Below are 56,798 nucleotides of genomic sequence, written 5' to 3'. Positions count from 1 at the left end.
GGAAAACAAAAATACAACCAAATCAATGTATTGTGGCATTACTCGCCCACCCGCTCCCCTTGATTGGGTTTTGATTCGGAGAGTATATGACTGCAAGAAGCGCCAACGTCATCCATCGAGAAGTAGTCCTGGAGGACCACCTGGTTGCCCACCTTGTCGCTAATCAGGGATACCTGGAGCGGTCGCCCGAAGGTTTCGACCGAGACCTCGCGTTGGACAGGGAACTGCTATTGCGGTTCGTGCAGGAAACCCAGCCGGACGAATGGAACAAGCTGGCCGCGCAGTATAGCGCCAGCGCAGAAGCCGAGTTCTTCACGCAGCTCGAGAAGGCGCTGAAGGACCGTGGCACCCTCGACGTCCTGCGCAGCGGGTTGAAGCTGATCCCGAATATCCGCTTTTCCCTCTGTTTCTTCCAGCCGGCCTCGAACCTGAACCCGGTCCTGACGCAGCTCTATGAGGCGAACATCCTGAGCGTGATGCGCCAGGTGCGCTACAGCCGGAAGAACGAAAACGCCCTCGATGTGGTGCTGTTCGTCAACGGCCTGCCGGTGGCCACACTGGAGCTGAAGAACCTGCTGACAGGCGCGACCTTCAGGCACGCCGAGAAGCAGTACAAGACCGACCGCTCACCGGCCGGCGAACCGCTGCTGACCTTCAAGCGCGGCGCGCTGGTGCACTTCGCGGCCGACCAGGACAACGTCTCGATGACGACGCGCCTGATGAACGGAAAGACCCGTTTCCTGCCCTTTAACCGCGGCAGTGCGGAAGGGGGTGCCGGCAATCCCGCGATACCGGACGAGTTCCGCATTGCCTATCTCTACAAGGACCTGCCGGACGGCAAGGCCGTGTTCGGGCGCGAAAAGTGGCTCGCCATCCTCGGGCGCTTCATTCACCTGGAGAAGACCGACGGCAAGGAAACCCTGACCTTCCCGCGCTATCAGCAGCTCGATGCCGTCACCCGGATGATGGTGCATGCTCGCCAGCACGGCCCGGGGCAGAACTACCTGATCCAGCACTCGGCCGGCTCGGGCAAGTCCAACACCATCGGCTGGACCGCCCATCAGCTCATCAACCTGCATGATGCGGGCGACCAGCCGATCTTCAACACGGTCATCATCGTCACCGACCGCATCGTCCTCGACCGCCAGCTCCAGAACACCGTGGCCCAGTTCGAGCAGACCAAGGGGGTGGTGAAGAAGATTGACGGCACCTCGCGCCAACTGAAACAGGCGATCCAGGATGGCGCGCGCATCATCATCACCACGATCCAGAAGTTCGGCACCGAGCACCTGCAGGAGGTGACAGGACAGAAGGACCGCAGGTTCGCCATCCTGGTGGACGAGGCGCACAGCTCGCAGTCGGGCAAGAGCGCCCAGGCGCTGGCTGACGCGCTGACGCGCGAGGCGACCTCCAGCGACGATGTCGAGGACATCATCGCCGCCTATCAGAAGAGCCGCGGGCCGCAGGCCAACATCAGCTACTTCGCCTTCACGGCGACACCGCGGAACGTGACGCTGGAGCGCTTCGGTGTGCCCGGGCCGGATGGCCTGCCCCGGCCCTTCCACCTTTACTCCATGCGCCAGGCGATCGAAGAAGGTTTCATCCTCGACGTGCTCCAGAACTACATGACCTACAAGGCCTATTACGAGCTGGAAAAGGCCATCGAGGACGACCCCGAGCTGCAGGGGCGCAAGGCCCAGCGGCGGGTCGCGCGCTTCGCCTCGCTGCATCCGACGGCCATCAGCCAGAAGGTCGAGGTCATCGTCGAGCATTTCCGTCGCCATGTACGCCACGAACTGGGCGGCAACGCCAAGGCGATGGTCGTGACGCAAAGCCGCGAGCATGCGCTGCGCTATTACTTCGGACTGCGCGACTATATCCAGAAGCACGGCTATCAGGATGTCCAGGCGTTGGTGGCCTTTTCGGGCGAGCTGCGGCTGGATGGTGAAACCTGGACGGAAGCCGAGGTGAACGGCTTTTCCGAGACCGAGTTGCCGCGCCGCTTCGACGGGTCCGAGTACCAGATCCTGATCGTAGCGGAGAAATACCAGACGGGCTTCGACCAGCCCAAGCTCTGTGCCATGTATGTGGACCGCAAGCTGGCGGGCCTGCAGGCGGTGCAGACCCTGTCCCGCTTGAACCGCACCATGCCGGGCAAGGACACCACCTATGTCCTCGACTTCCAGAACTCCATCGAGGACATCCAGGAGGCCTTCATGCCGTTCCACGAGATGACGGCGCTCATGGAGACCTCGGATCCCAACCAGGTCTATGCCCTTGAAAGCCGCCTGCGCACCTTCGGCATCATCGACCCGGAGGAGGTCGAGCGCTTTGCCCGGACCTATTACAAGGGGCCGCTCGACGGCTGGGACCGGATCAAGCTGGAAGGCCTGGTGCGCGAGGCCGTCCAGCGCTTCGAGGCGGAGGAGGACGAAGGCAGACAGGAAGAGTTCCGCCAGCTGCTGAAGAGCTTCATGCGCTTCTACAGCTTCGTCGCCCAGGTCGTGCGCCTTGAGGATACCGACCTGGAGAAGCTGCACGCCTATGCCGCCTGGCTGTATCGGCTGTTGCCGAACCGCGAGGTGCCGCCGGACATCGAGATCACCGACGACATGCTGCGCCTGCAGGCCTTCAAGGTGGAGCAGAAAGAGGCGGGAAGCGCCTCCCTCACGCCCGGCATGTCCGAGCCCCTGCGACCGATCAACGAGTTTGGCGCCAACCCTTATACCGAAGACGAAAAGCGCTCGCTGTCGGAGATCATCCAAAGCTTCAACGAGCGGCATGGCACCGAATTCAGCGAGGAGGACTTCCTGCGCTTTGAGCAGGTGAACCGGGAGATCCTGGATGAGGACATGACCGAGATGATGCGCAACAACCCCCCGGACGTTGTCTTCTCAGCCTATGCACAGGCCTTCTTCCAGGGCGCAATCCGCATGTTCCAGCGCGACAGCGAGATGAAGAGCATCGTGCTGTCAGACGCCGAGGCGCGCGACCAGGCCATCCGGCATTTCTTCGGGCGGGCGTTGAGGGAGGTTAGGGAAGGTGACGGTTCTCGTATGTGACTCTGGCAGCGGTGCTGCGAATGTCCACATTTTCAGAAAACGGACGGAAGGGCATGAGGAACCAGATCTTTGTCCTTCGTGAGGTTGTTCCAATGCTTCATCCAGTAGCGACTGGAATCTTTGATAGATTAAGCTTATGCGCAGACGGGGAAAGCTTCATTTCCGCTAAGCTTTAAATTGTGCATATTTGTGGTAAGCCTTACCAGTTTTAGTTGATTGCGGGCGCAACTTATGTTTGATATTTGAAGGCCATAAGTGACCGCGCCGGATTGATCGGAACGATCGGCAATTTTGTTTATGATCCGGGGAAGGCCACTCTGAAACGGGTGGGGTGAACTGCAAGCTAACACATATTAATCTCGTCAGGAATGTGGGGCGATCTCACGGTCTTTCCGGCCTCTGATCACAAAGGCCGCTATTGGGGTTTGCGGGTAACGCACAGGGAGACCGGCCACGCGCAGGCCGGACGCCGGCGTTATCCCAAGGAAGACGCCGCCAAGCGGGCGGCTCTCGACGCCCTACTGTGGGCCAAGGATAATCTTGGCCGATAGGTATCATACCGCAGCGGTTATGCCCTCATCTTGTCCACAATCTTGGCAGGGCGGATGGCACAAACCCATACCAAATGTTCCTTGATTGTTCTAAGGTGTAAAGATGTCGAAGACTCTCACATCCAGTCAGATGCTCGGGGAGATCGGCGAGACTGCGGTGCGCCACCGGTTTCTCGATATCGGGTTTCAGTTTGATGGGCGCTCGCGCCTGGAGGCTGGCATAGACGGTGTTGCCGAGGTGATGGATGAGGGCAAGCCGTTGGCGCGAATGATCGCCGTACAGGTGAAGGCGACCGAATCGGGGACCTATACCGCTGAGGACGATGAGGGGTTCACCTATTTACTGAAGCGCAAGGACCTCGAATACTGGCGTCCCTCAAACCTGCCGGTCATCATCGTGCTCTATCGCAAGTCCGATGAGACCTTCTATTGGCAGGAAGTTCCCAGCGGCGTCACGGAAGGAGACCGCCGTCTCCGGTTTGACAAGCAGCGCGATGTCCTCGACCGGAACGCGGTCAATCGGCTGGCTGCGCTGACAGTCCCGAAGGCCGGCTTCGGCTATTACGTTCCGCCGCTTGGCGGCGGCGAGGACGCGCTGGTCAATATCCTGCCGATTACCATGCCCCCTGAGATTTACGTGGCCTCGACGCCACATTCGGGGCCGAAAGCGGCGGCGCTTCTGCTTGAGGGCGAGGAACCGGCACGGTTCGACTGGGTGATCAACGGCGGGTCGTTCTGGTCGTTTCATGATCCCCGGGCATCGCCGTGTCGGGATATTGTCGACTTCGATCAGGTCGAAGCCATCGAGACCGGCTATCTGGCGTTTCACGAAGACCTGGACGAACAGAACAAGTTCGCCTTTCTCCTGCGGAAGACCTTAAGGCATCAGACCCGCGAGAACCTGAACTGGGAGAAAGAACGCAAGCTGCTGTATTTCAGGGCGCTTGAGAAGAACGTTCCGCGCCGGTTCCATTATGAGGCTTCGCGGAACAAGACCCATGCGGATGTCGTCAATGTCATTACCAGCAAGAAGGAAGAGGACCGTGTAGACTTTGTGCGGCACCATGCATTTGCGCCGCGGTTCGAGCTGCTGGATGATCAGTGGTTCCTGGTCGTAACCCCGACCTACTATTTCACGACCGACGGCTTTACGCCGCATTCATACCCGCAGGCGCTGCTTGCCGGAAAGAAGCGCATGGACAACAGCGCTTCGCTGCGAGGACAGGTGATCATGTGGCACCGCGTCCTGACACAGAAGGAGCGTGCCGCCGGTGATCTGTTCGGGCGGGATGCCGAACCCGAGCTGTGTTTGCAGTTCGAAGCGCCGCCGCAGATCACCCTCGATACGCGGGTGCCGGAAGATGTATGGGGCGCGCCCCGGAAGAAAGCGGAAGAGCCTGACAACCAGGAAAGGCTCGCGGTCTGATGGATTTCGAAAACAGGATATTCGACGAGCCGGAACTGGAGTTTGGTGATCAGCACCATCATCCCGATCCGCGGCTGGGGCTTGTCGAAGCCGGTCCCCTGCAGCCGCCTCTGGGCGAGGTGGTCCGGGTCGGCGTCGTCGGCAGCGCCAAAACCGTCGAGAGCACGCAGAGCTACCTGACTGCCGTATCAACCGGCATCAAGGGCAAGACCGAAAAGCACCCCAATCTTCATCCGGACTTTCCGGGACTCGGCAATCAAAATCCGTTCCGCTGCCGGTTCGAGATACCGGACGGTGCGACAGCCGCGCTGTCCCAGAGCCGGATCGATAAAATCACCAGGGAACCCGACCATCAAAAAGCGGTCGAAATGGCGGTCGGGGAGATCGTTGCGCTTCTGCAGACGCTCGATGACAGCGGCGAGCGGCCGGACGTGGCTATCATCGCGCTGCCGGTGGCGCTGATCGAGCGCGTCTGGAACGCCAAGGTCGATTCAAAGAGCACCATCGAAAAGGAAGACAGCGGCGGTTCCGATGCCCCGAATTTCCGCGGGCTGCTCAAGTCCCGGACCATGGGCCTGAACTTCCCGATTCAGATCGTCTGGGAAGACGTGATCGACGAGAAGGCGTCGATTTCCCGGAAGGTCAAGGAAAGCCGCGACCGCGATATTCAGGATCAGGCTGACCGAAGCTGGAACCTGATGACGACGCTTTATTATAAGGGCAGCGGCCGCATCCCCTGGCGCCGCATGCCGCGCGAGGCCGAATATGCCGCCTGCTATGTCGGGATCAGTTTCTACCGAGAAGCCGGCGGCCAGCAGCTCTTCACCAGCGCGGCGCAGATGTTCGACGAACGCGGGCGTGGTTTCATCCTCAAAGGCAAGCGGGCGCAGACCGAGAGCCGCGGCCGGCATCCCTACATGACCTTTGACGATGCCTATGAGCTGACCTCTCACGTGCTCAAAGCTTACAAGAACCACCACAAGCATTTTCCGGCGCGGGTGATTGTGCTCAAGACCTCGCGCTTTCGGGGCGATGAGGCGGATGGCATTCTGAAGGCGCTCGAAGAGGCCGGCACCGAACTCCGGGACCTGGTCTGGGTCCAGGAATCCTACGCGGTGAAAATCTTGCGCGACGGCAATTACCCGGTCCTTCGCGGCACGTTCGTCAACCTGGCGGGCAAGGGCCTGCTCTATACGAACGGCAGCATTCCCTATTACGGTACCTATCCGGGCCAGTACGATCCCCGGCCTTTGCTACTCTGCCCGCACGAAAGTTGCGACAGCACGGTTGCCCAGATTGCCGAGGAAGTGTTTTCGCTGACCAAGATCAACTGGAATTCCACCCAGATGAACCAGCGGCTTCCCATTCCGATCCGGGCGGCTCGCAAGGTCGGCGAAGTCCTGAAATATATGGACGACGGCCAGACGGTCAGCACCGACTATCGGAGATACATCTAGCGGATGGAGCATGAACTTAACAACCTGGCTACGGAGTTGTTCAGGACCTTTGCTCGTTTTGAGTATGCGCTGAAGGCCGCCGGGTTTCACAAGGGTAACGGGGCGGCTGACGCAAACTGGCGTGAGTTTGCCGTATCCGTTGCCGCGCTTTTTGACGATCCGCAAGATGAAGATTTCAAAGAAGCGATCGCCTATATATTAGACCATCCCCCGAACAAGCAGATGGTCGAAGACGGTGTACTCAGTTGGGATGCGGCTGTTCCCCAAACTGATTTGCAGTCCGACCGTGTCCTTATCTATGTGCGGCGGGTGAGGAACAATCTTTTTCATGGCGGCAAGTTCAACGGCCGCTGGTTTGCGCCTCAACGAAGCGTTGAACTATTGCGTCATTCGCTTACGATACTGAATGCCTGTCTAGCGGCGTCCGAATCTGTAAACGAAGCTTATCATAGTTGATGTTTGTATGCTCGATTGGAGCTCAATCGGGTTCTATCCTGCTAGATGTGGATTCTCTTCCCGAATACCATTCTTCACCGGATAGGCGGCGAGGTCGTCTGTCGGAGCGGGCCGGAGCAGATTTTCCCGCGGTTCGGCAATCCATGCATCATGCTCTTCCGGAGTCAGGATCACCGTCGAGGGGGAGAACAAACAAGGAAAATCGTGAGGCAAGTCTGTCACGCTTGTATAAGGCGAAGCCCTTGTCTGCCCTAGGGGGAAGGGGGGATAATATTAAGATATCCGCACCCCTTTGAACCCGGTATATCCTAGGGTTTCTGCCCCGAACGGCGGAGCCGTTCCCCCTTTTGCTGGGCAAAAGCGAGCCGCGAAATCGCACAAAACTCCGACAACCTGATTATATAATTATAATCAATGGTTTAGTATGTATTCTTGGTGAAATGTCCTTCTGGGCCCAGAGTTTGGGGTCGGATTGGTGGCAGGTAAGCAAGGCGCTCAACGACTGCGCTGAGTGCGCAATTCCCTGGCAGCCATCTCACCAGCCGCTCGGATCGTATCACTTGCCTTCCTGCTCGCAAGGATCGCGTTTGCTCGCTCTGTATACTCGTCCCGCGTTTTCGGACTGTTGTGCCTAAGGAGCAGTGTCACCAGATCAGCGCGCTCGGGCTCCAGCTCGAGCAGGGTGGTCGCAGAGGCATGTCGCAGGATGTGCGGAGACACGGGCACGCCCAGCTTGTCCCGGCAGAGCTCGCGCATGGCGGCATAGAGGGTTGCGTCTACGACGGGCGTTCCCCGCGCACTGATGAAGAGCGATGATACGCCTTCTTGAGCATATCTCGGTCGCCATTCCTCACACCAGTTCCGTAGCACATCAACCACGCCGTCAGGGATACACCAACTATGGTCCTGTCGGGTCTTGATCTGTGATGCATCGAAGTGGACGGCCCCGCCTTCCAGATAGATCTGGTCCAGCTGCAAACTGCAAAGCGCACGGCGGCGTTCGGGGACATACAGCCCGAGCAGGATGAACATGCCCGTTCGATATAGCTGAGCGCCTTTCCAGCCCGTCAGATCGCCTGCTTCGCGTAATGCGGCATCCGCGACCCACAATAGGTCGATTGCGGAAACGAGGAGATCATGTCGCCGTTTCGGTGAACCGGCGGCAATGGGAAAGAGATTGGCCCGGGTCTGATAAAGCCAGTCCAGCTCTCCTGATTTGATGCGTTCAGGGTAGACCACCTTGGCGACTTCGATGAGCTGATGAATGTAGCCGTGCAAGGTGCGTGGTGACGCTGTCCCTTGGTTTTCACGAATGAAGCGCTTCACTCCGGTCGAGGTGAGGAGACAGACAGCGTCTTCCGGAAGGCCGGCCTTGCGAACCACTTCAAGATAGCGGCTAAAGATCCGGGCATAAGTATAGCGTGACTCCGGTGCCCAGCTTAAAGGCCCCCAGTGCGGGTCATGCGCTTCGCGCCAGGCCTGACCGGCGTCTGCCGGCCAGGTCATGGTTTCCTGTATCAATTGGTCGGTGGTTGTGGGACGGCGGTTGATCGCGGTCATGATGCATGTCCTTTCCGCTTGAGCATGAGGCGTGCGCTTTGGCTGGCCTCGTCCAGAATCTCATGCCAACGGCGCTGGACGAGGATCTGCTGGACTTCCGCATAGTAGCTTTCCGTGACCTGTCGGCTTTTGTGCCCGAGCAGGTTCTGAACCAGGTCCATCTGCGCTGGATCACTGTCGAGCAGTATCTTTGCGGTCAAATGACGCGCTAAATGCAGATTCATCCGGAACCCGCCGTGCTTCTCGTTGATCTTCCGAAAATGCGCGTTCAGGAGCTCCTTGGCGCGATGCTGATTCCCGTGGGCCGGAAACAGGAACACGTTGTCCGGATCGGCACCGACCGACCTGGCGAGGAGGGGACGGACCTCCTGGATCCACCAGCGCAGGAGACTCACGGCTTCCTGATCCAGCTCGATGTCGATCTGGCGCTCATTCTTGACTTGCTCGGCCTCGATGGTGATGCGGCCTTTGCCGCGGCCTGCTGGCGGCAAGGTGACTTGCGGACTGGGGCCTGAAATACGCAAGCCGGCGAGATTTTTGCGGCGCAATGGGGCGCACCGCAGAATGCGATGAAGCACAGCGACCAGGGCGAGATTTATCGCCTCGAGATCCTTGTCGGATCGCGCCAGCCGGGCCTTGGCCTGGGTGACCAAATGCTCTGGAAGATTGTACCATGTGACAATCGCAAGGGGATCGTTGAACTGCCTGAGACGCTCTTTGTGCCGCGCTCCCATCTTGTAGTCCTGGTAACGCCGCTTGGTCTCGCCCATGGCGTTTACGTGTTTGCCGAGCAGATGCGGGTCGACGTGATCGCGCATGAGTTGGAGCTTGTTGATGTGCTCTTCAGGACAGAGATCATAACGAGCCCAGGCGATGGCAGACGTCAGAATGGCTTTCTTGTAGATGCCTTTACGTGATGGCTCCTGGCCTTTGCTGCGGGCTGCCTGACGTGCGTCCATATCCCTGACCACAGATGTCAGGGTCTCGCGCGTCGTGACGTCGGAAAGCCGAGCAGGGTATGCACCGGTTTCTTCAAGGTGCGCCTTCACGCAGATGAGCCAATGCTGTCTCAGGCTTTTCAGGCTTGTTTCACCATAGCTTCCCGTGATGTCCGGAGCGGCTTGATCGAGACCTGCACCAGCAAAGGGGTCAGAGTTGCCCTCAGGGGGCACCAGGTCTGCCAGGTCCTCGGGTTTGTCCGTCTTGCGCATGGCGGCCACAAAGTCATGCCAGAGCTGCTGGGTGCCTTTGGGGAGGTCTTCAAAGTGCGCCGAGACCCGACCTGAATTGCCATCAGAATAGAGGCGGGAGAGCTGTGAACTTGGCCAACCGGACACGTGCTTTTGCAGACGTTCCCAGGAATACACCGTGGCCCGGGCGCGCTTGAAGGGGCCTTCAACCTCGTGCGCTTCAAGATAGGCCAGGAGGTCCTGGATGACGGAGTCATCCACATCGTCCGGGCACAAGTTGCGCTGCCAGCAGTAATCGACAAGCGACCAGATTTTCGCGAGATCACCCTGGAGTTCCGGATGATCCTTTCGGACCTTGTCGGTCAGCACACGCCAGGGTCCGCTGAGGGCGTCGGCAGACAGGCGGGTGTGTCGATGGAAATCCACAGCACGGACCCCGCGCAATATACGCGCGCGTAAGGTTCCGTATGATTTCTGGGTCACACCGAAATCCGCGGCACTCATCTTCGCGAGCTCGGCTTTGATACTCCGTTCGACAGCGGGAATCGCTTCGGGCGTTCGGTTTCTGGCTTCCGCGTATCGCTGCAAAGCGCCGATGATTCGCCCGCATTCCCGTCCCCACGGCTGTTCCCGGGCAACGGTGATGGCATCGGCCAGAGTTGCCTGGCCTTGGCGGATCCGGGTGCAAACGTCGGACGATAGGCCCGGCAGATCGTCGACGTGCCGAAGGGCGCCGGCTTCATCGCTGCGCGCGCGCCTGGGCAAGGTCGTGCCGACGTTCTCGACGTAGGTCTGCCTGATATCTGCTGTCTCAATGGTCTCCGGCGCCTGATCCATGACCTCGTGGATACGCCGACAGGCACGGCGTGCGGCAAGCTGCACGCCGCGGGAAGGAAAGTGATCTCCGAAGACCTGACTGCGAACATCGTATGTCGCGAGGCTTTGTGTTTCTGTCATGTTGGACTCCTGTTCATCTCCGTGTGGTGGGGGTCATCGCCCGAGCAGCGACCCCCACCACGCGGTGTGTTCTTGTTTCCCTGGTTTTGTTGGACTGTGGTGGACAGGTGTGGACTGCGGTGTCTCGGGGTGAAAACGGCCGCGCTTATAAAGTTGAGTTTCAAGCGTGGCCGTTTTCACACCAGGGGGTTAACCCTTGGACAACGCTGGACTTTTGCGGACAGAGCGGACAGCCTCTTCAGGCGTAGATGACTGTCGCTCGGCAGGGGCCTCTGGCCAGTGTTCGGCCAGGTACAGTTTCCAATCTCGGGGCGATATCCGGTAAACCTGCCGGCTCTTATGGGCCGTCAACTCTCCACGATGGATCGCGCGCCGGATGGTCTTTGTGGAAACGCGGAGCCGCTGGGCGCAGTCCGCAACGGTCAGCGAGCCCTTGTCGGGATCGATCATGTGATGCCTCCATCTTCTTATGGTTTCTATGACCAGGGTAGAACGGATGGAGAACAGGGTTTATGTGGAAAAACCGCTGCGGTCAGATTTTCTGTTGTGGCTCTCAACAAAATGAATCTGACGGTGAGTCCGCAAAACGACCACCGCCAGATTCCACAATGAGATGAGCGACCTCAGATTACGAGGCAATCGGAGATATATTATTGGCAATATGGGTCATCGTCCGTCGGCCCTGCTCGGTCTGACCCATGCTGATAAATGCGCGCTCCATATCCGGATAGCGGGTCTGTGCATTGTTCAGTCTGTAGACAAGCGTCAGTAAGTCTATGCCGGAGGCATTGAACCAGGCAGATCTGCTGGAGATATAAAAGTTGAGGCTTCGTGCTGCCAAACGCTCGCGGCCGTCTACAGAGACTGGACTTTCGTCTTCCTGATCCTCGTGCAGTCCCGACAGGGATGCTGATACTTGATACCTCGGATGCCGCACGGATTTCGACGCTCGGCCAATACGCAGGGTTAGGTGAGCGCCTTTCTTTTGAGCCTGAGGCATTCCATTCGTTGCGATACCCAGAATGTGTGCGAGTGCATCGTCAAAATCGTACGTGAAAAGCAATTTCTGTTGCGGGATGTCGTCTGATGTGTGCCCACGCAGCAGAATCCGTGTTGTTGCGAAATGGTGCTGAAGATGTGCGGAAAGACGTGTGATATCTTTCGTCACAACGTTTGGCTTTGTGCCCCAGCTATCACCGAGTCTCACTCTCGCGCCCACGTCAGTTCGATAGTAATAGTGACACTCGGGCAATGATTGGTTGAAGCTCTGAAGCGGTTCGTTGGTGTTCATGATCTGATGTCCTTGATTCCGGGAAGAAAGAATGGCGCCGTTCAGGCGGCTTGGGGAGTTCGAGAGGCGGAGTCAGCAGCCTGGGCATCGCAGCGCAGTTCGAGCTGCTGGATTCCGCTTTCGCTCAGCCACGCTTTCTGAGTGGACCAGAACGCAATCAGCGATTTGGCAGCTATACGCCGGCTTTCCGAGAAATCGAGGGCATGCAAAAGCTCGATGTGCGTGCGGGATACGATCTTAGGACGCACACGACATCGAACCGTGAGTTGGTTATCTCGAAGACTCAGGAAGAGGGAGACCTCAAAGTCTTTACGTTTCCCATTCGGGATGGGTTCCGCGATGACTTTGGCAGCGCGTTCTATTACCTCATGAAACCTATGTAGATCGAGACGCGTTGCGTCTCGTACTCTGGCCGCGGGTCGTTGAGCGAGAAGACGGACCTGCTGTATCCGGGTTGGGCTTTCGAGTGCTGAGAGCCATGGTCTCAGCAAAGTCGATCCCCTTGATTTTGCGCTGGGCGGCGTTGAATAGGAAAACACCTTCGGTGCTGACGAATAGGTGTATAGCGGTGGTAGGGTCGTAATCGTCATCGTATGCTTACTCCAAATTTTGGATGGGATTGCACACGCTTATTCAGGCTGTTGGTGAGCTCTGGCTGCGCGTGCATCGAGGCGACGCGCAGCCAGAGTTCACCAATAGGTCACTGGATTTTTTCCTGATTCGTGTCTGGCCTGACCTCTATTCTTACGAATGGTCCGGTGTCTTCTAAGCCGCCTTGCTGTGCGTGCGCCGGACTTTCCAGAAAGAAGGCAAGATGGTTCATCTGATCGCGGGGGACGTGGAGGATTTCTCTGAGTTTCTGGATCAGTTGCCCATTGTGGATAAAGAAGATCCGAATGGTGCCCGCAGAAATACGGCGAACCTGCATATTCCGGAGAACGCTTCAGTTACAGCTGAATCAAACTTGAGCAAGATTGTAAGCGACCAAATTCATGGAAGCTAATTTCTTAATCACGAAAATATATAATTATATCAATACCGCGTGGCATTGTTTATCATATAATGATAAAAAAAGTTCACTATATGATAAACATTATATGGACTCGTAATTCTGGGTTCGATTAGCCTTCCTCCAACTTAAGCGGTTGCAGAAGACAGCCGCACTCAAGGGAGGAACGTTCGTGTCTGGTCGAAACAGGCAGGAGTCTGAGGGGGCAGAATCATCGCTGGCCAAGGCGATTCGACTTCTTGATTTTGTGGCAGCAAGGAATGCTACAGGGGTCAATCTGTCGACTCTTGCACGTCAGGCAAAGCTGAATACCGCTACAACACGGCGGCTACTCAAGGGTCTCGTGGACGGTGGGTTACTGACCTTCGATCCCTATGCCAAGACCTATAATCTCGGAATCCATTTGTTCTCACTTGCCAATGCCGCAGGGTCCCCACAAGCCTTCGAGGACGTCGTCAGGCGTCTGCGCGCATCAGCGGAAGAAACCGCAGCCTCGACTGGGGATACGACTTACCTGTCGGTGCGATATGGCGATGAGGCACTGTGCGTCGATGTGGTCCCTGGGACCTATCCTATAAGTACAAACACTCTCAGTGTGGGTGCGCGGCGGCCTTTAGGGGTAGGAGCTGGATCAGCCGCACTTCTTGCGGCCCTTCCCAAGAGTGAATGCAACAGGGTCATTGCCGAAAATGAAGAAACTTATGATCGCTACGGCGAACTCTCTGTGACTGCTGTGCGCAGGTTGGTGCGCCAGTGGGAGAAAAACCGCTTTGTCGTGAACAACTCGCTCATCATTCCCGATGTCAGTGCTGTCGGCGTGGCCGTGTTCGATACGGCCGGAGAGCTGATGGCTGCCTTGTCGGTGTCGACGATCAAGTCGCGCCTCAAGGCCCAGCGCCGCAAGGAAATCGTCGAAACCATGAATCGGGCCCTGGCGCGGTCCGGCTATTCTACCTGAAGGAAAGCAATGTACCCGATACACTTCTTCGATCGCGCAGCGAAGCTTTGGCCCGAGCATATCGCCGTTGAATTCGCAGGCGAGAAGTTGACCTATGCCCAACTGCATGCCCGCGTCGCGGCGCTTGCTGCGGGACTCCAGAGGCTTGATCCTGAGCCTGGCAGCCGTGTGGGGGTCTGCGCCCACAACACGATCGACCATTTGGCCTGCTGGCTGGCGGTTCTGGCGGCCGGGAAGGTCTGGGTGCCACTGCAGCCGCTGAATCCGGCCAACGAGCTCGACAGGGCTGTTTCCTTCACCGAAGCCAGTATCGTCATCGTCCAGCCAGAGACCCGGGATAAGATATCGGGCGATAAAGCAACCATCCTGGTGTCCGATCCGGATGGTGGCGGGGCGGGAACAACCCAGGAGCTCTGCCGGACCCATGAGGGAGCCAAGCCGCGCCCCGTGAGTCTCCCTCTGGATGCCACACAGGCGATCAAGTTCACGGGCGGCACGACCGGCCAGCCCAAGGGCGTCATGCAGCCCTATCGCGCTTGGAACACGAATATCGTTACCCAGATCCAGTCCTGGGGGCTTGCCGAGGGCCAGAGGTGTCTCGCAGCAGCACCCATCACGCATGGCATGTCGACCTATATCCTTCCGACGCTGGGAACGGGCGGGACACTCGTCATGCTCGACCGCGCCCGCCCGGAGGAGATCCTGCATCACCTTCAGCATGAAGCTATTGCCACCACTTTCGTGCCCCCGACGGTGCTTTACGTCCTGATGGAACTCGATGGGGTCCGCAATTCCGACTATGGGGATCTGCGCAACCTGATCTATGGCGCCGGCCCCATGCGCCCCGAGGCGATTGCACGGGCGCAGGAGATCTTCGGCCCCTGTATCGCCTCGACCTACGGCCAGACGGAGGCGCCCCAGATCGCCACGATGATTTCGGCCGCGGACATGATGAAACCGGAGAAGCGCGCGTCTGTCGGCCGCGAAACCTGGCTCTCCGAAGTCGAGGTCATGGGCTCGGACGGAACACTTCTGCCGCGTGGCGAAACAGGAGAGATCGTGATTCGCGGCGACCTGCTAATGACGGGCTACTGGGCCCAGCCAGAGGCGACCGCGAAGACCATTGTCGATGGCTGGCTGCATACCGGGGACCTGGGTCTGATTGATGACGACGGCTTCCTGTTCATTCGCGGCCGGGCCAAAGAGCTGATCATCACCGGTGGCTTCAACGTCTATCCGGCGGACGTCGAGCCTGTTCTCGGCGAGCATCCGGAGGTCGTGGACTGTGCCGTCTACGGCGTTGCGCATGAGAAATGGGGCGAGGCCGTTCACGCCGCCGTCGAGGTCCGTGACAGGACGAAGGCCGATGAAAGCGAACTCATCGCCTTCCTTCGCGAGCGCCTCGGGCCGGTCAAGACCCCGAAATCGATCGTCTTCTACGACCGGCTTCCGCGCAATTCGATCGGGAAGCTGCAGAAGGACCGCCTGGCCGAGCGTCACCTCGGGCAGGACACGCCCAACACCGAGAAAGGATGAGAGATGTCTCAGCACAAACCCACAACATCGCTCTGCCGTTATACCGACACCGCGATCTTCTACCGCGACCAGAACCTGGTCGAGGAACTGATGCCCGGCGACAGCGACTTCGTCAGTGTGATGATGAGGCACGTCCTGGGCCGCGAGATCTCTCGCAGTGAAGCGCGTATCATGCACGCGATCCTGATCGCGATCATGGAGCACGGCCTGACGCCCAGCGCCATTGCCACGCGCTCCGTTTACATGTCGGCGCCGGAGAATCTGCAGGGGGCCGTCGCTGCCGGCCTCATGGCGGTCGGCAGCCAGTTTGTCGGTACCATCGAGAACAATGCCCGTCTGCTGGCCCAGATCGTGCCGCTCGAGGCGGACAAGCAGGCCGATAAGGCCCGCGAGATCGTACGTGATCACCGTGCACGAAAGGCCCATATCCCGGGGTTCGGACACCACCTGCACAAGCCCGACGACCCAAGGGCGCAGATGCTGCTCAGGATGGGTGAGGAGGAGAGTCAGGCCAGACGGCACCTGGACGCCCTCAAGCTGCTTTCCACGGTCGTCGATGAGGAATATGGCCGACACATCACCATCAATGCCACCGGAGCGACGGCGGCGCTGCTGGGGGACATGGGCGTTCCGGTTGATCTGATGCGGGGCTTCGCCGTGGTCTCCAGGGCGGCCGGCCTGGTGGCCCACATCGCCGAGGAGCAGGAGAAACCCTCCGGACGGTATATCTGGGAGGTCGTCGATAAGGCGATCCCCTTCGAGGACTGAATTCATGCCTGACTATGCCCTCGTCACCGGCGGCGCCCGCGGCATCGGGGCCGCGATCGCAAGACAGCTCAAAGAGGATGGCCTGCGCGTGGCCGTCCTCGACCGTAACACTCCGGAGCATGACCATGCCGAGGAAGCGATCCAGGTCGACCTGTCGGACGCAGAGGCTGTCCAGGAGCGATTGCTCGCCTTCTGCCAGGGCCGCCGGGTGACCCGGCTGGTCAACAATGCGGCGATCGTCCTGCCTGCGTCCGTCGAGGAGGCCGATCCCAATTCGATGGACCAGGTGGCGGCCGTCAATCTGCGCGCCCCACTGATATGCCTGCAGGCTGCCCTGGACTCGATGAAAGGGGCCGGGCTCGGACGGGTGGTCAACATCTCGAGCCGTGTCGCCCTGGGCAAGGAGCTGCGCAGCGCCTATTCGGCCAGCAAGGCCGGCCTGCACGGCATGACGAAAACCTGGGCCCTCGAGCTCGGCCAGCACGGAATCACCGTCAATGCGGTCGGGCCCGGCCCGATCGCCACCGAACTGTTCAATGAAGTCAACCCGCCAGGGGATCCGCGCACCGAGAAGATCATCTCGGGCGTTCCGGTCCGGCGGCTTGGAAAGCCCGAGGATGTGGCGGATGCCGTGTCCTATTTTTGCTCGGAACGAGCGGGCTTTGTCACCGGGCAGATCTTGTATGTCTGCGGAGGCATGACCATCGGATCTGTCTGAACGTCCAACAATAAGAATAAAGTCTCGCAAGCCGTATCATTCAGAGGAGGAAACAATGACTGTTACCAGAAGAACCCTTATGGGCGTTGCCGGTGCCGCCGCAATGCTTGCCCTGGCCCCGTCGGTCCAGGCGAACGACTATCCTGAAAAGCGCGTCACTATTATTGTGCCCTATAGTGCCGGTGGTGCCACAGACGTGCTCGCACGCAAGGTCGCGGAGGGCCTGAGCGAAGAGCTGGACGAAACGGTGACCGTGGAGAACCGGCCGGGGGCAGGGGCCACCCTGGGGACCACCCAGGCGGCCAAGGCGCGCCCCGACGGCTATACGCTCTTCATGGGCCAGGTCTCCTCGCACGGGATCGCGCCTGCGGTCTACAAGAACCTGCAGTACGAGCCCCTCGAGGACTTCGAGCCGATCATGCACCTCATCACTATCCCCAATGTCATGGTCGTGAACAAGGAGAGCCCCTACGAATCCGTCGAGGGCTTCCTTGAAGGTGCCCAGTCCGAAACCATGCGCTTCGGGTCCTCGGGAACGGGCAGCTCCATCCACCTCTCGGGCGAGATGTTCAAGGCCCGCACCGGGGTGGATATGACCCACGTTCCCTACAAGGGAAGCGGTGAGGCCGTGCCGGCGCTGCTTTCGGGCGATGTGGATGTTATGTTCGACAATCTGCCGTCCGCGATGCCACATATCCAGTCGGGCGACCTGCGGCCGCTTGCGGTGACGAGCCTGGAGCGCTCCGAGCAGCTGCCGGATGTGCCCACGCTGGACGAGACCGGTATCGAGGATCTCAAGGACTTCTCGGCCCAGTCCTGGTTCGGTCTTCTGGCACCGGCTGGCACGGATGAGGAGGTCGTCGAGACACTATCCGCCTCCCTGGGCAAGGTGGTCTCAAGTGAGGATTTCGCCGAGTTTGCCGATACGCGCGGTGCGACGATCGTCGGCAGCAATCCTGCGGAATTCACCGACTTCATCGAGACCGAGCTCGATAACTGGAAGACCGTGGTGGACGAAGCCGGGGTCACCGTCGAGTAATTAGCGCCATATTTCCGGCGGTGGCTCGTCGCGGGCCGCCGTCGGAGACGGCCAGGGGAGGAAGCGCTTGCCATGACCGATCTCTCCAGAGAGCAGTATCTGCGTGCTCAACGGCTTCGCGAGAGCGTCTTTGCCATTGCGACAGTAGCCGCGTCCGTGCTGTTCGCCTCTCTCGTGATTCCGGCGGGTGTGACAAGTCCGGCGTCCGTTGAGCATTTGCCTCTCTCGCCGCGGTTCCTGCCCTATGTCTTGAGTGCGTTGATCGCCATCATGGCACTCGTTCATCTGGCCGAGGCTTGGTTTTCCCCGCGTCCGCCGGATGCCGATCCGGAGGAGGAGTTTGAGCCCCATCCCCGGTGGAAGCTGCGCTCTTCCTGGCTCGGCCTTCTGCTTCTGGGGTATCTCTTCCTGCCGCAATGGGGCGGTATGCTGGCAACCGCGGTCGCGGCGACCACGGTGCTGACGGCAGTGGGCGGCGAACGGCGCCTGCCCGTACTACTGGGGATCGGGGTTCTTGTCCCGACGGCGGTCTACTTTTTCTTCACGATTGTCGTTCAGGTCCCCCTACCGGCGGGATCACTTATCGAAGGGTGGGGTGACTCATGATGGAAAACCTTGCCATCGGCTTCGACCTCTTCTTCTCTTTCGAAAATTTTATCGCGATCGCTCTCGGGGTCTGTGTTGGCGTGCTCGTCGGCTCTATTCCCGGTCTGACCGCGACCATGGCAGTGGCGCTTGCGCTGCCGTTTACATTCAACCTAGATCCGGTAACCGGCATTCTGTTGCTTGTCGGTGTCTACAAGGGCGGTGTTTACGGAGGCTCCGTAACAGCCATCCTGATCCGCGCGCCCGGCACACCGGCTGCCGCCTGTACGTTGCTAGACGGCTATCCGCTCGCCCGCAAGGGCCAGGCCGGCAAGGCGCTTACGATGGCGCTGTATGCCTCGTGCATCGCGGACTTCATATCGAACCTGGCGCTAATCTTCCTGGCCAGCCTGATCGCGGGCTTGGCGCTCGCCTTCGGGCCGCCGGAATACTTCTGGCTGATCTGCTTTTCGCTGACGGTCGTCATTTCGATCTCGGGGAATTCCCTTACCAAGGGTGTCATCTCCGGACTTCTGGGGATCCTCATCTCGACCATCGGGCTCGACCTCGTCTATGGCACCCAGCGCTTCACGTTCGATGTCTTCAACCTGATGGGGGGTGTCAGTTACATCCCCCTTCTGATCGGCCTGTTCGCGCTGCCGGAGGTAATCGACTTCTATGTCAAGAAGGCCTCGCCGATTGCCGTCAAGGGTGCCGACCGAAGCCGGGTGACCCTCAGTGAATTCAAGAAGAGCTTCCTGAGCATCATCCGCGGCAGTTTCATCGGTGTGATCCTAGGAACGATCCCGGGCGCGGGCGCAACCGCAGCTGCCTTTCTGTCCTATGGCGAGGCGAGGCGTACATCGAAAACCCCGGAGACCTTTGGAAAGGGGGAAGTCGAGGGCGTGGCCGCGGCCGAGTCCGGCAACAACGGGGTTGCCGGCGCAACCCTGATCCCGCTGCTGTCCCTTGGCATTCCCGGTGATGTGGTCACGGCCGTCATCCTGGGTGCGTTCATGCTGCAGGGACTCACCCCCGGTCCGCTGATGTTCCAGGAAAACATCTCGCTCATCTATGCGATCTTCATCGGCATCATGCTGTCTTCGGTGGTGCTCTTCGTCTCGGGCAAGTTCGCGATCCGCTATTTCTCGAAGATAGCCGACATTCCCCGTCACATTCTTCTGCCGATCGTCCTGATGTTTTGCGTCTTCGGCAGCTATGCCGTGCAGAACCAGATGTTTGACGTGGGCGTGATGCTCGCCTTTGGCTTGTTGGGCTATTTCATGATGCGGATCAACATGGCGGCCGCCCCCTTCCTCATGGGCTTCATCCTGGGGCCGCTTTTCGAGGACAATCTGCGCCGGTCCTACCTGATTGCCGAGGACATTACGATCTTCTTCCGCAGCCCGATCTGCTGGATCTTCATCGCCTTTACGGTGATCTCCCTGTTCATCGGGATCCGGCGCGAGATTCGGATGACCCGGGCACGCAAGGCGAGTGCAGAAGAGGCGACCGCGTCATGAGTGCAGATATCAACGAGGACCTGAAGGGGCGGATTGCCGTGATCCTTGGGGCAGGCTCGATTGCTCCGGGAATCGGAATCGGACGTGCGATCTGCATGACGCTCGCGCGCCGGGGCGCGCATGTCGTTGCCCTGGACAACAATCTCGAGGCGGCCGAGGAAACGGCGGCACAGGTTGCAGGCGAAGGGGGATCGGCCGAGGCTTCCTGTGTCGACGTCCTCGATGCGCAAGCGCTCAAGGACCAGATTACCACCCTGGGGGAACGGCTCGGGCGCCTCGATATTCTTCATTGCAATGTCGGTCTCGGCAAGAGCGGGCCTTCCGAGAACACGACGGCCGAAGACTGGCGGCGGATCAGCGATGCCAATCTGACGTCTCTCCATGTGGCAAGCCAGGCGGCGCTTGTGCATATGAAACCCCGCGGGGCAGGCGTGATCACCGTCACCTCCTCGATTGCGGCCATCCGGCACACCGGGGTTCCGCATCTGGCCTATGCCTCGACCAAGGCGGCCGCCAACCAGTTTGCCAGGGCATTGGCCGTGGAGGTCGCCCCTCGTGGTATTCGGGTGAATTCGATCGTGGCCGGCCTGATCGATACCCCGCGCATTGGGGTCACCCTTGCTGGCAGTTACGGAGATAGATCCGAGGCGGAAATGCGAGCAAGCCGGGACCGCCAGTGTCCGATGGGACACATGGGAAGCCCATGGGACATTGCTGAGGCAGCAGCTTTCCTCGCTTCAGATCGGGCAGCCTATATTACCGGAACGGAACTCGTGGTGGACGGGGGGCTTTCGGCCACGATCCGACAGGCGGTGGATGAGTAACTCTGTGCCTCCATCCAATACCGTATCGGACCTTACCGGTTTAAACTGCGCGCAAGGTCTTTGTACTTTTTTGGGATTGGTGCTCCTGATCTCTGCTTTACTGATGCCGTTTCTGCCGATCCCTGGTGTGATTCCCGGTGGGGCTTTGTGCCTGATTGCGCTGATGAACGTACCTCGGATGCGCCTCAGTGCGCGGATTATTGCTTTAGTAGTTGTGATCTTCGGCTTATTTACTCTAACTAGTAATTCTGCACACTTAGATCCGGCGTTGCAGCGCGCTGGTTTTCTGGCCGCATTTCTGGTGTCGCTGGGATTACTGAGTAGTGCAGCCGAACGTTGTAAGGATGTCCGCAAGGCGGCCACAGTTGTGGCTAGCCAGCCACAAGGATCCCGATATCTCTTCGTTACCCTTGGTACGCACATTCTCTCCGTTTTTCTTAATTTCGGTGCGGCCAGCCTAATGGGATCACTGCTTTCCCGCAGGCTTGATGAACTCCGTCAGCAGAAGTCGGTACTGCAGCTGACATTAGCTCTACTCAGAGGCTTTGCTGCGATGCCCATGTGGTCTCCGCTCGCGCTGTCCATGATCATAACCTTATCCATGGTCCCGGAGGTTAGCTATCTGGATATCCTCCCTTGGGGACTTCTGGGGGGTGCGATCTATATAACAACCGGATATTTTATATCCCGCGGAATAAGGGCAGGAGCATCTGTCCAGGCTGGTAAGTCAAGTGTCGACGAACGCGCTGCAATTTTGAAGGTGCTCTTGCGTGTTTGCGGATTGGTCGGCGCTACATTTGGGCTCTACCTGGCAACCGATTTGCAACTGCCAGCCTGTGTGTTCTACGCATCCTTAGCCTTTTCCATGACATGGATCCTGGTTCAATATTGTAGTGGCGGGGTACCTGCACCCACGGTTACCTTTTCTCATGCCGTGAATGGCGGCATAAACGAGATCGTCATGGTGTCCGGTGCTGGTTTTCTGGGTGTGGTGATCGCCCAGTCCATTGGTGCGTTGGAGGTTTTGCCACAACTCCTTCCCGGTATGTTGCCCCTTATTGCAGCTTCGATCCCAGTGCTCATGGTGTTGGGTGGGCTGATTGCCCTCAACCCAATTGTGACTGCGAGTGTTCTCCTGGGTTTATTGCACCCAGTGTGGCCACAGGAGCAAATGCTTTGGCTTGCCGTTCCTACTATTCTGGGTTGGGGAATCACTGCTTCCAGCTCGCCGTTCACGGCCAATGTCCTGATTGCAACTCGACTTATGGGACTTAGCTCCGCGACAACAGTCTACCGTGGAAATGGTGTTCTGACCCTTTTAAGTCTGGGGGTTGCGTGTGTGGTGCCAGCTCTATCATTGATTTTATTGCAGTAGAAAGGTGTTGCCCATGGCGGAGAAGATGAACGCGGTGTTTGCCAAGGCGCCCGGAGGCCCTGAGGTTCTGGAAGTACGCTCGGTTCCGATTCCGGAGCCTGCACCGGGCGAGATCTTGATCCGGGTTGAGGCTGCAGGAGTGAATAGGCCTGATTTGAATCAGCGCAAAGGAGGCTATCCTCCCCCTGCGGGTATCACTGAGGTCCTCGGACTTGAAGTTGCAGGCGAGATTGTAGCCTGTGGTTCCGCTGTAGAGTCGTTTCAGCCGGGTGAAAAGGTTTGTGCTTTGGTTGCGGGCGGGGGATATGCCGAGTATTGCGTGGCTCCTGCACAGCAGGCACTGCCCTGGCCTGCCGGATTGTCCGCAGTCGAGGCTGCGGCATTGCCTGAAACTTTTTTCACCGTCTGGACTAATCTTTTTCGATTGGGATTATTGAAGAGGGGTGAAAGTGTCCTGATCCATGGCGGGGCCAGTGGAATAGGAACAACGGCAATCCAATTGGCCAAGGCGTTCGGAGCGCAGGTTTTTGCAACCGCCGGCAGTTCAGAGAAGTGTGAACGCTGCGAGGAGTTGGGTGCCCGTTCAATTAATTATCGTAATGAACCGTTTGAGCAACGCATCCAGGAGTTAACAGAAGGTACAGGTGTGAATGTAATCCTGGATATGGTTTGTGCCGAATATCTTGAGCGTAATCTCTCATGTCTTGCCATTGGTGGTCGTCTCGTGGTGATTGCTTTCCTAGGTGGAGGACAGGCTGAGTTAAACATAGAGGCAATGGTTCGTCGCCGTCAGGCTATCCTGGGGAGTACCTTGCGTCCCCAAAGTATTGACGAGAAAGGCGTAATCGCGCGCGAACTCAAAAACCAAGTTTGGCCATTGCTCGAGGACCGAGAAGTGCTTCCCATTATAAACTCGGTCCATAAACTTTCGAATGCATCGGCTGCTCATACTGAGTTAGAAGCTGGTGATCATTTTGGCAAAGTTGTTTTGACGACGTGATCCATCTTATTTTGGGAAGAGTATTCCTAATCCTTGCTCGCGGGTCTGTGAGGCACCTCGAGGGCGCGTAGCCGTTTGCCACGAGTGTTTGCGAGATGTGTTAGATCAACCTCAAAGTCGAGTGCGCTAACGGCATTTGCTATATCCCGGGCGCGATAGCCGTGGAAGTAGAGCTGTGCAACCTCGCTGTCACTCGAGTGTCCTGTTACCCAATCTACAATACGCGTGTCGCCCTGGTATTCTTGCTGGAACCGCGTGCGGAAATTGTGTCGGAGGGAATGGAAATCCATCCCCGCCCTATAAAGGTCAATAGACTTGCGATAGTTCGTGAAGAACTTTGAAAGACGCTGCGATTCCGTTCTTGAGGAAAAGTGGGACGCCTCTTTGTAGAAGAGATATCTCTGGTTTTGCTTCCTCGACCATTCCACGAAATCGAGAAATCCGGCTTCGACCAGGTTGGGGTGGATGGGAACGAAGCGTTCAGCATTCTCGGTCTTGCCCTTTTCCACGTAGAACAGCCAGCTGTCCGCATCGTCATTATAGACAATGTGTTCACATTGTAGAGAGCAGACCTCCTCTTCGCGCATGCCGGAGTGCAACGCGACCAGGGGTGCCCAAAAGCGGATGTTTTCCTGAAGGACAGGGCCGGGTGTCTTTCTGTTCCGATGGTTTTTGTAACCCGTCCAAAGCGGTGCGCGGAAAAGCTCATTCAGTTCGCTCGTCTGCCACGTCTTGCGTTTGTTGGCCTGCTTGCGAACGGTCTTCTTCGGAAAGAAGCTATTGGTGAATGGGTTCTGGAAGGAGTAGCCAGATGAATCGATCTTCCACCCGAAGAACTCACTTAGATAACCAAGGTGTCTGTTGATTGTCTTTGCCGTCAGGGCGCGGGCAAAGCGTTCGGCATCATCACGTCCGATGAGCTGCCCCTTCACCCTGATCTGGGCCTTGCCTGCATCCAGTTGTGCCTGGATTTCCGAGCGAAGTGTACTGGCGTCCTGTGGGGATGTATCCGCATAGAACTTGCGCCCTGACATGGCCGGTAGTCCGGCAAGCTCACTACGGAACTTAATGGCATCGCTGCGCTGAACTTCGGCAAAGGGTTTGTCGCCCATAAGGGCGACCCAGAGCTGTAGCGCGTAGTCCGCCTGTTTCGCGTAATTTTCGGTGCACTGGTTCTCCTTCTTCTTGGTGTCCAGCCAATCCTTATAAGCATCTGACAGCAATTCGCGAGATGCGGCCAGGGATGCCTGTGAAGCATGCATTCCTGCTGGACTGACCTGCTGGACGAAGGGGTGAACCGGCGCATAATAGTTTCCGGCTTCCCGGTCTATCTCCACACGGTGGGCGGCTGTTTCGGTTGCAAGCACCTGTCGCAGGAACAGTTTCCGCTCGGCGGAATCCTCGGGGAGCTCAAGGTTATAGTGATCGAGTTTTGGTCGAACGGTGCGTTCAGCGTCTTCCAGGTCGTTCAATTCCAGTTTCAGCTCAGCACGGGCCTGGTGCCATTCTGCATTGCTCATGCCCAGCAAGTTGTAGGCCGGGGAGAGCTCCTCCTCGACCGGCTCGGCACGATAGCCTTTTGTGCGGGCGGCGCGGTGCAGTTCACCGGCATCGAGGATCTCGGTGAAGATGTCCATCAGGATCTGATCCAGCTCTGCACGCGTGGGTTCGCGGTGTTCTTCTTGGCTCATCTGCTCGACGTCCTGGAAGGCATCCTCCAATCTTGCAGAAAGGCGCCGGGCCTGTCGACGGGCTATCTGCGGGCAGGCAGTGTGGAGGGAGCGGACGAGATGGGTTTTCCGCAGACTCTTCGCAAAGAGCCAGGGGAGCCGTTTCCGGAAATAGTAGCGCGCCCCGCGGCGTTGCAGGTGGGGGGTAATATTGGCCATGACCGCCTCCGTGTCTGGGCGGCATCGGGTCCATGTGTCACAGGTCTGTGTCACACCTGTGTGTCACACCCGGCCGCCCTGGGTTTCAGGGTCGGCGTTAACTCACTGGCCTTAAAGAATAATTCTGGGAACGTGGCTGGGGGACCAGGACTCGAACCTGGACTAGCGGAGTCAGAGTCCGCCGTTCTACCATTAAACTATCCCCCAGCAGAGGGGCCGCATGTGGCGGGCAGCAGCCGCGCCAGCGTTGAGGCCCTATGTAGTCGAAGCGGACGGGGGAATGCAAGCCCCGGCGCGGTGAAAATTTTCGTCTGAGCGGAGGGCTGTGGCGGTCCGGTTTCATCAGGCAGACCCGCTCCATCGGACGATCGTTTGGCGCCTGTGACTTTGCAGCTCGGGCAAAAAAACCGCGCTGCGCTCTAGCCATCATCCGGGTAAAGGTCTTAAAGTTACAGATTGCCCTGTGTTGCCTGCTCCTAGCTGGTTCGGGGTTGTTCTCGGTCGCCGGACGTGTGCTGGTAAGAGTGACGGGCATGGTCAATCAACGAGTCGGAGGGATCCGGGTGCCAGTGCAGAAGGAAGTCAGCAAGCATGCTGCCTCTGATCAGTTCGGTCAAAAGCGCAGCTCTGCTTCCAAGGCTCCAAACGGCGCGCGCACCTCTTCGGCGGCCCCTCTCTATGCCGCTCTGGATCTGGGCACCAACAACTGCCGCCTGTTGATCGTGCGCGCCTGTGAAGATGGCTATCGCGTAGTGGATACCTTCTCACGCATCGTGCGCCTGGGCGAGGGGTTGGGGCGCAATGGGCGTCTGAGCGAAGCGGCTATGGCGCGCACCATCGCGGCCCTCCAGGCCTGTGCCGGGAAGCTGAAGTACCGCGGCGTACGTCACTTGCGTGCCGTGGCGACGGAAGCTTGCCGCCGTGCCGAGAATTGCGATGCCTTCCTGAGGCGGGTACGGCAGGAAACCGGCCTGGAGCTGGAGATCATCTCCTCGGAAGAAGAAGCTTGCCTTGCCCTGCAGGGCTGTGCGCCGCTGTTGGCGCCGGACTGCCCGGACGCCCTGGTTTTCGACATTGGCGGTGGCTCAACGGAATTGAGTTGGCTGACCTGCTGCGGGAATTCCCTGGTGAAGAAGGGTGCCCTTGCAACAGGCAACCTGCGCGCCTGGCATTCGCTGCCCATGGGGGTGGTCACCCTGGCCGAAAAATATGGCGGCAAGGATATTGAAAGCCCGGTCTACGAGGCTATGGTGGGGGAAGCCTTGGAGGCCCTGCACGGCTTCGAAGCCATCGCTGGCCTGCAGTCCCTTGCACACCAGGGCAATCTCCAGTTTCTCGGAACCTCAGGGACTGTCACGACCATGGCAGGCGTTTATCTCGATCTCCACCGCTATCAGCGGCACAAGGTGGACGGCCTCTACATGAGTGCCGACACGGCCAGGGCCGTCATTCGCGCCATCTGTCGCATGTCATACCAGGCACGGGTGGCCCACCCCTGCATCGGCGTGCAGCGCGCCGACCTGGTGATCGCTGGCTGCGCCATCCTGGATGCCTTCCTGCGCACCTGGCCGGTCGAGCGCCTGCGGGTGGCCGACCGCGGTGTGCGTGAGGGAATCCTGGCGGGCCTGATTGCACAGGGGCAGGGCGTGGCCGTATCCGAGGATCTGCTGTCAGCCGCGAAGGCCGCCGAATGAGCAACAGAAAGAAGGGCCAAGGCAAGGGGGAGCGCGGAAGTGGTGCCGCCTCAAGGCGGTTGCACACACCGGTGCGCACAGCCAAGGGACGCAGGGCCTCTTCGACGCGTTGGCTGCAGCGGCAGCTGAACGACCCCTATGTGGCCGAAGCACGAGCCCGCGGCTATCGTTCGCGTGCCGCCTTCAAGATCCTGCAGATCGACGAGAAGGTGCGCCTGTTCCGCAAGGGCCAGGTGGTGGTCGACCTGGGGGCGGCCCCGGGTGGCTGGGCCCAGGTGGCTGTAGAGCGCGTGGGCAATGGCGGCCGCGTCATCGGTATCGACCTGCTGGAAATGGACCCGATTCCGGGGGCTGAGCTGCTGGAGATGGATTTCATGGCCGAGGAGGCACCGCAGAAGCTGCGCGATCTGCTGGGCGGTGGGGCCGATGTGGTGCTGTCGGACATGGCGCCGGCCAATACCGGACATGCCCAGACGGACCATCTACGGATCATGGCCCTGGCGGAAGCCGCTCTGGAGTTCGCCGAAGAGGTCATGAGTCCGCGCGGCAGCTTTGTGGCCAAGGTGCTTCAGGGCGGGACCGAGAAGGCGCTGCTCGAGCGCCTGAAACTGAATTTCGAGCGTGTCCGGCACATCAAGCCGCCGGCAAGCCGAAGCGATTCATCCGAGCTCTATGTTGTGGCCCAGGGCTTTCGCGGCAGCGGGCGCAGCGGCGGTCCCAACTGATCCCTTCCCGTCCGTCCGGATGACCAGAAGCGTGGCTGTGACAGTCTCGCAGAATCCCATACCATGCCTGGCTTTGCTCTTGTTAGGGAAGGGACCTCGTGTAAGATGCGCCGCCAATCCGAAATCAAGGCGGTTGGCATGCAGATTCGCGACGCATTCACCTTTGACGACGTGCTTCTGGAACCGGCGGAGTCATCCGTGCTTCCGGGAACAGCAGACACGCGTACCTCCCTGACCTCCACCATCGAACTCGGCATCCCGCTTCTGTCCTCGGCAATGGACACCGTGACGGAAAGCCGGATGGCGATTGCCATGGCCCAGGTCGGTGGCTTGGGGGTCATTCACAAGAACATGACCATCGAGGAGCAGGCCGACGAGGTCCGCAAGGTCAAGAAGTTCGAAAGCGGCATGGTCGTCAATCCGGTGACCATACATCCCGATGAACCACTGGCCAACGCACTGGCATTGATGGACACCAACGGGATTTCGGGCATTCCCGTGGTGGAGCGCAAGAGCGGACGCCTGGTGGGCATTGTCACCAACCGTGACGTCCGCTTTGCAGAGAACCGGCAGCAGCCGGTCTCGGAACTGATGACCCAGGACAACCTGATCACCGTCAAGGATGGCGTCAGCCGGGACGAGGCCCGTCGCCTGCTACACCAGTATCGTATCGAGAAGCTGCTGGTCGTTGATGACACCTTCCGCTGCACCGGCCTGATCACCGTGAAGGATATCGAAAAAGCCCAGGCCCACCCAAACGCCTGCAAGGACCCCCAGGGGCGCTTGCGAACGGCTGCTGCCATCGGTGTGGGCGAGGACGGCCTGCGCCGGGGCGCGGCGCTCGTGGATGCCGACGTGGATGTCCTGGTGGTCGATACGGCACATGGCCATTCGCGTGGCGTCCTGGATGCCGTCGACCGGGTGAAGAAGATGTCCAATGAGGTTCAGGTCATTGCCGGCAACGTGGCCACCGGGGACGGCGCCAAGGCCCTTGCCGATGCCGGGGCTGATGCCATCAAGGTCGGCATAGGCCCGGGCTCGATCTGCACGACACGTGTGGTGGCCGGGGTCGGTGTGCCGCAGCTTACGGCACTCTTCGACACTGTCGAGGTCTGCAAAGGCCTGAACGTGCCGGTGATTGCCGATGGCGGCATCAAGTTTTCCGGAGACCTGGCCAAGGCCATCGCCGCAGGCGCGGATTGTGCGATGATCGGTTCCCTGTTGGCGGGCACGGACGAAAGCCCGGGCGAAGTTTTCCTCTACCAGGGGCGAACCTACAAGGCCTATCGCGGCATGGGGTCTCTGGGGTCCATGGCGCGCGGTTCCGCCGACCGCTATTTCCAGCAGGAGGTGGCCGACAATCTGAAGCTGGTGCCCGAAGGTGTCGAGGGGCAGGTACCCTACAAGGGTTCGGCCGGGACCGTCATACACCAGTTGGTCGGTGGCCTGCGCGCTGCCATGGGCTATACCGGCAATGCCACCATGCACGATATGCAGCGCAACTGCCGCTTCCTGCGCCTGACCAATGCCGGGCTCAAGGAAAGCCATGTCCATGATGTGGTGGTGACCCGTGAAGCCCCGAACTACCGCAACTAGAGTGACCGTCACTGTTCAGGGCAAGCGGTGCGATCTGGAGCGCGTGACATGACGCCTGCGGCACGCATGCAGGCGGCGATCGAGCTGTACGAAAGCATGGCGGGAACGCAGCGCCCGTCGGATCGGGTGGCTGCCGACTATTTTCGACAGCGCCGCTACATCGGAGCCAAGGACAGGCGCAACATCACCCTGCAGTGCTATGGAGCGCTGCGCGGTCATGCCCGCATCAACTGGTGGATCGAGCGCTGTGGCGGGGAGGCGACACCGCGGCGCCAGATCCTGGCCTGGCACCTGCTGGCCAATGGTGAAAGCCTGGACGGCCTCCAGGCACGCCTGGGCAGCGGCAAGTATGCACCTCCGGCGTCCGACGCCGATGAGGCAGCCCTGCTGCAGGGCCTCGCAACGCATACTCTTGACCATCCGGACCAACCAGCTTCCGTGGCCCTGGAGATGCCGGACTGGCTGATGGGGCCACTGCAGAACGCCCTGGGGGACAGGCTCGAGGTCGAACTGACCGCCTTGCGCCAGGCGGCAGCAGTCGACCTGCGGGTCAACAGCCTGAAGTCGGATAAGGGCGCGGTGAGGCGAGCTCTGCGCGACGAGGGAATCGAGACCGAGCCCTGTCCCTGGTCGCCCCTGGGATTGCGCATCGATGGCCGGCGACCTGTGGCGGCGACCAAGGCCTTTCGCGACGGTCTGCTGGAGGTACAGGACGAGGGTTCGCAGTTGGTGGCGCTGCTGGCCGATGCCCAGCCCGGTCAGCGCGTCTGTGATTTCTGTGCCGGCGCCGGCGGCAAGACGCTGGCACTGGCCGCTGCCATGGAGAACAAGGGGCAGCTACTGGCTTGCGATGTTCTGGAAAAGCGCCTTGCCCGCTCTTCCGTACGGTTGCGTCGCGCCGGTGTTCACAACGTCACGCGGCGGGCGCTGTCCAGTGAGCGCGATCCCTGGCTGAAGCGGCAGAAGAAGGCCTTTGACCGGGTTCTGGTCGATGCCCCCTGTTCGGGCAGCGGCACCTGGCGGCGCAATCCCGAGGGTAAGTGGCGCCTGTCTTCCGAGGACCTGGGGGAATTGCTGGACCTGCAGGAACGCATCCTGGACAGTGCTGCACGCTTGGTGAAGCCGGGGGGCCGCCTGGTCTATGCCACCTGTTCGCTGTTGCGCGAAGAGAACGAGGAGCGCGTGGAGAACTTCCTGCGAGGGCACTCCGATTTTGCGCTCAAGCCGGTCAAGGAGATTTGGCCCGAGCTGCTTGGCACGGATCTCCCCGAGGGCGTCCAGGATCACTTGCGCCTGTTCCCGGCGGCACATGGTACCGATGGATTCTTCGCGGCCGTCCTGGAGCGACAGGAGGTGCCGGATGTCTGACACGGCCTTTCGCGTACGGGAAGCCACGGCCATGGATGGCCAGGCCCTGGCGGAAATTCATGTGGAAACCTGGCGAGCGGCCTATGCGGGTCTTGTCCCCGACGACTACCTGATCGCCTTGTCCGTCGAGGAGCGTACGCACTACTGGCGAGAACTGGCAGCCCGGCGCAAGGAGATGCAGGTCCTGGTGGCCGAAAGCGAGGAGGGCGCGCTGGTCGGTTTCGCGACCTGGGGGCGAACACGTGGCAGGGCGTTGCCATATCGTTCTGAAATCTATGCGTTGTACGTTCATCCTGATTGGCAAAACCAGGGTGCGGGGCGGGCTCTGATCACTGCGACGTTCGAGGAGATCGCTGCCGCTGGTGGGTTCAATGCCTGTCTCTGGGTGCTCTCCGGTAACAACAGCCGCTATTTCTACGAGGCCATGGGGGGACAGTCCATCGGGCAACGGCACGAAAGTTTTGCCGGGACCCGGCTGGAGGAAACCGCCTATGCCTGGCCCGACCTGATTGGTTGGCTGAAAAGCGTAAAGGGCTGACCTGCCGGTGGCGAGAGGCTAAAAGGGCGCAGTATCTTCATGCCGTTGCGGCGGCGTTTCAGGCGAGAAGGACTTAAAGACACAGCCATGACCGATCGCATCCTGATTCTCGACTTCGGTTCTCAGGTCACCCAACTGATCGCCCGCCGTGTCCGCGAAAGCGGCGTCTACTGCGAGATCATGCCCTTCAGTGCCGACCCGGAGCGCATCCGCAGCTTTGCCCCCAAGGGGGTGATCCTCTCGGGTGGGCCAGCCTCGACCACGACCGAAGGCAGCCCGCGGGTGCCGCAGCTGATCTTCGAGATGGGGGTGCCGCTGCTGGGCATCTGCTACGGCCAGCAGTCCATGGCCGCGCAGCTGGACGGACAGGTCGAGGGCTCGGACCATCAGGAGTTTGGCAAGGCCTTCCTGGAGATCCGCAAGGCCAGCCCACTCTTTGAGGGACTCTGGGAGGAAGGCGAACGCCACCAGGTCTGGATGAGCCACGGCGACCGAGTTGCTGCCTTGCCATCGGGCTTCGAAGTGATCGGGACTTCAGAGGGCGCGCCCTGTGCGGCCGTGGCGGACGAGCAGCGCCGTTATTATGGCGTGCAGTTCCATCCCGAGGTGGTGCACACCCCCGACGGAGCTCGGCTGCTGGCCAATTTCACGCAGAAGATCGCCGGCTGCCGCGGCGACTGGACCATGGCCGCTTTCCGCGAACAGGCCGTGGCCGCGATCCGGCACCAGGTGGGCGACGGCCGCGTGATTTGCGGACTGTCGGGCGGTGTCGATTCCTCGGTGGCGGCCGTGTTGATCCACGAGGCCATCGGCGAGCAACTGACCTGCATCTTCGTCGATCACGGCCTGCTGCGCCAGGGCGAGGCAGAGCAGGTGGTCGAGGTCTTCCGCCATCACTACAATATCCCCCTGGTGGCCCGTGACGCCAGCGAGCTGTTTTTGGGCAAGCTGGAAGGCGTCGAGGATCCGGAGGAGAAGCGCAAGATTATCGGCAACACCTTCATCGACGTTTTCGATGAAGAGGCAGCCAAGGTGGGCGGCGCCGACTTCCTGGCCCAGGGCACGCTCTATCCCGACGTGATCGAGTCCGTCTCCTTCACCGGCGGACCGTCGGTCACCATCAAGAGCCACCACAACGTCGGCGGCCTGCCCGAGCGCATGAACATGCAATTGGTCGAGCCCCTGCGCGAGCTGTTCAAGGACGAAGTGCGCGTGCTGGGCCGTGAGCTCGGTCTGCCGGAAAGCCTGGTGGGGCGCCATCCCTTCCCGGGACCGGGCCTGGCCATCCGCATCCCCGGACCGGTGACGCGCGAGAAGGCGGACATCCTGCGCAAGGCCGACGCCGTCTATCTGGACGAGATCGCCAAGGCCGGCCTCTATGACGCGATCTGGCAGGCCTTCGCCGTCCTGCTGCCGGTGCGCACGGTCGGCGTGATGGGGGACGCCCGCTCCTATGACTTCGTTTGCGCCCTGCGTGCGGTGACTTCCACCGACGGCATGACGGCCGAGAGCTATCCTTTCGATCACGGCTTCCTGGCCGGTGCGGCGACGCGCATCATCAACGAGGTGCGTGGCGTCAATCGCGTGGTCTACGACGTGACCAGCAAGCCGCCGGGCACGATCGAGTGGGAGTGAGGGGGCTCTTTGCCCCCCACAAGATTCTCATTGCTCAATCAGCGGTGAAAAGGCTGTGCCATAATCCGCGCAGTTGGCATCGCTGTGGTAGCGTGTTCAGTAGTCTTGCAATATGTTCACTTTTTGTTCTATTTTCTCTCGCCCAGATCGAGAGATGCCATGGAGCATGGAAACACGCCCGCGCAAGGCACGTTCGAATTTTTCCGGGAACTGCCTGCCAGGCCCAAGCGGCCTGAGCGGCTAACCTTTATGCTTTTTCCGGATACCGAGACATCCGTCCGTATTGAACGATTCGGCAAGTGGTTCGTTTGCCAGAACCATCTGATCGGGACACGGCTCAAGCCGGAGCGACTACACATCTCGCTACATCACGTTCGGGATGACAGATGTCTGCGCACGAAGTTTATCTATGCGGCGAAGCAGGCTGCGGGAGCCGTTTCGATGCGTCCCTTTGAGGTGGCTTTCCGTTTCATCACGAGTTTTGAGAGTGGCAGGCCGCACAGGCGGCCACTGGTGTTGCTCGGCGAGGGGGACACGTTCTTCGATCTCCACGGAGCTCTCGGTGTTGCCATGGTGAAAAATGGGCTGAGGGCAGCGAACCAATTTACGCCCCACATGACACTGCTCTATGGACCAAATGCGATTCCCGCGCAATCCATCGAGCCGATCCGCTTCATGGTTCACGAATTCGTCCTTATACACAGTGAACTGGGGCTCGGGCGATATAACGTACTTGGGCGCTGGTCTCTGAATGGATGAGACATCTGCCTCGAATCTTCACCTGGTACCAGCAAATGGCCGCCTGACCGTAATGCGGCCTGCTCATGACTGTCACGGAAACCTGCTAGGCTTCACCTCATCCGTATTGCTTTAAGCTTGGCGCTGAGAGGCTCTCCGTGGTCGACGGATGGTGCGTACCTTTCCACTGGGGCCACCCCCGCAGAAGAACTGATCGCCGCCGTCGGATTCGAGTCCGGAGACACCCGTGCCGCTGGGCATCACGAGCCTCTCCAGAACCTCTCCGTTGAACGGGTCGATCCGCCTCACATCGCTTTCGCCTCCTTCCCAGGTTCCGTGCCAGAGTTCGCCGTCAACCCAGGTGACGCCGGTGACCGCGCGGTTGGACTCGAGGGTGCCAAGGATTTCTCCTGTATCGGGGTCAACCTGGTGGATCCTATGGCCCTGGTGTTGTCCCACCCAGAGCATCCCTTCGGCCCAGGCGAGGCCGGAATTCCCTCCCTCGCCGGGGGCCGGGATCGTGGTGAGGACACCGCCAGTCTCCGGATCGATTTTCTGGATGCGATCCCCGGCGATCTGGAACAGGTGCCGCCCGTCGAAGGCCGTTCCGGCTTGTGCGGCGGCCTCGATCGAACGCTCTACCTTTCCGCTCTTGGGGTCGAGGACGTTCAGCCTGTCACCTACGGCAAACCAGACGTACCGGCCGTCATAAGTCACGCCATGCACGCTGTCCGTGCCCGGAAAGGGACCATAGTCCCGGAGGATTTCTGCTGCGGTTCGTTTCATGGTTCCAGTCTAGCCGCTCGGCAGCGGCCCGGGGAGTAACAAGGTTGTCGTGATTCCCGGCATGGGCGGTGTCATCCATCGTCGCGCGCGTCCGCGGCCGTAGGACTGCGCCTTGCCGGAGGCCGCGAGCGAGTCGAGAGCCCGCTGCACGCTCCGCTGGCTGGTTCCCAGCGCAAGGGCCAGGGCCGAACTCGACCAGGCCTCACCATCGGAGAGGAAGGCCAACACCCGGCCATGCTCATCTTCGACGGGTGGGGCCAGCACGACAACCTCGCGCGCCTCATATGGCGTCAGCGTGAAGCCGCGTTTCGTTGCGCTTATGCCGGCCAGGCCGCGCATGGCGGCACGAAGCCTGCCGATTTCCACGCGCAGGCGTACCCGATGGGAGTCATCAGCCTGCCTGGCCCGGAACGCCCTGTGGAGGAGTGTGTCCCTGGGCGCATCTCCGGGCCAGGCCTCGCCCAGGGTGCGTGCCAGCGTGAACAGGACGGGGCGCCGGGCGAGCGAGACTGCCGTGTCTGCGGTCCGGACGACATAACGGCAGGCGTCCACCACGAGACTTCCGGCTGCCATAAGCTCTTCGACCTGCTCGAGGAGGATGAGGCGCTCGCCATTCTGGCGGATCAGACGTGCCGCCGGTGTTTCCAGGGCGCGGGATGCGCTATCGATCTCCGCCGTCAGCGCGGGGATGCCCGCCTCGGCCGCGGCCCTGTCAGCCCGGGAGAGTGCAGCGCGCGCGCTCTCTGTCCGGACCCGGCGAATGGCGATCCCCGCAACAGTCAGATGGTGGGTCGCCTGCAAGGCTGGGGGCAGCTGAGCGGGTTCGATATCGGCAAGAGCCCGCTCGGCCTCGTCGAGGCGACCGGTCAGGAGCAGATGCCGGGCCTCGAGGTTTTGTGCATGCGCGGAATTCACCCGGTCGCCGTGAGCCTCCAGAGTGTCCCGCGCTGTCCCGAGTGTCTTGGCGGACCAACCCAGGTCGCGAGAAACCAGGGCGATTTCGGCCTCGGCCAGGATGCAGCGCGCGCGGGCCATGGTCTCATTCGAACCGAAGGCGCGCGCCGCGCTTTGCAGAAGCGTCCTGGCCCGCCCCAGGTCGCCGAGCCGGGCCATCGCGATGCCGCGAAGCGCGAGGGCAGGCGCATCGTCGCGCAGGGCGACCCTGTTCAAGGCGCCGAGATGATCCCCCGCCGCAAGGGCGCGCGCCGCGGCCGTGATCAACGCGTCCATGGGAATCCCGTCACACTTGTAACTCCCTCGTTTCGATAGCCTTCGCTAAGTCTAGCCCGTAGCCCGACCGATTTCGAGAAACGGAAGGGATCCCTAAGCCAAGGAGATACGATGATGAGCAAGCAGATGACGGGAACACGTGAAGAATGGCTCGCGGCGCGGCGCGCGCTGCTGGAGGAGGAAAAGAAGCTGACACGCCGCAGCGACGAGCTGGCGCGGCGACGCCAGCAATTGCCGTGGGTCCGGATCGACAAGGACTATCAATTCGAGACGGACGCGGGGAGCGCTTCACTGGCGGATCTCTTCCAGGGACGCTCGCAGCTGCTCGTATATCATTTCATGTTCGGCCCGGACTACGAGGCTGGATGCCCGTCCTGCTCGGCGATCGCGGACGGCTTCGAGGGCTTCGCCATCCACCTGGCGAACCATGACGTCACGCTTTCGGCGGTCTCGCGAGCGCCGCTAGGGAAGCTACAGGCCTACAAGCGGCGCATGGGATGGACCTTTCCCTGGGCGTCCTCGTTCGGCAGCGACTTCAACGCGGACTTCAATATCTGGTTCACCGAGACGCAGCAACGCAGCGGAGACGTGGAGTACAACTACCGGCACGAGGAGGCTGGAGGTCAGCTGGACCAGGAGGACGGACCCGAAGCCCTGTTCGCGGCCATGTGTCGAACCGACGTGCCCACGTATCTTTCTGAAAGGCCGGGCATGAGTGCGTTCGCGCTCCAGGATGGCGTCGTCTATCACAGCTATTCCACCTATGCGCGGGGTCTGGACGGCCTCTGGGGCATGTACCAGTGGCTCGACCGTGCTCCGAAGGGGCGCAACGAGACGGGTGTCTGGTGGCGCCGTCATGACGAGTACGGTGAAGCTTGAGCGGATTTCCAAAAGTCGCGGAGGACCCGAATTTCACCGCAGGAGGCAAGAAATGAGCAACTCCTATACCGGCAACAACCCTGTTTCGATCCCCAGGGTGGCCGCTTTCCTGAGACTCACAGCCGCACCGACCTTTGCTCTAATGGCTCTGCTTGCAAGCGGCCTTGGGGGTGTCGTTCCAGATACCCATGGCGCGATCCTGCAGCATGGCTCGCCGCTGAGTGGGATGGTTCTGATGTACCTACTGATGAGTGTTTTTCACTTGCCGCCTTGGCTGATGCTTCCTTTTCGACGAAGAAAGTGGCCTGTCCACTGGTCCTGATTCAGCATCTGCAGCAACAAACACTAGATCCAATTGGCCGGCCATGGTCAGGCTATGCCCGTCGTCAACCGCGTGGTCCAAGACATGACCAGCAAGTCGCCGGGCACCATCGAGAGGGAGTGGAGAAGTACAATAGTGGGCGCTGTCAACGTTCGGCGGGAGGTTTTATTCGAAAAGGACTGGGCGTTGTTTCTTTCTCTTCACGGTGAGAGAGAAGACGTCGGGTCGGGCATAATGTCCGCTGGCGTCGAATTTTCGTCGAGACGCCCGTGCGGCAGCGACATCGATCTCGGCTGTCAGGAGGCCCTTTTCCTGATGCATCGGGCCGGCCATGATTCCACCGAAGGGCTTGTAGACGACGGCATCGCCCGCGTTGATCCATTCGTCCTCGTTCGGGAAAAGCTCATCGCGAAATGGAATGTTTTCGGGAATGTCGGATGCTTCAAGCGCCGTTGCGCAACCGATCACCCAGCAACCGCCCTCACGTGAGATGTGCTGCATTGTCGCGAACCATGTGTCGCCGCTGTCCCATGTCGGAGCAACATAGATATCGATGTTCTGGGCATAGAGCGCATAGCGTGCGAGCGGCATGTAGTTTTCCCAGCAGATCAATGCACCGACACGGCCGACGGCGGTATCAACCACGTTCAAGCCGGCGCCGTCACCGAAACCCCAGACCATCCGTTCCGGGTTTGTCGGCATGAGCTTGCGGTGATTGTTGACCAGCCTGCCATCCGCATCGATGATCGCGCAGCTGTTGAAAAGTGTGCTGCCACTGACAGAACCGTCGATCTCCTGATAGCCGATCACCACTACGACAGCACAGTCTTGTGCCGCTTCCTGTAGCGGCCTCAATCCATTCTTGCCCAGATCCACCGAGTTGGCCTGTGAAAGGGCATAAAGCGCATCCGTCTTGCCCATACCGGCCCCTGGCGGTAGCCGCCAGACGAAAGTGGGGTAGCCAGGCAGCCAGACTTCTGGAAAAACCACCATGTCGCAGCCCATGGCTGCGGATTCCTGAACAATTTCCACCGCGCGAACCATGGATTTTTCGAGATCGAGATAGATCGGTGGTTTTTGTACGATCGAGACCTTCATCTTCTTTCCTTTTGTGGGGCAACTCAAAGCGCAGATTTGCAAGCTTGAGCCGCACTTGTCCTCTAGGCACGCCACATGTGAAGCTCCGTGGCGGTCAAAAAACCGGCCTCCCCCATCAGCGTTTCTCCCTGGCGTAAAACCTCGTCGATCAGGATATCCAGATCGGCGCGTGTCGTGCGGTGGTTGGTGATTGCGGCGCGCAGGCAATGGCGACCTTGAACCGTGGTGTCGGAGACTGCGGCGATGCCGGCTTCCTGCATCCGCACCATGATTTCGGTGTTCAGCCTCTTGAGCGACGGCTCGGGCAGTCCTCCCGGATCATAGCGGAAGCAGACGATGTTGATTGCGGTCGGAAAACACATGCTCAGATCAGGGGTGGCTTCTATTCGTTCCGACAGGTAGCGGGCATGAGCAAGGTCCTGATCGATGAGGCGGCCGAATTTGGCCACACCCTGCTCCTCCAGTGCCATCCAGACCTTGAGGGCACGGAATCCGCGTGAAGTTTGAAGTCCGAAGTCGTGCAGCCAGGCTCCCGACGCGATGCCGCGCGGTGCGTTTTCAAGATACTCCGGCGTCAGCGTGAAGCTGCCGAAATGTGCATCAGCATCGCGGACAAGAGCGCAGCCAACCTCGAAGGGGGCGTGCAGCCATTTGTGCGGGTCCAATGCAATGGAATCGGCGCGCTTCATCCCTTGTATCAGCGCCTGTCCTTCGGGCGCTATTGCGAGGAGTGCACCGATGCACCCATCTACATGCAGCCACAGCCCTTCATCGACGCAGAAATCAGCGATCGCCTGCAGATCGTCGATGGCGCCCGTATTGACCGTGCCGGCAGTTGCAATCACACAGGCGGGCTGGTGTCCTGCCGCTCTGTCACGGTCCACTGCCCTGCGCAGGGCTGCAACATCCATCCGGCAAGCCGTGTCGGATGGCACACGGCAAAGGGCCTGGTTGCCCAGCCCCATCGCTTCCACTGCGATCTGGTGACATGAATGGATCTGATCCGAGCCGTAGAACCTCAGGGGTGCCTTCAGGGCGCCTATGCCCAGTTCACGCATGTCGATGCCAGACATCTGGTTGCGTGCGACGGTCAGGCCGATCAGATTGGCCATTGATCCGCCTGAGACCAGCGTACCGCTGGCCGTTGCGGGATAGCCTATCATTTCCTTCATCCAGGAAACGACCTGCTTGTCGATCTCAGCTGCAGCATGGTCGCCGCCGGCGAGATTCGAGCCAAGAATGGCTGCAAGGAAGTCTCCCAGAGCGCCCGTGAAATTGCTCGCTCCCATGTACCACATCCAGAAGCGTGGATGGATGTTTCCCATCGGGTACGGCAACATGTTCGTGACGAGATCGTCGTAGACTTCAGCTAGCGGCCGGCCCTTTTGCGGCACCGGGCGGTGGAAGCGCGTGCGTACTTCGGATGGCATGACCTGCCAAAGAGGGCGTTCGCGAACGTCGCGGGTATAATCGACCGTGTCGTCGACAATGCGTCGGGCAAGAATGCGGAGCGTTTCCCAATCCTCAGGGTCGAGGTTTTCCTCCCGGGCGGTCTTCGCTTCATTTGCGACTGCAGTCATGGTTGGCTTTCCCAAGATGTGATGTTCGCTCGCGCGGATGAACGTCAGGGCGCTTCAGACTCGCAGTTGCACTGCGCGTTCATGGATACTGCAGGTAACCGAAAATGCCCGTCAGGCCGACTGATGACTTGGGAGCGGCTCCGACTGCAGCTTGTCGGACTTTTTTTTGTTGCTGATTCGAGCCGCGAGACCGCTGCGGTTTTCCCTACCCAACTTGATTGGCCCACGGCACTGCAGAGACGGATCGTGCAGAGTCGTATCATTTTTTCCGTAGGTTTCGGCGGCTATTCTGCGGCCATCTGATAACCGGGCGTCGAACGTGACAGTGCCGTTTCTTCCTCGGTCATGTCCTCAGGGATCGTTTCGAACAGCGGCGTTGACATGTAGCGTTCGCCTGTGTCCGGCAGCATGCAGAGGATGACGGCCCCAGGCTCGACCCGTTCGGCGACCTGCATGGCGACGGCAAAGGTCGAGCCTCCAGAGATACCCGTCAGAATGCCTTCCCGCTGCGCGAGTTTCTGAGCCCAGGCAATGCCGTCGGGGCCGGCAACAGGGATCAGTTCGTCATAAAGCCCGTCATCCAGCGCTTCCTGCAGGATGTGGGGAATGAAGTCGGGGGTCCAGCCCTGGATTGGATGTGGTTGGAAAGCAGGGTGGCTTTCGGCGGGCGAATGATCCGGGTTGCGCGCCTGCGCGTGACCGCTGCCCAGAAGCTGCGCGTTGGCGGGTTCCGACAGCACGATCTTTGTTTCCGGCCGTTCGCGGCGCAGAGCACGCCCCACCCCCGTCACCGTGCCGCCGGTGCCGTAGCCTGTGATCCAGTAATCCAGCCGCTTGCCGTCGAAGTCGGTGAGAATCTCGCGGGCAGTCGTGTTCTCGTGGATACGGGCGTTCGCCTCGGTTTCAAACTGGCGGGCAAGGAACCAGCCGTTCGCTTCGGCCAGTTCCACTGCCTTGCGGTACATGCCGAAGCCCTTTTCAGCGCGCGGCGTAAGCACGACCTTTGCACCCATCATCCTCATCAGTTTGCGGCGCTCGACCGAAAAGCTGTCGGCCATTGTAACCACCAGCGGATAGCCCTTGGCTGCACAAACCATGGCCAGTCCGATTCCGGTGTTGCCCGACGTCGCCTCGACCACAGTTTGCCCCGGGCTCAGTCTTCCGTCGCGTTCGGCCTCCTCGATGATGCTGAGCGCCAGCCGGTCCTTGACCGACCCGGCCGGGTTGAAGGCCTCGGCCTTCACGTAGACCTCCACACCGTCCGGCGCGAGCGAATTGATCCGGATCGCAGGGGTGTCGCCCACGGTTTCGAGGACGCTGGCGAAAAGCCTGCCGCGCCCCTGTGTTGTGCGCATCGTCATTGCGTCCATCGATTTTCTCCGTCCTTTCTTCATCAACCGGGACAATCCTGGTCGACACATGAAATTTGCTTCGGGACCACTGTGTCCGTGCTCGCCCGCCTGCAAATACCCGGTCTTCCGAGCAAACCGGCATGAGCGGGAAATGTCAGTGCTGGTGTTCGGGCGGCGCAAACAAGATCAGTTCGACCCGCTCGGCGCCTTCGACATAGGCATCGTGCCCGGGCGGAATTTCGAAGAAGTCGCCCGTGCTCAGATGTGTCTCGATGCCCGTGTCGATCATGCGAACCACAAGCTTGCCCGACATGCAGTAGCCGGTGTGCCGCATGGGGCAGGATTCGGGCGAGCCGAGCAGCGGTTTCTCGTCAGCCTCCCAAGTCCAGCCGGGTTCAAAGACAGCACGCATTCCTGAGCTGCCATCGGCCATCTTGACGATGGAGATGCCGCCGCGCTCTTTCATGTCCAGGAGTTGATCTGGTTTCTCGAACCGTCTTGTTTCTATCGAATTTTCTTGCATGGCTCACTCCAATTCCCTTTTTGGGCCTTCGGAAGCCCCGCGCCATTGTATTTGTTGATCCTAAGGCATCCGCGTCGAGCAAGCTTGACGGAGTTCTGAAGAATTCCTGTAGAAGTCGGCGATTATACCATATGCTCTCACATGACTTGGGCATTCGGTGATTTTCGTCTCGACCCGGAGCGCTTCCAACTCAGCCACTGCGAAATACCGGTGCGGCTGGAACCCCAAGTGCTTACCCTGCTGATCCATCTGGTCCGAAATCGCGATCACATGGTCTCGAAGGACGAGATCGTCGCTGCGGTTTGGCAAGGTCAGGCGGTCTCGGATGCCAGCATTTCTAGCCGTATCCGCTCGGCCCGTCAGGCGGTCGGCGACAACGGGGTGCGACAGGCAGTAATCCGCACGGTTCATGGCCGGGGATTCCGCTTCATCCCCGAGGTATCCACACTGCCGCTCGAGCAGGCGTCTGTTGACGGCATCGTTCACCAGCCATCTGATCGCCCCGGCGGGCGTCCCTCTATCGCCGTACTCCCCTTGCAACAGCTCGGCATGTTGCCGGAGCTCGCCATTCTGGGGGATGCGATTCCGCACGAGATCATCGAGGCTTTATCGCGACTGCGATGGCTTGCGGTGATCGCGCGAGGGTCATCCTTCCGCTTCCGGCAAGTTGCAGCTGATCTGGATTTGGTGTCTACAGCACTTACCGCGCGCTACGTCCTGTCCGGAATTATCGAGAGCCACAATCGTATCATTGCTGTGACGCTCGAACTGACCGACACCAGTTCCCGCGAGATCCTCTGGGCCGATCGGCTCGTGGCTCCTGTTGACGATATCGGTGATCTGAGGGCGCGGATTGTGGTGCACCTCGTATCGGCACTTGAGGCTCACATACCCTTCAACGAAGCGCGCATCGCGCGGCTGAGTGACCCGACGGGGCTGGGTGCTTGGGCGAATTATCACATCGGCCTCGGTCATCTGTACCGTTTCACGACTGACGACACGGCATTGGCGCAGGTCTGTTTCGAACGGGCGGTCAAGTTAGATCCGCACTTCGCGCGTGCTCATGCGGGACTGTCTTTTACCAGCTTTCTCGACGCGTTCCTGCGTCTGACGCCTGACCCAGCATTGGCCGCTCGCGAGGCTCGGCGCCATGCCGAGCGCAGTCTGGAGCTGGATGCTCTAGACCCCTTTGCGAACTTTACAATGGGTCGTACATTCTGGTTGACGGATGAGCCCGAAGTCGCTGCTGACTGGTTGGCACGGGCGACGGCGCTGAACCCTAACTATGCGCAAGGCTTCTACGCTGCGGCCTTCACCGATATGCTGAACGGTAAGGCGGCTGCTTCGTTCGCCGCGCTGGACACCTCGCTGCATCTAAGCCCACTCGACCCGCTGCTCTATGGCATTCACGGCGTTCGTGCGCAGATGCTGATTCAGCAGGAAGACCATGAGGCCGCCGCCAGCTGGGCCGATCGGGCTGCCACCACACCCGGAGCACATTACCTGATCGCAATGATCGCGCTTGCTGCCAATGGTCTGGCTGGCCGACACGACCAGGCGGCCCGATGGCGGCGCGAGGTGCGCCGGCGTAAACCCGATGCCACGGCGGCGGACTATTTTGCCGCCTTTCCGACACGCGATACCGCGTCTCGCGCGCGCATCGCGACGGAACTGCGGCGGCACGGCTTCTGATCGCGATCTAAGTCATCATAGTGTGGCGTCGTCGGGGGCAGATTGCACTTTATTGATAGAGCGGCTGTCGAATGCAGGTGATTGAAAATCCTGACCACCTCCTACCGGGCTGCACTGCTGCGCAAGGCCTCAAGGTCCCAGGACTGCATCAACTCTTCGACCCTGTCGGCTGAGTCGAGATTGTTGCCCGTAACCTGAAGCATGATTCGGCCATCGATCATTACGTTGGCTTCCGCGCTGCCTTGTTCCTCTTCCCATTTGAGCATGCCCCTTTCCCGGCCGACACGAAGGCGCTCCACATTGGGCTGGGCTGCAAACATGGAAGGATTGTTCATCATGGCAGCCAGACTCTGCATCATGGGGTTGTCGAGCATGATGGCCGCTTGCATGACGCCTTCTCCCTCGTTTTCCGTGTAACTGCGGCTTATGTTGCTACCACCACCAAGTCCACCAAGCAGGCCGGCGGCTTTACCCCCGCCTCCGCCACCAGTTTCGGGATCCATTGCCGTCCAACCTTCTGGTGCATCGGGGAAAGTTGTCCCAATCTGCTCGTTCATGGCATCGCGAATATCCTCGATCGCGAATTCAAGTTCGACGATTGCCGCTCCGAATGCCTCTGACTCGTAAAGTTCCAGCCCCAGGTTTATCTGTTCCGTAACTTCATCTGCCTTCGCGGGTGAAAGGGTGACAACACCTGCAACGGCACAAACTGCCAGGTTACTGAAAAACTGTGCGGTTCGGGACATGCCGAGACTCCTCGTCGTGATATGAAAGGTTTGGCGCGATTGGCCATGGGAAGAGATTAGCAGGGGTCCAGAAGCCGGAGACCGTTCGTTCAAACGGGGAGCCGGCATTTCCCGGTGTGCAGGAATTTTCAGCACAGGGGATGTCGAAGGCTTCCTGGCCGGTGTGTCAACACGGACCATCAACGCGGTATGTGCCATCATCAGCGTGGGCTTTGGCGTAACCGAAAGCCGCCATAGACAATCAAGTGTACATAGGAGGCTCAGTCCTGCATTTGAAAGTATCAGCCTACTCCTAACGGTGCTGACGGGAGGTGGAGAATAGCCGAGCAAGCGAAAGCAGGGTAGTCGTGAGAGTGCCAGCGGCAAGACCTGTCCATAGCCCGGTAACGCCGAAATCCAGAACCTCGCAGAGATAGAGACCTAGCGGTGCACCAATCAGCCAATAGCCAACTAGCATATAGACCATCGGCGTCCGGGTATCCTTGCGTCCGCGCAGCAGGCCTGTAGTCGCCGAACCGGGACCGCCCACGAGGTCGATCAGGCCAAGCAGGATCAGGAGGCCGAAGGCGAGCTTGGCTGCTTTAAGCCCCATATGGCTTTCGTCGAAAAAGCTTGCCGCGAGTGACCCTGCAACTCCAACCATAAGCAGACAGATTATCGTTCCGCAGAGAAGAGCGAGACCAAGGCTGCTTGTGATGACGGAATGGCGGTGGCGTGGATCCTCCAGGCTTTCGGCGCGTGCCATGCGTACCATGGAAGCTTGCAGGAGTGCGGCCGGCACGGCATAGGCGATGCCCGCGGTTCGCAGTGTGAGCGTGTGCGCGGCAACATCGGCTGCTCCCAGTGTTGCAGCATACAGCGTTGCTCCAAGGAAGATGCCCACCTCGGCTACAGTTGCGATGCCAATTGGCAAGCCGATGCGGATCACCGCAATCAAGCCAAGCCAGTCGAAGCAGGCTCGGGCGGAATGGGCGGGCCGAGCACCGTTGGAAGCGCGGCGGGCAATGGCGACAAGCACGGCCAGGGTCATCAAGGCGACCAGCAGGGAGGAGGTGCCTGCTCCCGTGGGGCCCAGGGCAGGAAGGGGGCCGGGACCGGTCATTAGAAGATAGTTCGCAACCGCATTAAGAGGCAGCATCGCCAGTGTAACTCGCAGGAAGACTTTGGGCTGCTCGGCCGCCGTCAGGATCGTGCGGTAAAGCATGACACCGAGCATTGGAACGAGCGTGAGCGCCATGGTTTGTGTGTAACCGCGGCCCTGCTCGAGCAGAGCCGCTTCAAGACCAAGGCCCTTCAGCCAGGAAGGTGCGAGCCAGACGATTGGCACGCTCGCAATGGCGAGCAAACACACTGTCATCCAGCCGACCCGTACGAGACTTGCTTTTTCTTCTGCGTCAAGATGCGTTACTGCGGCTGTGTAGAACGGCGCAAGGCCGCCGAGAACACCGGCCCCCAGGTAGAAGACGATCGAGTAGAGGTCGCTGCCGACCGCAACCGCCGCCAACGCGTCGGTTCCGAAGATAAGAGATACCATCACGCCGTCGGTCACGCTCATTCCCATGTTGACCAGGGCGATCAAGGCGATCGGTACTGCCAGCCTGAACAAGGCGCGCCCTTCTTCCAGGTGCAGACGCCATTCGGCGCCGGCCACGGCCCTGGCTCTGGATGCATGATCTGCGTTTGCAGGAGACATCTTTGGTTATCCATCTATGATACAGGCAAGCACACGAGAGGCTCTTGCCCGCCCTCCGTGCAGGAGGTGAGGGGCAAGAGCTGACCCGTAGCTTTACTGGTGTGGTTGTTAGGGGTGTTGCCGGGACAGGCTCCGGCGATCTTGTTATTCAGTGCGCTTACAGGCGTGCTTCGAGGATCAGGTTGAATGGCGTTTGGGCAGCACGCCGGAAGTGTGTGAACCCGGCCTTCCGAAACACGTCCGCAAGCCGGGCCTCCCCGGCTTGCGCGCCGAGTACCGTGTGGCCACCTTCCGAGATCGCATGAGCACAGCAGATCATCGTGGAGGCCGCGTAGTACATGCGTGCAACCGGGGAAACGTTGTCCTCGACATGATCGTTGGCAAAAGGTTCGATCAGCATAACGGTGCCATCGACTGCGATGGTCTTGGCTGCGTGAGCGGCTGCCGCGCCCGGGTCGCCCATGTCGTGCAGGCAATCGAAGAAGCAAATGAGGTCATAACCGGTGCCGCTGTAAGCGTTCGCCTGCGCTGCCGTGAAGCTTACCTGACGGGCAACACCGGCTCTTTCGGCAACTTTCCGGGCTTCGGTCAAGGACTCCTCGTGGGTGTCGAAGCCGTGAAAGCGGGAGGCGGGGAAGGCCTGGGCCATAAGGACCGTCGAATGGCCATGGCCGCAGCCGACATCGGCCACTAGCGCCCCGGCTTTCAGCTTTTCGACGACGCCGTCGAGGGTCGGTAGCCATTCAGGTACCAGGTTTGCCTTGTAGCCATTGCGATAGAAAGCGGCGACCCCGCAGAAGAGCCGCCCATCATGGTCGCTCCAGGGAATGCCATTGCCTGTGCGGAAGGCCTCCACAGCCTTATCCTCGTCCGCCCACATCGAAGCTGGTACCGACCAGGCATTGGGAATGAAGAAGGGACTCTCTTCCTCGGCCAGGACAAGGGCCTGCTCGGGAGTCAGTTCGTAGGTATCACTGATGGTATGGTAGTTTGCATAGCCGCCTGCCACCTGTGAGCCAAGCCATTCGCGCACGTAGCGCTCGGCGCAGTCAGTCCGTCGGGCCAGTTCGTGAGAGCTCATGGGACCAGAGTCGGCCATTGCCTTATAGAGACCAAGGCGATGGCCAAGGCTGATCATCACGCCACCGTATCCGGCCGAAATATCACCAATGACACGGGACAGGAATGTATCGAGTTTCGTGGAATCGACAGGGGTGCTTTGAACGAGGGCCATACCTAAATCTCCGGTTGAAGCATCCAGGTGATCTGGAGCTTCACGGATGATCACAGCTGTTGATGACGAACGGGAGAGCCGGACGGTCCACAATCGGGCCGTTTGTGCCATTCGCGTCGAATTTTTGTCAGTTTGGCGAACGCAGGCATTCCACTAAATAGTTCGCGGAGAGACATGGTTCCCCCATGAGCGCGATGCTACTGTTTGCGCTGGGATATCGCGGACCTACGAAATGTCTCTGCACAGCACTGTTCCCGGATCAGAACCACTTCACGTGAGCCTCGTTGCCATTCCAGAAGCCGTGGTTTCGACGCTGAGCGGTATCTTCGACGTGATGAATGCCTTTGCGATGATGCCACAGTCCAACAGCATGGCAATTCAGTCGCCACCGTTCCGGGTCGAGATCGTCGGTGTTCAGGCCGGGCCGTTGGGGCTCGCCAGTCACGTTCCCGTCACGGTGCAGCGCGATATTACGTCGATCGAGTCAACGGACATCATCATTGTGCCTTCGGTTTTGCTGGGAGCGGAGGGGTGGCAGAAGGGCCGCTATCCGGAACTGGTGCAGTGGCTCCTAGCGATGCACAGCCGTGGTGCGCTGCTCTGCTCGGCTTGCTCGGGCTTGTTCCTGCTTGCTGAAACAGGCGTCTTCGATGGGATGGAGGCTACGGTGCATTTCGGCTATGCCACTGCCTTCACGTCTGTCTATCCTCAGGTGCCGATCCACTCGGAGCGGGTACTGGTGATTTCAGGAAAGCGCGAGGAATTGATCACGTCGGGCGCTTCCATGACCTGGCACGACCTGGTGCTCTATCTGATAGGTCGCCATGTCGGTGCGACCGCTGCCCAGGCGGTTGCGCGTTTCTTTGCCCTGCAATGGCATCAAGACGGGCTCGCCCCCTACATCATCTTCGAGGGGCGTAGCGATCATGGCGATCTTGCCGTCCAGACGGCTCAGGAGTGGATCGCCGGGCATTTCTCTGTGGCAAATCCCCTGGAAGAAATGATACGCCTCGCAGGTCTCGGTGAACGTACTTTCAAGCGCCGCTTTACGCTTGCAACGGGTCTCAGTCCGATTGCCTACGTCCAGCGCCTGAGAATAGAGGATGCCAAGCGGCGCCTCGAACGTACCGAAGCCCCGGTCGATGAGATCAGCTGGCAGGTCGGGTACGTGGAACCCGCCTTCTTCAGGCGTCTCTTCAAGCGCGTTACCGGGCTTTCCCCTGGCGTCTATCGCCGACGCTTCCAGATTCCAGTTTATGCACGCACACAGCAGAAGGGCTAAGGTGAAAAGCCAGATCCTTTAACAGGAAAATGCTCTCAAGATCTGGAACTAAGGTCATTGCGGTGCTAGCACTTCAAGGGTTTATCGAGTGACTGGCAAAAAACTGCGTCAAGCAAGTCCTTATAGTGTGAGCGATAAAGCGAATGATCGATCTGAGAAGCGACACTTGCAGCCGCCCGACCCGCGAGATGCGCACAGCCATGGCCGAGGCCGAAGTGGGGGACGACGTCTATGGCGGTGATCCCACCGTCAAGGCGCTGGAGGCCAGGACCGCCGAGCTTCTGGGCAAGGAGGATGCGGTCTACATGCCCACCGGCACCATGACCAACCAGGTGGCGGTGCGCACACACACCGAGCCGGGAGACGTGGTGCTGCTGGATCAGGCCGCACATATCTACCTGTTGGAGGGTGGAGGCTCCTCCGCCTTCTCCGGGGTGCTGCCCAGATTGCTGCCCGGCGTGCGCGGAATCTTCACTGCGAAGGATGTCGAGCCCTTCCTGGCCCCGGCTCATCGTTTCTTTCCCGCGACAGTCAGCGGGCCGCTGCGCCTGATCTGTTTGGAGAACACGCACAACATCGGCGGTGGGTCGATCTGGCCGCTGGTGGAAATCCGGAACGTGGCCGAACTGGCGAAGTCCCACGGCGTCACGCTGCATCTCGACGGGGCGCGGCTCTGGCACGCCACGGCGGCCACCGGCATTGCGGAGGCCGACTATGCCGCCTCTTTCGACACGGTCAGCGTTTGCTTCTCAAAAGGACTGGGCGCCCCGGTCGGTTCCTGCCTTGTCGGATCGAGGGACCTGATCGCCCGCGCGCGGCGCTTCAAGCAGCAGTTCGGTGGCGGATTCCGGCAGGCCGGCATCATCGCCGCCGGGGCCCTGCATGCCCTGGAGCACCACCGTCCGCGCCTGCAGGAGACGCATGACAACGCGCGGCGCTTTGCCGAGGGGTTGGCCGCCCTGCCGCAGATCGAGATCGATCCCGCGAATGTCGAAACGAACATCGTGCGCTTCCGGCTGGTGGACATCGAGGCCGGAGATTTCGTGGAGGAGGCCTACCGCAGGGGCGTGCATATGCTGCCCTCCGGCGGCGATGCTGTCCGCGTCGTCTTCTATCTCGATATCCAGGCGCCGCAGGTCGACGAGGCACTCTCGATCATCGAGGAGAGTCTGCACGCGCTCTCGTAACTTCCTATTCCGCGATCCTCTTCCAGCCCGCGGTCAACAGGCCGGCGCCGATCAGCATGCTGCCGCCGGTGCGATTGAGGAGGCGCCGGGTGCCCGGGCGGCTGATCCTTTCGCGGGCAGCTGCGGCCAGGAAGGCGAAAGCGGCGGCATTGATCGCGGCCAGGACCAGGAAAGTCACCTCCAGGATCGCCATCTGTCCCAATACCGGCCGTCCGGAGACGAGGAACTGGGGCAGGAAGGCGATGAAGAAGACGATGCTTTTCGGATTGAGCGCCGTGACGGCGTAGGTGTTCAGGAATACGGCACGGTTCTCGCGTTTTGGAGAGGGGCTGTGGTCCGTCTCCATACCTTCCCGGGCAACAGGCGTGCGCCAGAGCCGGATGCCCAGGTAGACGAGATAGGCGGCTCCGATCCACTTCAGGACCATGAAGGCTTCGGCCGAGGTGGCCAGGAGGGCCCCCAAGCCCAGCAACGATGCGGTCATGGCCGTGAAGTCCCCCAGCACGACGCCGGCGACACTGGCGCCGGCGGCATGACGCCCACGGCTGAGGGCATGTGAGATGACAAGCAGTATCGTCGGTCCCGGGATCATGAGCAGGATGCTCGAGGCGATTACAAACGCAAACCAGTGTTCCAGGGTCATTCCAGGGCTCCTACTTCGGATGGTCTGTAGCAATCCACAGGGTCTGGCTCTTGGCAAGAGCCTCCTTGCAAAAAGTGCGCTTGGGTGTTGGTCGCGCTCGAGATGTAAAGCTGGAGCCCCAACGTTTTCCTGCTAGGATCGCACGAGAGCCGCTTCACATGGCAATGGCGGGTTGGAGGTCTACCGCATGAAAGCCGGTCGTGGACTTGTCTTCCTGTTCCTTGTCCTGTTCTGTCCAATGACAGCCGGCGCCTTCGATGATTGCGCGGCCGGGGATTACCTTGCCGATGCCGATCCGCGTGCGGCCGGCGCGGGCCTGTCTTGCGACGAGATCTCGCGCTTCACCATCGATACCCCGAGAGGGACGCGCGAGGTACGTATTGTCTCCAGTTATGATTTCCCGGCGGCTGACCTGCGGGTGATGCGACGTGACGTCCGGCGCAGCGTCGAGCGTTCCGCGGCAGCCCTGTCCGGACTGGGCCGGCTGGCGCCCGACGACTTGACCATCTGGCTTTCCCATCTGTTACCGATGGAAGCGGAGGATGGAGAGAGTTACGCACACGATTCACATGGTGTGGCTATCGAGGTTTCCGACGGCTGCCTGGTCGCGGTCTATCCGGGCGTGACCGGAGCGCGCGGAATGACCTTCACGATGGCTCATGAATTCTTCCACTGTGTGCAGAAAGCGGAAATGCCGGTGAAGGCGAACCTTTCGGCCAGCGAGTGGTGGGTCGAGGGCACGGCCGAATGGTTCGCCAATCTTGTGGTTCCGGGAACCGCTCACAGCCAGGGGTTTGTCGCGGGCTTCGACGCCCTCTCGGATCATGTGCCGCTGACTGCACTGGGAACCGACAGCGTGGTGTTCTTCTTCTGGCTGTCCGAGACTTTCGGTGCGGGGGCCGTGGCCGAACTGATGGCAGCCATGCCCACCGAGGACGGACAGGCCGCCCAGCAGGATACGCTCGCGCATTTCCTGGCGCCGGACGACTGGCAACATTTCGCCCAGGCCTATCTGGATCAGGACCTGCGCCAGCCTGGAGGAGGGGGCGTGGCCTCCACACCCTTTCCCGGCGATATCCATGTCTGGAATCGCAGCCGCGAACACAGCATCACCTTCGATCGCTTCGTGCTGGCGCGCGCGCAGCTGGAGTTCGAATGCGGTCACTGGACTCTGTGGCGCGTGACGGAAAAGGGCACATGGAAGGTCAGGGAGGTCACCTCGCGAGACTGGGATGAACTGCCCGAGGAGATCACGGTGGAGGAGGGGAGCACGAAAAGGTTCCGCTTAGGTGGTTATGGCATCGAGGAGGGGGAGGGGTTCCATCTCGTGCTGGATGGGCGCAAGGATCCCTGTCGCGGATGTCTTCTGACGGCAAGGGAAGAGACGGCTGATCGTTGTCTGATCGGCGGCTGGGAGCTGGTCTCGGGCGGCTATGGCAAGGCGATCGAGCGCGAGCTACGCGACTCGGGTATCTTCGAGGACCTGCACTACCCTGATCTCCAGCGTTACCTGATCCTGCAGGCCGATGGCAGTTACGAGCAGAGCCCCACGCCCAGCGAAGGCACGAGCTCCGTTCTCAGCGAGGACGGCGATCTGTGGCAGGGCCTGACCTTGCTGGCGATGGGGGCCGCGGGCCGTTGGTCCGTCGAGGGAGAGGAGCTTCGGCTCTGCGAGGCCGAGTCCAAGGTGGAACTGAACCTTGATATCATCGAACCGGACGGCGACGTCTCGCGCATCCGGGATAGCCGTGACAAGGGCGGGGATGCCCTGTTGCGCACACGCAGTTATACCTGCGAAGGCAACAGTCTTTACATGGAGGAAAACCTTCCAGGGGCACCTGCGGTGACCTGGGAGTACCGGCGCCTGGAGTGATCCGTCTTGTCCCCGCGCCAGCTTTGCTTTATTGCCGCCCCATGTTCGGTCTTTTCTCGTTTTTCGGACGCTCCAGGGAATACCGTCGGCTGGACGATGCCCTGAACCGTGCCGGATTGGTGGCTGGCGGCGTCCCGGACGCCGTCAAGCTGACGATCCTGAGACTGCTGAAGGAGGAAGGTTCCCAGGACGAGGAGAACTGCGCGCGTGCCGCGAATGTGTTGGCCTACTGTCTTCTGGGGTCCTCGGACTATGCTGAGCATCACGGGCCAAGAGCTCTGGCCGAACTGGATCAGGTTTGCCAGGCGGCTCCGGATGATCCCGACTCCCTGGAGGCTCGGGTCATCATTTTGTCCCTTCATAGCGGTCTGGCTCATGAGCAGGTGCAGTCACGCTTCAGCTTCGAAACCCAAAGCGGAGAGCCACAGTAAACCTGAAAGAGAGAGGATTTAGCTGCCACGCTTTTTTCGGCAGGTGATCTTCTGCACCCTTGTATTTAATATTATATGATATAATTAAATATATATTGTTATAAGGAGAGCGTCATGACACTGGATGAAAGCAAGATCGCCGCCGGAAAGGTATGCCCCGTGGTCAAGGCCTTCTTCGACACACGGACATCGAGCGTTCAATACGTCGTTAATGATCCCGAAACCCGTAAGGGAGTCATTATTGATCCGGTCCTGGACTTCGAGGAGAAGGCTGGCAGCACCTCCACGGAAAATGCCGATGCCATACTCGATTATGTGCGCGAGAGCGGTATAGAGCTTGAGTGGATCCTGGATACCCACCCACATGCCGATCACTTCTCTGCGGCCGGTTACCTGAAGCAGAAGACGGGAGCTCCGATTGCCATTGGTGAGAAGGTGGTCGCAGTCCAGAAGCTCTGGAAGAAAATCTACAACCTCAGGGATGTTCCTGCCGATGGTTCTCAATGGGATAGATTGTTCACGGATGGCGAAAGCTTTTCCATAGGCAACCTGAAGGCCAGGGTCATGCTCTGTCCCGGTCATACACCGGCTTCCATCACTTATGTGATTGGAGATACGGCCTTCGTGCACGATACGCTTTTCATGCCCGATGGCGGTTCCGCACGTGCCGATTTTCCCGGTGGTGATGCCAGGGAGCTTTGGGAATCCATTCAGAAGATCCTTTCCCTTCCGGATGAAACCCGGCTGTTCACGGGCCATGACTATCAGCCAGATGGGCGTGAACCGCGATGGGAAAGCACTGTTGCGGAGCAGAAGCGCGAGAACAAGCATGTGGCCGGGAAGACGGCCGAGGATTATGTCCAGCTCCGCGAGGAACGGGACCGCACGCTGACCATGCCCAAACTGATCCTTCAATCCCTGCAGGTGAACATCAGGGGTGGGCGCCTGCCGGAACCCGAGGACAACGATGTGCGTTATCTCAGGATTCCACTGGACCAATTCACGGATATGCCATGGGAAAGCTGATGCGCAAAGACTTGGACAAAGTGCAGCTTGAGGCACGTGCAGAAGAAGTCAGCCAGTTGCTGAAAAGCCTGGCCAATACGAATCGCCTGATGATTGTCTGCACACTGGTGGAAGGCGAGCGCTCCGTCGCTGAACTGGAGAGCGAACTTGGCATTCACCAGCCCACGCTGTCCCAGCAATTGACGACGCTTCGCGAAGCCGGACTTGTTCAAACGCGGCGGGAATCCCGGCACGTTCATTATCGTCTGACCGAAGACAGGGCCGCGCAGGTGATCGAGGCGCTCTACCGTATTTTCTGTAACGATCAAACGGCATCGGTGACCTGAAGCAGGAACCCCTGTGCCTAACAGAAAGCTAAACACATGCATCCCTACCTTGTTTCTTTGTCCGGAGGCCTTCTGATTGGCCTGTCGGCATCGCTGCTGCTTATCCTGAATGGCCGTGTTGCCGGTGTCAGCGGGATTGTGGGGCGTCTGCTCTCGCCACAACCGGGTCTGGCCATGAACGTCGTTTTCGTGGTGGGCCTGATTCTGGGCCCAATGGGTTATCTCTACTTGTTCGAAGAATGGCCACAGGTGCGTCTGGAAAATCCTCTGCCACTTCTGCTGCTGGCTGGCTTGCTAGTCGGTTTTGGGGCCCGCATGGGGTCCGGCTGTACCAGCGGTCATGGTGTTGTTGGTCTGGCGCGCCTGTCCCGGCGGTCCATTGCCGCTGTGGCAACCTTTATGGTGACCGCCGTGCTGACTGTTCTGTTCCTGCGTATGGGAGGGTTGCTGTGATGCATATCCTTCGCCTTTTGGCAGGACTGGCAGCGGGAACGCTGTTCGGTTTCGGTCTGGCTCTCTCAGGAATGATGGACCCCGAGCGCGTACGCGGGTTCCTGGATATTGCGGGTGAATGGGATCCCAGCCTGGCATTTGTCCTGGGCGGCGCTGTTTTCGTATCTGCTCTTGGCGTTCTGCTTTCACGCAGGCTGCCTGAGCCATTGCTGGACGACAGTTATCATCTTCCCGGCAGGGGGCAGGTCGACAGGCGGTTGCTCATTGGCGCCGGCATCTTCGGGATCGGTTGGGGGATGGGCGGTCTATGCCCCGGCCCGGCTATAGCCAATCTTGGAGCTGGCTACACGGACATAGTTCTCTTTGTCGTTGCCATGCTGCTCGGCATGTTTGTCCATGATCGTTTCTTTCAGTCTCGGCAAGCGCGCGGACTAGGTGGACGTGCGGGCGCACGATGATTCTGGAAGCATTGCCATCCGTTGGTTCTGGCCTGCTGGTCGGGTTGACGCTTGGATTGATTGGCGGGGGCGGTTCCATCCTGGCGACACCTTTGCTCCTTTATCTCGTGGGGGTAAGTCCGCCTCATGTGGCGATTGGCACCAGTGCTCTGGCTGTTTCGGTCAACGCCTTCATCAACTTCGGTTATCATCTGCGCAGTGGGAATGTCAGTTGGCCCTGCGCGCTCGTGTTTGGTGCTATCGGCACCCTGGGAGCCATTGGAGGCTCCAGCCTGGGTAAGGCAACGGACGGAGAAAGCCTGATGGCCCTGTTTGCGGGGCTGATGCTGGTGATAGCCGTCCTGATGCTGAAGCCTGGAAAGCCTTCAATCATGAAGGGGCCTTTCGTTACACTTAGGAACTGTATCCTTGCGGGCTTCCTTGCGCTTCTTGCGGGGCTTGCTTCCGGTTTCTTCGGCATTGGCGGCGGTTTTCTCATTGTGCCTGCCCTGATCCTGGCCACGCGCATGCCGATCATAGAAGCGATTGGATCATCTCTGTTGGCAGTTGGAGCCTTTGGTTTGGCAACGGCGATCAACTATTCCCTGTCGGGTCTGATTGATTGGCGCGTAGCCGCTGAATTCCTTGCCGGGGGCATCCTTGGTGGACTTATCGGAACTCTGCTGGCCAATCATCTTTCAAGCTACAAGAATGTCCTGAACAGGCTGTTCGCCGGGATCATCATTATTGTTGCCTGCTATATGCTCTATCGCAACGCAGGGGCGCTGCTGGCCTGATATCATTCCTGATTCAGACTGCTTCCAGTTTCTTGCGGAAATAAGTAAGAAGATCCTGGAGTCGCCCCTTTCGGGCCAGCATCTTCTGGCTATCGAACAACATGTATTCAGGCTGGTTGCCCGTGGTCTGCATGCGCTTGGCAATTGTGTAGAGCGGACGATCGAAGCTATGACGGAAGATCGAGAAAAGCGCGATTCCCGGACGATGGTCTATGGCGTAGTCCCGCCACGCGCCATCGGATACCTGGTGACTGTACAGCGACAACAAGGCATCCAGCTCTGACCTGTTGAAATAGAGCGGCGTGGCGCGTTGCTTGCGGTCGATCCGAATGTCTTCGAGCCGCACCACCTTTGCCATGAACCGCCTGCCTTCTCTTGCCAATGATCAGCGTGTGAAGTGTCTCGTATTTACCGGCGGGCGTCCACAGGTGATGCCTGTGGCCCCTTTGGCCGCCGTGCTTGTATGGACTTATAATTCATGCGCAATTTTCCTTATCAAGCCGGGGCAGGCAAGCTATGTTGCAGCCCGGTTGCCGGCAGGGTGTGAACCGGCAGAGATCAGGGCAGGACCATGCGGTTGGCTAAAGTGTGGTCCTGTTACAATGAATATTGAAGCCGAGGGGCTGTCGTGAGCGATATTTTCCGCGAAGTTGATGAAGAGGTCCGTCGCGACCAATGGATGACGTTTTTCAAGAAGTACGGCGTCTATATAGGCTTGGCCGTTGCCGTGGTCGTTTTAGCCGTGGCTGGCACAGAGGGCTGGAAGTACTGGCAGCAGCAGCAAAGAGCCGAATCTTCCCAGCGCTATTTCGTCGCCAGCCAGGGGGTCGAGGCTGAGGAGGATCCCACGGCTGCGATCGAGGCCTTCGAAAAGATCGCAACTGGAGGCGAGGGCGCCTACAGTATCCTTGCCGCCTTCCAGCAGGCAGGCTTGCAGGCGGACAGTGGAAATCCCGAGCAGGCGGCCGCAACCCTGGAAGAGGTTGCCGGAAGCTCGGCACCACAGCTTTGGCGTGATGCCGCCTTGGTCCAGGCTGCACAATACAGGCTTGATCTGGGCGACTATCAGCGCGCGGAAGACATGCTGACCGAGCAGGTTCAGGGGGATGGGGCCTATCGTCCCCTGGCACTGGAAGTCACGGCTTTGGCTGCCATCGAGCGTGGTGATGAAGAACAGGCACGTGAAGACCTTCAAGCCATTGTCGACGATTCCGGAGCCCCGGGGCCGCTTCGCCAGCGTGCCACTCAAATGCTAGCCACGATTGCGGAGTAACTCCAAGTGATGTCCAACAAACTGCTGACGACTCTTGCCCTTGCGGGCGTTCTTCTGCTTGGCGGCTGTGGAACTTTCGACGGCTGGTTCGGCGAACCTGAAGCGCCGCCACTTCCCGGCAAGCGAATTTCCGTTCTGGACAGTGATCGCACACTGGAAGCTGATGCTGAGGCACAGGACAGCCGGATTACGATCCCGAGCGCCGTACGTAATAGCGATTGGGCGCAAAGCGGAGGGAATGCCCAGAACGACTTGCAGAACCTGGCCTTGAGCGCATCGCTGAATAGGGCCTGGAGCAGCAGTATCGGAAGCGGCAACAGCGAGAGCAATCGCCTGTTGTCACAGCCTATTGTCGTCGGTGATACAGTCTATACCATGGATTCGCGTAGCCGGGTCACGGCACTTGGTGCTGGAAATGGAGGCCAGAAATGGCGTGTCGACCTCTCCGGAGATCGGGACAGCGATGG

52 protein-coding genes and 1 tRNA gene (1 of these 53 cut by a window edge) are annotated in these 56,798 nt (G+C 59.8%); 36 read left to right on the top strand and 17 right to left on the bottom strand.

Annotated features, from left to right (window positions below):
- Positions 1–86: 86 nt before the first annotated feature.
- The 4 genes from G502_RS0104895 to G502_RS0104875 all read left to right on the top strand — a co-directional run bounded on the left by G502_RS0104895 (position 87) and on the right by G502_RS0104875 (position 6,952).
- Complete coding sequence (locus G502_RS0104895) at positions 87–3,062, top strand: type I restriction endonuclease subunit R (RefSeq protein ID WP_022727546.1); 2,976 nt, start codon at positions 87–89, stop codon at positions 3,060–3,062.
- 654 nt (positions 3,063–3,716) lie between these two features.
- A complete protein-coding gene (locus G502_RS0104885) occupies positions 3,717–5,039 on the top strand; it encodes a DUF4365 domain-containing protein (protein ID WP_022727544.1) in 1,323 nt (440 codons plus the stop codon).
- Entirely contained in the window at positions 5,039–6,496 is a 1,458-nt protein-coding gene (locus G502_RS0104880) for an argonaute/piwi family protein (protein WP_022727543.1), read from the top strand. Before G502_RS0104885 ends, G502_RS0104880 begins: the two co-directional genes overlap by 1 nt.
- 3 nt (positions 6,497–6,499) lie before the next feature.
- Positions 6,500–6,952 carry a hypothetical protein gene (locus tag G502_RS0104875; protein WP_022727542.1) on the top strand — a complete coding sequence of 151 codons (453 nt, stop codon included), beginning with the start codon at positions 6,500–6,502 and terminating at the stop codon, positions 6,950–6,952.
- A gap of 495 nt (positions 6,953–7,447) precedes the next feature.
- Here G502_RS0104875 and G502_RS0104870 read toward each other — a convergent pair whose 3' ends face one another.
- The 4 genes from G502_RS0104870 to G502_RS22220 form a co-directional block, all read right to left on the bottom strand.
- A complete protein-coding gene (locus tag G502_RS0104870) occupies positions 7,448–8,512 on the bottom strand; it encodes a tyrosine-type recombinase/integrase (RefSeq protein WP_022727541.1) in 1,065 nt (354 codons plus the stop codon).
- Entirely contained in the window at positions 8,509–10,659 is a 2,151-nt protein-coding gene (locus tag G502_RS0104865; RefSeq protein WP_022727540.1) for a site-specific integrase, read from the bottom strand. The genes G502_RS0104870 and G502_RS0104865 overlap by 4 nt, the downstream gene beginning before the upstream one ends.
- Positions 10,660–10,848: 189 nt before the next feature.
- Positions 10,849–11,109: a helix-turn-helix domain-containing protein gene (locus G502_RS22875; protein ID WP_022727539.1), complete on the bottom strand. Its 261-nt coding sequence runs from the start codon at positions 11,107–11,109 to the stop codon at positions 10,849–10,851.
- A 178-nt stretch (positions 11,110–11,287) separates the two neighbouring features.
- On the bottom strand, positions 11,288–11,950 hold the full coding sequence (locus G502_RS22220; protein ID WP_022727538.1) for a hypothetical protein: 663 nt from the start codon (positions 11,948–11,950) through the stop codon (positions 11,288–11,290).
- Positions 11,951–12,764: 814 nt separating this feature from the next.
- Here G502_RS22220 and G502_RS0104840 point away from each other — a divergent pair.
- The 11 genes from G502_RS0104840 to G502_RS0104790 all read left to right on the top strand — a co-directional run bounded on the left by G502_RS0104840 (position 12,765) and on the right by G502_RS0104790 (position 23,285).
- Positions 12,765–12,953, top strand: coding sequence for a hypothetical protein (locus G502_RS0104840; protein ID WP_022727536.1), 189 nt, complete (start codon positions 12,765–12,767; stop codon positions 12,951–12,953).
- Positions 12,954–13,131: 178 nt separating this feature from the next.
- Complete coding sequence (locus G502_RS0104835) at positions 13,132–13,917, top strand: IclR family transcriptional regulator (protein ID WP_022727535.1); 786 nt, start codon at positions 13,132–13,134, stop codon at positions 13,915–13,917.
- Positions 13,918–13,926: 9 nt separating this feature from the next.
- A complete protein-coding gene (locus tag G502_RS0104830) occupies positions 13,927–15,453 on the top strand; it encodes a class I adenylate-forming enzyme family protein (RefSeq protein ID WP_022727534.1) in 1,527 nt (508 codons plus the stop codon).
- A gap of 3 nt (positions 15,454–15,456) precedes the next feature.
- Positions 15,457–16,221 carry a citryl-CoA lyase gene (locus tag G502_RS0104825; RefSeq protein WP_022727533.1) on the top strand — a complete coding sequence of 255 codons (765 nt, stop codon included), beginning with the start codon at positions 15,457–15,459 and terminating at the stop codon, positions 16,219–16,221.
- 4 nt (positions 16,222–16,225) lie between these two features.
- Positions 16,226–16,939 (top strand): SDR family NAD(P)-dependent oxidoreductase, encoded by a 714-nt coding sequence (locus G502_RS0104820; protein ID WP_022727532.1) that lies wholly within the window; start codon positions 16,226–16,228, stop codon positions 16,937–16,939.
- A 55-nt stretch (positions 16,940–16,994) separates the two neighbouring features.
- Entirely contained in the window at positions 16,995–17,978 is a 984-nt protein-coding gene (locus G502_RS0104815) for a Bug family tripartite tricarboxylate transporter substrate binding protein (RefSeq protein WP_022727531.1), read from the top strand.
- 72 nt (positions 17,979–18,050) lie between these two features.
- Positions 18,051–18,584 (top strand): tripartite tricarboxylate transporter TctB family protein, encoded by a 534-nt coding sequence (locus tag G502_RS0104810; protein ID WP_022727530.1) that lies wholly within the window; start codon positions 18,051–18,053, stop codon positions 18,582–18,584.
- On the top strand, positions 18,581–20,086 hold the full coding sequence (locus G502_RS0104805) for a tripartite tricarboxylate transporter permease (RefSeq protein ID WP_022727529.1): 1,506 nt from the start codon (positions 18,581–18,583) through the stop codon (positions 20,084–20,086). Before G502_RS0104810 ends, G502_RS0104805 begins: the two co-directional genes overlap by 4 nt.
- On the top strand, positions 20,083–20,910 hold the full coding sequence (locus G502_RS0104800; RefSeq protein ID WP_022727528.1) for an SDR family NAD(P)-dependent oxidoreductase: 828 nt from the start codon (positions 20,083–20,085) through the stop codon (positions 20,908–20,910). Before G502_RS0104805 ends, G502_RS0104800 begins: the two co-directional genes overlap by 4 nt.
- Positions 20,903–22,285, top strand: coding sequence for a hypothetical protein (locus G502_RS0104795; RefSeq protein ID WP_155957789.1), 1,383 nt, complete (start codon positions 20,903–20,905; stop codon positions 22,283–22,285). The genes G502_RS0104800 and G502_RS0104795 overlap by 8 nt, the downstream gene beginning before the upstream one ends.
- 13 nt (positions 22,286–22,298) lie before the next feature.
- On the top strand, positions 22,299–23,285 hold the full coding sequence (locus tag G502_RS0104790; protein ID WP_022727526.1) for an NAD(P)H-quinone oxidoreductase: 987 nt from the start codon (positions 22,299–22,301) through the stop codon (positions 23,283–23,285).
- A gap of 26 nt (positions 23,286–23,311) precedes the next feature.
- Here G502_RS0104790 and G502_RS0104785 read toward each other — a convergent pair whose 3' ends face one another.
- Together G502_RS0104785 and G502_RS0104780 are read right to left on the bottom strand one after the other, a co-directional pair.
- Complete coding sequence (locus G502_RS0104785) at positions 23,312–25,174, bottom strand: site-specific integrase (protein ID WP_081649678.1); 1,863 nt, start codon at positions 25,172–25,174, stop codon at positions 23,312–23,314.
- Between the two features lie 133 nt (positions 25,175–25,307).
- Positions 25,308–25,381: transfer RNA gene (locus tag G502_RS0104780), tRNA-Gln, on the bottom strand.
- A 326-nt stretch (positions 25,382–25,707) separates the two neighbouring features.
- On the opposite strand from G502_RS0104780, the gene G502_RS18685 reads away from it, so the two are divergent.
- The 7 genes from G502_RS18685 to G502_RS18680 all read left to right on the top strand — a co-directional run bounded on the left by G502_RS18685 (position 25,708) and on the right by G502_RS18680 (position 33,489).
- The gene (locus tag G502_RS18685) at positions 25,708–26,868 is read left to right on the top strand and encodes a Ppx/GppA phosphatase family protein (protein ID WP_022727524.1); all 1,161 of its coding nucleotides are present in this window, start codon (positions 25,708–25,710) and stop codon (positions 26,866–26,868) included.
- Entirely contained in the window at positions 26,865–27,593 is a 729-nt protein-coding gene (locus tag G502_RS0104770; protein WP_022727523.1) for an RlmE family RNA methyltransferase, read from the top strand. Before G502_RS18685 ends, G502_RS0104770 begins: the two co-directional genes overlap by 4 nt.
- A 138-nt stretch (positions 27,594–27,731) precedes the next feature.
- Complete coding sequence (guaB, locus tag G502_RS0104765; RefSeq protein WP_026989076.1) at positions 27,732–29,189, top strand: IMP dehydrogenase; 1,458 nt, start codon at positions 27,732–27,734, stop codon at positions 29,187–29,189.
- A gap of 48 nt (positions 29,190–29,237) precedes the next feature.
- Positions 29,238–30,557 carry an RsmB/NOP family class I SAM-dependent RNA methyltransferase gene (locus tag G502_RS0104760; RefSeq protein WP_022727521.1) on the top strand — a complete coding sequence of 440 codons (1,320 nt, stop codon included), beginning with the start codon at positions 29,238–29,240 and terminating at the stop codon, positions 30,555–30,557.
- On the top strand, positions 30,550–31,095 hold the full coding sequence (locus G502_RS0104755) for a GNAT family N-acetyltransferase (RefSeq protein ID WP_022727520.1): 546 nt from the start codon (positions 30,550–30,552) through the stop codon (positions 31,093–31,095). Before G502_RS0104760 ends, G502_RS0104755 begins: the two co-directional genes overlap by 8 nt.
- A gap of 87 nt (positions 31,096–31,182) precedes the next feature.
- Positions 31,183–32,730 carry a glutamine-hydrolyzing GMP synthase gene (gene guaA / locus G502_RS0104750; protein ID WP_022727519.1) on the top strand — a complete coding sequence of 516 codons (1,548 nt, stop codon included), beginning with the start codon at positions 31,183–31,185 and terminating at the stop codon, positions 32,728–32,730.
- 159 nt (positions 32,731–32,889) lie between these two features.
- A complete protein-coding gene (locus tag G502_RS18680; protein WP_022727518.1) occupies positions 32,890–33,489 on the top strand; it encodes a 2'-5' RNA ligase family protein in 600 nt (199 codons plus the stop codon).
- Between the two features lie 111 nt (positions 33,490–33,600).
- Here the strand turns inward: G502_RS18680 and G502_RS0104740 are convergent, their stop codons facing one another.
- The gene (locus G502_RS0104740) at positions 33,601–34,254 is read right to left on the bottom strand and encodes a Vgb family protein (RefSeq protein ID WP_022727517.1); all 654 of its coding nucleotides are present in this window, start codon (positions 34,252–34,254) and stop codon (positions 33,601–33,603) included.
- Between the two features lie 9 nt (positions 34,255–34,263).
- Positions 34,264–35,484 (bottom strand): hypothetical protein, encoded by a 1,221-nt coding sequence (locus tag G502_RS0104735; RefSeq protein ID WP_022727516.1) that lies wholly within the window; start codon positions 35,482–35,484, stop codon positions 34,264–34,266.
- A gap of 111 nt (positions 35,485–35,595) precedes the next feature.
- On the opposite strand from G502_RS0104735, the gene G502_RS0104730 reads away from it, so the two are divergent.
- Together G502_RS0104730 and G502_RS18675 are read left to right on the top strand one after the other, a co-directional pair.
- Positions 35,596–36,363, top strand: coding sequence for a DUF899 domain-containing protein (locus tag G502_RS0104730; protein ID WP_022727515.1), 768 nt, complete (start codon positions 35,596–35,598; stop codon positions 36,361–36,363).
- A gap of 52 nt (positions 36,364–36,415) precedes the next feature.
- Positions 36,416–36,685: a hypothetical protein gene (locus G502_RS18675; protein ID WP_022727514.1), complete on the top strand. Its 270-nt coding sequence runs from the start codon at positions 36,416–36,418 to the stop codon at positions 36,683–36,685.
- A gap of 165 nt (positions 36,686–36,850) precedes the next feature.
- Here G502_RS18675 and G502_RS0104725 read toward each other — a convergent pair whose 3' ends face one another.
- The 4 genes from G502_RS0104725 to G502_RS18665 form a co-directional block, all read right to left on the bottom strand.
- Positions 36,851–37,783: a carbon-nitrogen hydrolase family protein gene (locus G502_RS0104725; RefSeq protein WP_022727513.1), complete on the bottom strand. Its 933-nt coding sequence runs from the start codon at positions 37,781–37,783 to the stop codon at positions 36,851–36,853.
- 62 nt (positions 37,784–37,845) lie between these two features.
- Positions 37,846–39,363 carry a pyridoxal phosphate-dependent decarboxylase family protein gene (locus tag G502_RS18670; RefSeq protein ID WP_022727512.1) on the bottom strand — a complete coding sequence of 506 codons (1,518 nt, stop codon included), beginning with the start codon at positions 39,361–39,363 and terminating at the stop codon, positions 37,846–37,848.
- A gap of 284 nt (positions 39,364–39,647) precedes the next feature.
- Positions 39,648–40,733 (bottom strand): PLP-dependent cysteine synthase family protein, encoded by a 1,086-nt coding sequence (locus G502_RS0104715; protein ID WP_022727511.1) that lies wholly within the window; start codon positions 40,731–40,733, stop codon positions 39,648–39,650.
- A gap of 136 nt (positions 40,734–40,869) precedes the next feature.
- The gene (locus G502_RS18665; protein WP_040487504.1) at positions 40,870–41,238 is read right to left on the bottom strand and encodes a cupin domain-containing protein; all 369 of its coding nucleotides are present in this window, start codon (positions 41,236–41,238) and stop codon (positions 40,870–40,872) included.
- A gap of 141 nt (positions 41,239–41,379) precedes the next feature.
- On the opposite strand from G502_RS18665, the gene G502_RS0104705 reads away from it, so the two are divergent.
- Positions 41,380–42,930, top strand: coding sequence for a winged helix-turn-helix domain-containing tetratricopeptide repeat protein (locus G502_RS0104705; RefSeq protein ID WP_022727509.1), 1,551 nt, complete (start codon positions 41,380–41,382; stop codon positions 42,928–42,930).
- Positions 42,931–43,031: 101 nt separating this feature from the next.
- Here the strand turns inward: G502_RS0104705 and G502_RS0104700 are convergent, their stop codons facing one another.
- The 3 genes from G502_RS0104700 to G502_RS0104690 all read right to left on the bottom strand — a co-directional run bounded on the left by G502_RS0104700 (position 43,032) and on the right by G502_RS0104690 (position 46,603).
- Complete coding sequence (locus G502_RS0104700) at positions 43,032–43,676, bottom strand: hypothetical protein (RefSeq protein WP_022727508.1); 645 nt, start codon at positions 43,674–43,676, stop codon at positions 43,032–43,034.
- A 292-nt stretch (positions 43,677–43,968) separates the two neighbouring features.
- Positions 43,969–45,369 (bottom strand): MATE family efflux transporter, encoded by a 1,401-nt coding sequence (locus G502_RS0104695; RefSeq protein WP_081649676.1) that lies wholly within the window; start codon positions 45,367–45,369, stop codon positions 43,969–43,971.
- A 157-nt stretch (positions 45,370–45,526) separates the two neighbouring features.
- Positions 45,527–46,603, bottom strand: coding sequence for a class I SAM-dependent methyltransferase (locus G502_RS0104690; protein WP_022727506.1), 1,077 nt, complete (start codon positions 46,601–46,603; stop codon positions 45,527–45,529).
- A 274-nt stretch (positions 46,604–46,877) separates the two neighbouring features.
- Here G502_RS0104690 and G502_RS0104685 point away from each other — a divergent pair, with 274 nt between their 5' ends.
- On the top strand, positions 46,878–47,885 hold the full coding sequence (locus G502_RS0104685; RefSeq protein WP_211217793.1) for a GlxA family transcriptional regulator: 1,008 nt from the start codon (positions 46,878–46,880) through the stop codon (positions 47,883–47,885).
- 143 nt (positions 47,886–48,028) lie between these two features.
- Positions 48,029–49,072 carry a threonine aldolase family protein gene (locus G502_RS0104680; RefSeq protein WP_022727504.1) on the top strand — a complete coding sequence of 348 codons (1,044 nt, stop codon included), beginning with the start codon at positions 48,029–48,031 and terminating at the stop codon, positions 49,070–49,072.
- Between the two features lie 4 nt (positions 49,073–49,076).
- On the opposite strand, the gene G502_RS0104675 is transcribed toward G502_RS0104680, so the two are convergent.
- On the bottom strand, positions 49,077–49,715 hold the full coding sequence (locus tag G502_RS0104675) for a LysE family translocator (RefSeq protein WP_022727503.1): 639 nt from the start codon (positions 49,713–49,715) through the stop codon (positions 49,077–49,079).
- 187 nt (positions 49,716–49,902) lie between these two features.
- Between G502_RS0104675 and G502_RS0104670 the strand changes: the two genes are divergently transcribed.
- From G502_RS0104670 to G502_RS0104640, 7 genes are all read left to right on the top strand, one after another.
- The gene (locus tag G502_RS0104670; RefSeq protein ID WP_026989072.1) at positions 49,903–51,588 is read left to right on the top strand and encodes a hypothetical protein; all 1,686 of its coding nucleotides are present in this window, start codon (positions 49,903–49,905) and stop codon (positions 51,586–51,588) included.
- On the top strand, positions 51,585–52,019 hold the full coding sequence (locus G502_RS0104665) for a hypothetical protein (protein ID WP_155957788.1): 435 nt from the start codon (positions 51,585–51,587) through the stop codon (positions 52,017–52,019). The genes G502_RS0104670 and G502_RS0104665 overlap by 4 nt, the downstream gene beginning before the upstream one ends.
- A gap of 114 nt (positions 52,020–52,133) precedes the next feature.
- Positions 52,134–53,045 (top strand): MBL fold metallo-hydrolase, encoded by a 912-nt coding sequence (locus tag G502_RS0104660; protein WP_022727500.1) that lies wholly within the window; start codon positions 52,134–52,136, stop codon positions 53,043–53,045.
- Positions 53,045–53,371 carry a metalloregulator ArsR/SmtB family transcription factor gene (locus G502_RS0104655; RefSeq protein ID WP_026989071.1) on the top strand — a complete coding sequence of 109 codons (327 nt, stop codon included), beginning with the start codon at positions 53,045–53,047 and terminating at the stop codon, positions 53,369–53,371. Before G502_RS0104660 ends, G502_RS0104655 begins: the two co-directional genes overlap by 1 nt.
- 36 nt (positions 53,372–53,407) lie before the next feature.
- On the top strand, positions 53,408–53,824 hold the full coding sequence (locus tag G502_RS0104650) for a YeeE/YedE family protein (RefSeq protein ID WP_022727498.1): 417 nt from the start codon (positions 53,408–53,410) through the stop codon (positions 53,822–53,824).
- Positions 53,824–54,282 (top strand): YeeE/YedE family protein, encoded by a 459-nt coding sequence (locus G502_RS0104645; protein WP_022727497.1) that lies wholly within the window; start codon positions 53,824–53,826, stop codon positions 54,280–54,282. Before G502_RS0104650 ends, G502_RS0104645 begins: the two co-directional genes overlap by 1 nt.
- On the top strand, positions 54,279–55,058 hold the full coding sequence (locus G502_RS0104640) for a sulfite exporter TauE/SafE family protein (protein ID WP_022727496.1): 780 nt from the start codon (positions 54,279–54,281) through the stop codon (positions 55,056–55,058). The genes G502_RS0104645 and G502_RS0104640 overlap by 4 nt, the downstream gene beginning before the upstream one ends.
- 13 nt (positions 55,059–55,071) lie before the next feature.
- Here G502_RS0104640 and G502_RS0104635 read toward each other — a convergent pair whose 3' ends face one another.
- Positions 55,072–55,416: a DUF2794 domain-containing protein gene (locus tag G502_RS0104635; protein WP_022727495.1), complete on the bottom strand. Its 345-nt coding sequence runs from the start codon at positions 55,414–55,416 to the stop codon at positions 55,072–55,074.
- A 270-nt stretch (positions 55,417–55,686) separates the two neighbouring features.
- On the opposite strand from G502_RS0104635, the gene G502_RS0104630 reads away from it, so the two are divergent.
- Both G502_RS0104630 and G502_RS0104625 read left to right on the top strand, forming a co-directional pair.
- Positions 55,687–56,331, top strand: coding sequence for a tetratricopeptide repeat protein (locus G502_RS0104630; RefSeq protein ID WP_022727494.1), 645 nt, complete (start codon positions 55,687–55,689; stop codon positions 56,329–56,331).
- 9 nt (positions 56,332–56,340) lie between these two features.
- A protein-coding gene (locus G502_RS0104625) for a PQQ-binding-like beta-propeller repeat protein (RefSeq protein WP_022727493.1) crosses the window boundary here: on the top strand, positions 56,341–56,798 show its beginning. 874 nt of this gene lie beyond the right edge of the window; 458 of the gene's 1,332 nt are visible here — the first part of the coding sequence; its start codon is at positions 56,341–56,343; the stop codon falls past the right edge of the window.

This window comes from Fodinicurvata sediminis DSM 21159 (assembly GCF_000420625.1).
Lineage (GTDB): Bacteria > Pseudomonadota > Alphaproteobacteria > Kiloniellales > DSM-21159 > Fodinicurvata > Fodinicurvata sediminis.
The sequence above is the reverse complement of the archived record's forward strand: the minus strand, read 5'-3'. Positions and strand labels throughout refer to the sequence as shown.

Excerpts from the sequence above, each read along its gene's own strand:
- G502_RS0104650 (WP_022727498.1), top strand. The coding sequence starts at position 53,408 with ATGCATCCCTACCTTGTTTCTTTGTCCGGAGGCCTTCTGATTGGCCTG.
- G502_RS0104640 (WP_022727496.1), top strand. The coding sequence starts at position 54,279 with ATGATTCTGGAAGCATTGCCATCCGTTGGTTCTGGCCTGCTGGTCGGG.
- guaB (WP_026989076.1), top strand. The coding sequence starts at position 27,732 with ATGCAGATTCGCGACGCATTCACCTTTGACGACGTGCTTCTGGAACCG.
- G502_RS0104735 (WP_022727516.1), bottom strand. The coding sequence starts at position 35,484 with ATGGACGCGTTGATCACGGCCGCGGCGCGCGCCCTTGCGGCGGGGGAT.
- G502_RS0104825 (WP_022727533.1), top strand. The coding sequence starts at position 15,457 with ATGTCTCAGCACAAACCCACAACATCGCTCTGCCGTTATACCGACACC.
- G502_RS0104830 (WP_022727534.1), top strand. The coding sequence starts at position 13,927 with ATGTACCCGATACACTTCTTCGATCGCGCAGCGAAGCTTTGGCCCGAG.
- G502_RS0104785 (WP_081649678.1), bottom strand. The coding sequence starts at position 25,174 with ATGGCCAATATTACCCCCCACCTGCAACGCCGCGGGGCGCGCTACTAT.
- G502_RS0104655 (WP_026989071.1), top strand. The coding sequence starts at position 53,045 with ATGCGCAAAGACTTGGACAAAGTGCAGCTTGAGGCACGTGCAGAAGAA.
- G502_RS0104790 (WP_022727526.1), top strand. The coding sequence starts at position 22,299 with ATGGCGGAGAAGATGAACGCGGTGTTTGCCAAGGCGCCCGGAGGCCCT.
- G502_RS18680 (WP_022727518.1), top strand. The coding sequence starts at position 32,890 with ATGGAGCATGGAAACACGCCCGCGCAAGGCACGTTCGAATTTTTCCGG.
- G502_RS0104870 (WP_022727541.1), bottom strand. The coding sequence starts at position 8,512 with ATGACCGCGATCAACCGCCGTCCCACAACCACCGACCAATTGATACAG.
- G502_RS0104660 (WP_022727500.1), top strand. The coding sequence starts at position 52,134 with ATGACACTGGATGAAAGCAAGATCGCCGCCGGAAAGGTATGCCCCGTG.
- G502_RS0104700 (WP_022727508.1), bottom strand. The coding sequence starts at position 43,676 with ATGTCCCGAACCGCACAGTTTTTCAGTAACCTGGCAGTTTGTGCCGTT.
- G502_RS18665 (WP_040487504.1), bottom strand. The coding sequence starts at position 41,238 with ATGCAAGAAAATTCGATAGAAACAAGACGGTTCGAGAAACCAGATCAA.
- G502_RS0104755 (WP_022727520.1), top strand. The coding sequence starts at position 30,550 with ATGTCTGACACGGCCTTTCGCGTACGGGAAGCCACGGCCATGGATGGC.
- G502_RS0104865 (WP_022727540.1), bottom strand. The coding sequence starts at position 10,659 with ATGACAGAAACACAAAGCCTCGCGACATACGATGTTCGCAGTCAGGTC.
- G502_RS0104760 (WP_022727521.1), top strand. The coding sequence starts at position 29,238 with ATGACGCCTGCGGCACGCATGCAGGCGGCGATCGAGCTGTACGAAAGC.
- G502_RS0104725 (WP_022727513.1), bottom strand. The coding sequence starts at position 37,783 with ATGAAGGTCTCGATCGTACAAAAACCACCGATCTATCTCGATCTCGAA.
- G502_RS0104645 (WP_022727497.1), top strand. The coding sequence starts at position 53,824 with ATGCATATCCTTCGCCTTTTGGCAGGACTGGCAGCGGGAACGCTGTTC.
- G502_RS0104715 (WP_022727511.1), bottom strand. The coding sequence starts at position 40,733 with ATGGACGCAATGACGATGCGCACAACACAGGGGCGCGGCAGGCTTTTC.
- G502_RS22875 (WP_022727539.1), bottom strand. The coding sequence starts at position 11,109 with ATGATCGATCCCGACAAGGGCTCGCTGACCGTTGCGGACTGCGCCCAG.
- G502_RS0104635 (WP_022727495.1), bottom strand. The coding sequence starts at position 55,416 with ATGGCAAAGGTGGTGCGGCTCGAAGACATTCGGATCGACCGCAAGCAA.
- G502_RS0104875 (WP_022727542.1), top strand. The coding sequence starts at position 6,500 with ATGGAGCATGAACTTAACAACCTGGCTACGGAGTTGTTCAGGACCTTT.
- G502_RS0104885 (WP_022727544.1), top strand. The coding sequence starts at position 3,717 with ATGTCGAAGACTCTCACATCCAGTCAGATGCTCGGGGAGATCGGCGAG.
- G502_RS0104770 (WP_022727523.1), top strand. The coding sequence starts at position 26,865 with ATGAGCAACAGAAAGAAGGGCCAAGGCAAGGGGGAGCGCGGAAGTGGT.
- G502_RS0104805 (WP_022727529.1), top strand. The coding sequence starts at position 18,581 with ATGATGGAAAACCTTGCCATCGGCTTCGACCTCTTCTTCTCTTTCGAA.
- G502_RS0104820 (WP_022727532.1), top strand. The coding sequence starts at position 16,226 with ATGCCTGACTATGCCCTCGTCACCGGCGGCGCCCGCGGCATCGGGGCC.
- G502_RS0104690 (WP_022727506.1), bottom strand. The coding sequence starts at position 46,603 with ATGGCCCTCGTTCAAAGCACCCCTGTCGATTCCACGAAACTCGATACA.
- G502_RS0104880 (WP_022727543.1), top strand. The coding sequence starts at position 5,039 with ATGGATTTCGAAAACAGGATATTCGACGAGCCGGAACTGGAGTTTGGT.
- G502_RS0104810 (WP_022727530.1), top strand. The coding sequence starts at position 18,051 with ATGACCGATCTCTCCAGAGAGCAGTATCTGCGTGCTCAACGGCTTCGC.
- G502_RS0104680 (WP_022727504.1), top strand. The coding sequence starts at position 48,029 with ATGATCGATCTGAGAAGCGACACTTGCAGCCGCCCGACCCGCGAGATG.
- G502_RS0104795 (WP_155957789.1), top strand. The coding sequence starts at position 20,903 with ATGAGTAACTCTGTGCCTCCATCCAATACCGTATCGGACCTTACCGGT.
- G502_RS0104675 (WP_022727503.1), bottom strand. The coding sequence starts at position 49,715 with ATGACCCTGGAACACTGGTTTGCGTTTGTAATCGCCTCGAGCATCCTG.
- G502_RS0104895 (WP_022727546.1), top strand. The coding sequence starts at position 87 with ATGACTGCAAGAAGCGCCAACGTCATCCATCGAGAAGTAGTCCTGGAG.
- guaA (WP_022727519.1), top strand. The coding sequence starts at position 31,183 with ATGACCGATCGCATCCTGATTCTCGACTTCGGTTCTCAGGTCACCCAA.
- G502_RS18675 (WP_022727514.1), top strand. The coding sequence starts at position 36,416 with ATGAGCAACTCCTATACCGGCAACAACCCTGTTTCGATCCCCAGGGTG.
- G502_RS0104815 (WP_022727531.1), top strand. The coding sequence starts at position 16,995 with ATGACTGTTACCAGAAGAACCCTTATGGGCGTTGCCGGTGCCGCCGCA.
- G502_RS0104730 (WP_022727515.1), top strand. The coding sequence starts at position 35,596 with ATGATGAGCAAGCAGATGACGGGAACACGTGAAGAATGGCTCGCGGCG.
- G502_RS0104840 (WP_022727536.1), top strand. The coding sequence starts at position 12,765 with ATGGTTCATCTGATCGCGGGGGACGTGGAGGATTTCTCTGAGTTTCTG.
- G502_RS22220 (WP_022727538.1), bottom strand. The coding sequence starts at position 11,950 with ATGAACACCAACGAACCGCTTCAGAGCTTCAACCAATCATTGCCCGAG.
- G502_RS0104705 (WP_022727509.1), top strand. The coding sequence starts at position 41,380 with ATGACTTGGGCATTCGGTGATTTTCGTCTCGACCCGGAGCGCTTCCAA.
- G502_RS0104740 (WP_022727517.1), bottom strand. The coding sequence starts at position 34,254 with ATGAAACGAACCGCAGCAGAAATCCTCCGGGACTATGGTCCCTTTCCG.
- G502_RS0104800 (WP_022727528.1), top strand. The coding sequence starts at position 20,083 with ATGAGTGCAGATATCAACGAGGACCTGAAGGGGCGGATTGCCGTGATC.
- G502_RS0104695 (WP_081649676.1), bottom strand. The coding sequence starts at position 45,369 with ATGTCTCCTGCAAACGCAGATCATGCATCCAGAGCCAGGGCCGTGGCC.
- G502_RS18685 (WP_022727524.1), top strand. The coding sequence starts at position 25,708 with ATGGTCAATCAACGAGTCGGAGGGATCCGGGTGCCAGTGCAGAAGGAA.
- G502_RS0104670 (WP_026989072.1), top strand. The coding sequence starts at position 49,903 with ATGAAAGCCGGTCGTGGACTTGTCTTCCTGTTCCTTGTCCTGTTCTGT.
- G502_RS18670 (WP_022727512.1), bottom strand. The coding sequence starts at position 39,363 with ATGACTGCAGTCGCAAATGAAGCGAAGACCGCCCGGGAGGAAAACCTC.